38 protein-coding genes are annotated in these 44,998 nt (G+C 66.4%); 16 read left to right on the top strand and 22 right to left on the bottom strand.

Annotation, left to right across the window (positions count from 1 at the left end):
* The 3 genes from PVW46_RS05430 to PVW46_RS05420 form a co-directional block, all read right to left on the bottom strand.
* The coding region (locus PVW46_RS05430; RefSeq protein WP_274575089.1) for a beta strand repeat-containing protein at window positions 1-3,536 on the bottom strand (3,536 nt) is incomplete at its 3' end.
* A 317-nt stretch (window positions 3,537-3,853) separates the two neighbouring features.
* Complete coding sequence (locus tag PVW46_RS05425; protein ID WP_069207933.1) at window positions 3,854-5,062, bottom strand: type II secretion system F family protein; 1,209 nt, start codon at window positions 5,060-5,062, stop codon at window positions 3,854-3,856.
* Window positions 5,059-6,531 (bottom strand): GspE/PulE family protein, encoded by a 1,473-nt coding sequence (locus PVW46_RS05420; protein WP_069207932.1) that lies wholly within the window; start codon window positions 6,529-6,531, stop codon window positions 5,059-5,061. Before PVW46_RS05420 ends, PVW46_RS05425 begins: the two co-directional genes overlap by 4 nt.
* 236 nt (window positions 6,532-6,767) lie before the next feature.
* On the opposite strand from PVW46_RS05420, the gene PVW46_RS05415 reads away from it, so the two are divergent.
* On the top strand, window positions 6,768-7,700 hold the full coding sequence (locus PVW46_RS05415; RefSeq protein WP_052244516.1) for a Hint domain-containing protein: 933 nt from the start codon (window positions 6,768-6,770) through the stop codon (window positions 7,698-7,700).
* 41 nt (window positions 7,701-7,741) lie between these two features.
* On the opposite strand, the gene gspD is transcribed toward PVW46_RS05415, so the two are convergent.
* A complete protein-coding gene (gene gspD, locus PVW46_RS05410) occupies window positions 7,742-9,637 on the bottom strand; it encodes a type II secretion system secretin GspD (protein WP_069207931.1) in 1,896 nt (631 codons plus the stop codon).
* 155 nt (window positions 9,638-9,792) lie between these two features.
* Window positions 9,793-10,266 (bottom strand): type II secretion system protein N, encoded by a 474-nt coding sequence (locus PVW46_RS05405; RefSeq protein WP_043142461.1) that lies wholly within the window; start codon window positions 10,264-10,266, stop codon window positions 9,793-9,795.
* A 116-nt stretch (window positions 10,267-10,382) separates the two neighbouring features.
* Between PVW46_RS05405 and PVW46_RS05400 the strand changes: the two genes are divergently transcribed.
* Window positions 10,383-10,895, top strand: a complete 513-nt coding sequence (locus tag PVW46_RS05400) for an outer membrane protein assembly factor BamD (RefSeq protein ID WP_043142463.1) — start codon at window positions 10,383-10,385, stop codon at window positions 10,893-10,895.
* 7 nt (window positions 10,896-10,902) lie between these two features.
* Here PVW46_RS05400 and PVW46_RS05395 read toward each other — a convergent pair whose 3' ends face one another.
* Window positions 10,903-11,889 carry a DMT family transporter gene (locus PVW46_RS05395; RefSeq protein WP_172429031.1) on the bottom strand — a complete coding sequence of 329 codons (987 nt, stop codon included), beginning with the start codon at window positions 11,887-11,889 and terminating at the stop codon, window positions 10,903-10,905.
* A 133-nt stretch (window positions 11,890-12,022) separates the two neighbouring features.
* Between PVW46_RS05395 and PVW46_RS05390 the strand changes: the two genes are divergently transcribed.
* A complete protein-coding gene (locus tag PVW46_RS05390) occupies window positions 12,023-12,961 on the top strand; it encodes an ABC transporter ATP-binding protein (RefSeq protein ID WP_069207930.1) in 939 nt (312 codons plus the stop codon).
* Window positions 12,958-13,719 carry an ABC transporter permease gene (locus tag PVW46_RS05385; protein WP_043142467.1) on the top strand — a complete coding sequence of 254 codons (762 nt, stop codon included), beginning with the start codon at window positions 12,958-12,960 and terminating at the stop codon, window positions 13,717-13,719. The genes PVW46_RS05390 and PVW46_RS05385 overlap by 4 nt, the downstream gene beginning before the upstream one ends.
* A 12-nt stretch (window positions 13,720-13,731) precedes the next feature.
* Here the strand turns inward: PVW46_RS05385 and PVW46_RS05380 are convergent, their stop codons facing one another.
* Window positions 13,732-14,532, bottom strand: a complete 801-nt coding sequence (locus PVW46_RS05380; RefSeq protein ID WP_069207929.1) for an alpha/beta fold hydrolase — start codon at window positions 14,530-14,532, stop codon at window positions 13,732-13,734.
* Window positions 14,532-15,131, bottom strand: a complete 600-nt coding sequence (locus PVW46_RS05375; RefSeq protein ID WP_069207928.1) for a 2-hydroxychromene-2-carboxylate isomerase — start codon at window positions 15,129-15,131, stop codon at window positions 14,532-14,534. The genes PVW46_RS05380 and PVW46_RS05375 overlap by 1 nt, the downstream gene beginning before the upstream one ends.
* Before the next feature lie 99 nt (window positions 15,132-15,230).
* Between PVW46_RS05375 and PVW46_RS05370 the strand changes: the two genes are divergently transcribed.
* Both PVW46_RS05370 and PVW46_RS05365 read left to right on the top strand, forming a co-directional pair.
* Window positions 15,231-16,238, top strand: coding sequence for a ribose-phosphate pyrophosphokinase (locus PVW46_RS05370; protein ID WP_043142475.1), 1,008 nt, complete (start codon window positions 15,231-15,233; stop codon window positions 16,236-16,238).
* Between the two features lie 16 nt (window positions 16,239-16,254).
* The gene (locus PVW46_RS05365; protein ID WP_069207927.1) at window positions 16,255-16,746 is read left to right on the top strand and encodes a hypothetical protein; all 492 of its coding nucleotides are present in this window, start codon (window positions 16,255-16,257) and stop codon (window positions 16,744-16,746) included.
* Window positions 16,747-16,761: 15 nt separating this feature from the next.
* Here the strand turns inward: PVW46_RS05365 and PVW46_RS05360 are convergent, their stop codons facing one another.
* From PVW46_RS05360 to PVW46_RS05320, 9 genes are all read right to left on the bottom strand, one after another.
* Window positions 16,762-17,109 carry an H-type lectin domain-containing protein gene (locus PVW46_RS05360; protein WP_043142481.1) on the bottom strand — a complete coding sequence of 116 codons (348 nt, stop codon included), beginning with the start codon at window positions 17,107-17,109 and terminating at the stop codon, window positions 16,762-16,764.
* Window positions 17,110-17,179: 70 nt separating this feature from the next.
* Complete coding sequence (locus PVW46_RS05355) at window positions 17,180-17,830, bottom strand: MarC family protein (protein WP_069207926.1); 651 nt, start codon at window positions 17,828-17,830, stop codon at window positions 17,180-17,182.
* A 98-nt stretch (window positions 17,831-17,928) separates the two neighbouring features.
* Entirely contained in the window at window positions 17,929-19,152 is a 1,224-nt protein-coding gene (locus tag PVW46_RS05350) for an MFS transporter (protein WP_069207925.1), read from the bottom strand.
* Window positions 19,153-19,251: 99 nt separating this feature from the next.
* A complete protein-coding gene (locus tag PVW46_RS05345) occupies window positions 19,252-19,683 on the bottom strand; it encodes a F0F1 ATP synthase subunit epsilon (RefSeq protein ID WP_043142492.1) in 432 nt (143 codons plus the stop codon).
* Between the two features lie 55 nt (window positions 19,684-19,738).
* On the bottom strand, window positions 19,739-21,163 hold the full coding sequence (atpD, locus tag PVW46_RS05340) for a F0F1 ATP synthase subunit beta (RefSeq protein ID WP_043142494.1): 1,425 nt from the start codon (window positions 21,161-21,163) through the stop codon (window positions 19,739-19,741).
* 19 nt (window positions 21,164-21,182) lie between these two features.
* Window positions 21,183-22,064 carry a F0F1 ATP synthase subunit gamma gene (locus PVW46_RS05335; RefSeq protein ID WP_043142497.1) on the bottom strand — a complete coding sequence of 294 codons (882 nt, stop codon included), beginning with the start codon at window positions 22,062-22,064 and terminating at the stop codon, window positions 21,183-21,185.
* 12 nt (window positions 22,065-22,076) lie between these two features.
* The gene (gene atpA, locus PVW46_RS05330) at window positions 22,077-23,612 is read right to left on the bottom strand and encodes a F0F1 ATP synthase subunit alpha (protein ID WP_069207924.1); all 1,536 of its coding nucleotides are present in this window, start codon (window positions 23,610-23,612) and stop codon (window positions 22,077-22,079) included.
* Window positions 23,613-24,179 carry a F0F1 ATP synthase subunit delta gene (locus PVW46_RS05325; RefSeq protein WP_043142504.1) on the bottom strand — a complete coding sequence of 189 codons (567 nt, stop codon included), beginning with the start codon at window positions 24,177-24,179 and terminating at the stop codon, window positions 23,613-23,615.
* A gap of 380 nt (window positions 24,180-24,559) precedes the next feature.
* Window positions 24,560-25,300, bottom strand: coding sequence for a methyltransferase domain-containing protein (locus tag PVW46_RS05320; RefSeq protein ID WP_043142507.1), 741 nt, complete (start codon window positions 25,298-25,300; stop codon window positions 24,560-24,562).
* A gap of 68 nt (window positions 25,301-25,368) precedes the next feature.
* On the opposite strand from PVW46_RS05320, the gene gloB reads away from it, so the two are divergent.
* The 3 genes from gloB to PVW46_RS05305 all read left to right on the top strand — a co-directional run bounded on the left by gloB (window position 25,369) and on the right by PVW46_RS05305 (window position 29,581).
* Window positions 25,369-26,130 (top strand): hydroxyacylglutathione hydrolase, encoded by a 762-nt coding sequence (gene gloB, locus PVW46_RS05315; protein ID WP_069207923.1) that lies wholly within the window; start codon window positions 25,369-25,371, stop codon window positions 26,128-26,130.
* 149 nt (window positions 26,131-26,279) lie between these two features.
* Window positions 26,280-28,610, top strand: coding sequence for an ATP-dependent Clp protease ATP-binding subunit ClpA (gene clpA, locus PVW46_RS05310; protein WP_043142511.1), 2,331 nt, complete (start codon window positions 26,280-26,282; stop codon window positions 28,608-28,610).
* Window positions 28,607-29,581 (top strand): M23 family metallopeptidase, encoded by a 975-nt coding sequence (locus PVW46_RS05305; protein WP_052244517.1) that lies wholly within the window; start codon window positions 28,607-28,609, stop codon window positions 29,579-29,581. The genes clpA and PVW46_RS05305 overlap by 4 nt, the downstream gene beginning before the upstream one ends.
* A 41-nt stretch (window positions 29,582-29,622) precedes the next feature.
* Here the strand turns inward: PVW46_RS05305 and PVW46_RS05300 are convergent, their stop codons facing one another.
* The 3 genes from PVW46_RS05300 to PVW46_RS05290 all read right to left on the bottom strand — a co-directional run bounded on the left by PVW46_RS05300 (window position 29,623) and on the right by PVW46_RS05290 (window position 34,972).
* On the bottom strand, window positions 29,623-33,084 hold the full coding sequence (locus PVW46_RS05300) for a peptidoglycan -binding protein (RefSeq protein ID WP_069207922.1): 3,462 nt from the start codon (window positions 33,082-33,084) through the stop codon (window positions 29,623-29,625).
* Window positions 33,085-33,087: 3 nt separating this feature from the next.
* On the bottom strand, window positions 33,088-34,263 hold the full coding sequence (locus PVW46_RS05295; RefSeq protein ID WP_043142514.1) for a biopolymer transporter ExbB: 1,176 nt from the start codon (window positions 34,261-34,263) through the stop codon (window positions 33,088-33,090).
* Between the two features lie 175 nt (window positions 34,264-34,438).
* A complete protein-coding gene (locus PVW46_RS05290) occupies window positions 34,439-34,972 on the bottom strand; it encodes a gamma-glutamylcyclotransferase (RefSeq protein WP_043142651.1) in 534 nt (177 codons plus the stop codon).
* A gap of 66 nt (window positions 34,973-35,038) precedes the next feature.
* Between PVW46_RS05290 and PVW46_RS05285 the strand changes: the two genes are divergently transcribed.
* On the top strand, window positions 35,039-35,950 hold the full coding sequence (locus PVW46_RS05285) for a DUF2125 domain-containing protein (RefSeq protein WP_069207921.1): 912 nt from the start codon (window positions 35,039-35,041) through the stop codon (window positions 35,948-35,950).
* 52 nt (window positions 35,951-36,002) lie between these two features.
* Window positions 36,003-37,274, top strand: a complete 1,272-nt coding sequence (locus tag PVW46_RS05280) for an acetylornithine deacetylase/succinyl-diaminopimelate desuccinylase family protein (RefSeq protein ID WP_069207920.1) — start codon at window positions 36,003-36,005, stop codon at window positions 37,272-37,274.
* 70 nt (window positions 37,275-37,344) lie between these two features.
* On the opposite strand, the gene panC is transcribed toward PVW46_RS05280, so the two are convergent.
* Complete coding sequence (panC, locus tag PVW46_RS05275) at window positions 37,345-38,187, bottom strand: pantoate--beta-alanine ligase (RefSeq protein WP_069207919.1); 843 nt, start codon at window positions 38,185-38,187, stop codon at window positions 37,345-37,347.
* Window positions 38,184-39,017, bottom strand: a complete 834-nt coding sequence (gene panB / locus PVW46_RS05270; protein ID WP_043142519.1) for a 3-methyl-2-oxobutanoate hydroxymethyltransferase — start codon at window positions 39,015-39,017, stop codon at window positions 38,184-38,186. Before panB ends, panC begins: the two co-directional genes overlap by 4 nt.
* Window positions 39,018-39,200: 183 nt before the next feature.
* Between panB and PVW46_RS05265 the strand changes: the two genes are divergently transcribed.
* From PVW46_RS05265 to PVW46_RS05245, 5 genes are all read left to right on the top strand, one after another.
* A complete protein-coding gene (locus PVW46_RS05265) occupies window positions 39,201-40,670 on the top strand; it encodes an ABC transporter substrate-binding protein (RefSeq protein ID WP_069207918.1) in 1,470 nt (489 codons plus the stop codon).
* Between the two features lie 266 nt (window positions 40,671-40,936).
* Entirely contained in the window at window positions 40,937-42,331 is a 1,395-nt protein-coding gene (locus PVW46_RS05260; protein ID WP_274575061.1) for a hypothetical protein, read from the top strand.
* Window positions 42,332-42,336: 5 nt separating this feature from the next.
* On the top strand, window positions 42,337-43,221 hold the full coding sequence (locus PVW46_RS05255) for an alpha/beta fold hydrolase (protein WP_069207916.1): 885 nt from the start codon (window positions 42,337-42,339) through the stop codon (window positions 43,219-43,221).
* 51 nt (window positions 43,222-43,272) lie between these two features.
* A complete protein-coding gene (locus PVW46_RS05250) occupies window positions 43,273-44,214 on the top strand; it encodes an ABC transporter permease (RefSeq protein ID WP_069207915.1) in 942 nt (313 codons plus the stop codon).
* Window positions 44,211-44,998 (top strand): ABC transporter permease (locus tag PVW46_RS05245; RefSeq protein ID WP_274575060.1); only part of this gene is annotated, 788 nt, incomplete at its 3' end. The genes PVW46_RS05250 and PVW46_RS05245, both read left to right, overlap by 4 nt.

The following is a 44,998-nucleotide window of genomic DNA, read 5'->3' as shown; positions in this document are numbered from 1 at the left end:
CCGCTGCCGCCGGTGGCGGTAATCGTGCCGCCGGTACAGGTGGTCGCCGCATTGGGCGTGGCGGCCACCACGAGCCCGGCGGGCAGGTTGTCGGTGAAGTCGAGGCTGCTTGCCGCGAGGGTCGAGGCGCTGTTGTCGATGGTGAAGGTCAGCGTCGAGGCTTGCGACACGAAAACCGTGTCCGGTGCAAAGGACTTGGCAAAGGTCGGGGCGGGCTGAACGTCGAGATCTGCCGAGGCAGGCAGCGACGTGGCGATGCCGCCGACGAAAAGCTGGCTGGAGGTGTTGGTATAGGTGCCGGGCGCGGTCGCTGCGGGCACGTTGATGGTGGCGGTCAGGGTACAGGTCTGCCCCGCGTCGATGCTGCCCCCCGAGAAGGTCAGGATCGAGGTGCCGGTGAAACTGCCGCTGCCGCAAGCGGCGCTGGCCGACATCCCGGTCGCCGTCGCGCCGGACAGCATGGCGTCGAGGTCATCCGAGAACGAGACGTTGGACGCGCCGACCGCGCTGCTGTTGACGATGTCGAAGGTCAGGACCGCGCTGCCGCCCGCGACGGCGTCAGCGTCAAAGGACTTGGAAAAGCCCAGCGCCAGCCCGGCACCGATGCTCAGCGTGTCGGTGGCCGCCGCGCCGGTGACGCCCAGGCCCGCGATCGTGCCGGTGACGCCGCTGGTGGTGTTGACCGCCGTGCTCAGCGGCGTGGCCGCTGCGGGCACGGTGACCGCCAGTCCGATGGTGCAGCTGGACCCGGCGGCGAGCGAAATGTCCGAGACATCGACCAGCGAGGTGCCCGTGCCGGTCAGGGTGGCGCCGCAGGTGTTGGACAGTGTGCTGTCATAAAGCGCCCCGGTGAGCATCGCGCCAAGGTCGTCGGTAAAGGCGACCGAGCTGGCGACGCGCGTCGTATCGAGGTTCGTCACGGTAAATTCCAGCGTGACCTGTTCGCCGGGTGCAACCGGATCGTCGGTAAAGCTCTTGGCCAGGCCGATCCGCTCGTTCTGCACCTCGAGCTGGGTGGCTGCGATGCCGGTCACGCCGAGGCTCGACACCAGGTTGTCGGTCACGGCGTTGTAGCTGCCGTCAGCGGTGCCCGCGGGGACCAGTACGTCCAGTTCGATCGTGCAGGTGGCGCCCGCCGCCAACGTGCCATTGCTGTAGCTGAGGACGGTTGCCGATCCCGCCAGTGTGCCGCCGCAGGTGTCGCTGACCGGGGTCAAGTTGGCCGTCACGTCCGGCGATCCGGGCAGGATAACGGCAAGGTTGTGGCCGAAGGCGATGGAGGTGACATCGCCTGCCGGGCTGGTGACGTTGGGGTTGGTGATCGTGTACCGCAAGGTGACGGTTTCACCCGCGATGGCCGGACCGTCCGGAAAGGCGACCTCGAAGAGCGGCAGCTGGCTGTCCGCGCCGGTCACGTCGATGCTGTCCGAAGCCGATGTGTTCAGCAGGAGGGCCGTACCGGCGCCGTCGATATTCGCGGTCAGGTCGCTGGTGGTGTTGGTATAGGTGCCGTCCGCCCCGGCCCCCAGCGTAACGGCGATTGTGGTGGTACAGCTGTCATTGATCGCAACGGACCCGCCGGTGAATGTGACAGTGGATGTGCCGGCGATCGAGCTGAACCCGCATCCGTTGCTGACCACCAAGGCAGGGGTGGTGCCGCTCAGAAAGGCGTCGAGGTCGTCGGAAAAGCTGATGTCGGTGGCGGTCTGTTCACCGTTGGTCAGGGTGAAGTCGATGTTGACGACCGCGCCGGTCACGGCGGTGTCGTCCTGGAACACCTTGGAGAGCGAAAGCTGCACGTCACCCGCGCCCCAGGTAAAGGAGGCCTGCGCCGGGTCGCCAGCGGCTGCCTCGTTCGACAGGATCTCCATGCTCGGCGCGGAATAGGTGCCATTGCTCAGCGCGGAGCCGGTGTTGTAGGTGATCGTGAAGGAACAGCTTGCCCCGGCGGCGAGGCTGCCGCCGGTGTAGACGAAACCCGCAGAGGGCAGAGCCGGAAACGGCGGCGAAGGCAGGGTCGAATTCGGGATCGAGCTGAGCTGTCCGGTGCAATCGCCCGGAACCGCGAGTCCGGCGCCCAGAATCCCGACCGCGTTGCCCAGGCCGATGGCCTGTGCCGGCTCCGAGTTCAGCAGGTTGCTGTTGTCATCCGTGAATCCCAGGCCGCTGAGCGCGCTGCCGCCGTTGGGGTTGGTCAAGGTGTAGACCACATCGACCGTGGAATTCGGCAGCAGCGGGTCGCTCTGGAAGACCTTGGTCAGGACCGGGGGCAGCACCGCAGGGAGCGCCTCGACCGTCAGCGTGTCCTCGCCGAGCGCCGTGCCGACGCTGGGGACGCCGCCGATCGACGCGGTCGCTGCGCTGGTGGTGTTCACATAGGTGCCCGGCGCCGCCCCGCCCGGCACGTCCACCGTGACACTGAAACTGCAGGAGGCACCGGGGGCCAGCGTGCCGCCGGTGAGGGTCAGCAGGCCACTGCCGCTGAACGACGACCCGGCGCCACAGGGCGCCGTGGGCAGGCCGGAGGCGACTGCGCCGCTCAGCATCGCGTCGAGGTCATCGGTGAAGGTGATGCCGGTGGCGGTGTCGAAGCGGTCATAGTTGGTCAGCGTGAAGTCCAAGGTGGTGCTGCCGCCGGGGACCACCGGGTCGACGGCGAAGGACTTGACCACACCCACGCCCGCAGGCGCGGTCACTGTCAGGATATCGTGGCTGAAACCCGCGCTGAAGGAGCTGAAGCCGCTAGAGTAGGTCAGTTCGCTTGACCTCAGTTCGAATTCGCCGGCGCCGGTTGCCAGCAGATCTACGGTCACGGTACAGGTGGAATTCGCTCCCACGCTGCCCGTGCTCAGGGCGATGCTGCCGCTCCCCGACGATGCCGTGACCAATGGGGGGCTGGCGGCGTTGCAGGTCGATGTTGCATTGGCCGGGTAGGCGACCTCGAGTCCCGACGGAAGCGTCTCGTTGAAAGCCATGAACGACAGCGCGGCGGCGTTCAAGCTGTTGTCGATCGTATAGGTGACAGTCGTGGTCTGGCCGATGTCCACCGTGCTGGGCGACAGGCTTTTGCTGAAGCCGGGGCGCGCGCTGTCGACCGTCAGGTCGGTCGCCAGCGACATCGAGCTGCCGACCGAGGAGGACAGCGTGATGGCCGGAAGCGTGTGTGCGCCCGCGACGCTGGACGTGACGTTGACGGAAATCGTGCAGCTGGCAAAGCTGCCGATGGAGGTATCCGAAAGCGAGACCGTCGAGCCGCCATCCGGCGCGCTCAGCGTTCCGATGGCACAGGTGCCATCGTCAGAGGCAGAGCCGACCAGCGTCACCGAAGCCGGAAGAACGGCGGTGAAGGCGAGGTCGGTCACCGGCGTTGCGCCGCCGTTGGTGATCGTGAATGTCAGGTCCGAAACACCGCCGGGACCGATGGTCGAGGGCGAAAACTCGGTGTCGAATGTCGGTTGTGCCTGCGCCGCCGCTGGCGCCAGGGCCGCCATGAGCCAGAGCAGACCTACCCCAAGAACCCGCTGAATCGCCGACATACCGTGTTTCCCCTCGTCTCGTATCGGCCTTGCCAGTGCCAGGCGCCCGGAGCAGGGCGCAGCTTGGATCACGGCTGACCGATCTGTTCTGACACTTGCGTAGCCGAGCGGATTACGTCGGGAAAGGCTGCCGTACTGGCGACCGGGTGGATTCCGGCAAGCGAAGCGCGATGTGCGACTTTCTGGCGACACAAGCAGAGGCGAATCCCCCCCAGCCCCAACAACCGATGATCAAAAGGTTAACCACACCAGCCTGTTGTGCCGAAGAGTTTAGGCATCACCCAAAGGGCATTTCAGCAACAACCGTGGATCCGGGCTCACGGGGCGACCAGGGTCTGCAGATCGAAGATCGGCAGGAGAACCGACAGGACGATCACCAGCACCATTGCCCCCACCACCATCATCAGCGCCGGTTCCATCAGCGCCGCGATCCTCTTGCGCCGGGTCGACAGCCCGTTTTCGACCAGGGCCGCCGCGCGCCCCGCCATTCGCGCCAGCCGGGCCGAGACCTCTCCGGCGCCGATCAGCTGGCGTGCAACGGGTGGCACGAAACTGAGCGCCGCAAGGGCATCGGACAGGGATTCCCCGGCACGGACGGCCGTGGCGACCTGGTCCGCCTCGATGCGGAACCGGGTGATGGTCAGGACCGATCCGGCGCTGTCCACCGCGATGGGCACCGTGTGGCGTGCCTCCAACACCAGCGCCAGCGTGCGCAGGTATTGCACCGCCGCCGCCTGCCGGATCAGCCCGCCCACCAGTGGCAGGCGCAGCAACAACCTGTCCCGCCTCTCTCGCAGGACGGCGATGCGCCCACTCATCAGCGCCAGCCCCAAAATCCCCAGCGCAACGGCGGTCAACAGCGGCCATTGCCCTTCGACCCAGCGGGCAAAGCCCATCATGACACGCGTCAGGTCGGGTAAGGGGCGGCCCGAGGTTTCAAAGAGCGCCACGATCTCGGGCGCGACGGTCACGAAAAGCACCCCCGCGACCAGAACGGAGACGACAGCCACAAAGGCCGGGTAGACAAGGGCCGATCCCAACTGCGCCCGGTCGCTGCGGGCGGTCTCAAGGTGGTCGGCCAGGCTGTTGAAGACGCTGGACAATTCCCCTGCCCTTTCACCTGCCTGCACGGCGGCTAGGTAATAGCGGGGAAAGCCCGCGCCGCTGTGCTCCAGCGCCCGCGACAGCGGCTCTCCTTCCAGCAGGGCGGCCTGCGCGCGCGCCACCACCAGGTCCAGCGCCGCCGTGCTGCCGGCGCTTTTCAGCGTGCCCAGCGCCGCGTCCACGGCCATTTCGGCCCCAAGCAGAACCGCCATCTGGCGGGTGAACACCGCCTGCAGGTCGCGCGACAGCCGCGCCCGGCCCAGCAACGGCCCCCGCGCACCGCGTGTCCGCGCCGTCAGTTCGGAAACATAAAGCCCCTGCGCCTTGAGCTGGTCTGAGGCATGAGCCTCTGTCTCTGCCACCAGCGTGCCGGACTTGCGCCGCCCCTCGGCCGTGTAGGCGGTATAGGCAAAGGCCCTCACACGCCGTCCCCGACCACGCGCAGCGCCTCGGCCAGACTGGTCTGCCCGGCGGATACGGCCCGCAAAGCCTGACCAATCAATCTGTCACGCGGAGGCAGTGCCTGTTGCCAGAGTGCGCCTTCCCCCGCGCCGTGATTGATCGCCTCGCGCAGGTCCTCGCCCACTTCGAGGATTTCGAAGATGCCAAGGCGCCCGGCGTAGCCGGTGCCGTTGCAGGCGTCGCAGCCCTGCGCATCGTGCAAAGCCGTGGGCAGGGGCAGACCCGCGCGATCGAACTGTGCCGCCTCGCTGGACGAGGGCGCGTGCGACCTGCGGCAGTCGGGGCAGAGCCGGCGCAGAAGCCGCTGCGCGATGACCCCGCGCAGAGTGGCGGCGATCAGGAAGTTTTCCAGCCCCAGGTCGCGCAGCCGCACCACGGCGGCCACGGAACTGTTGGCGTGCAGCGAGGAAAACACCAGGTGCCCGGTCAGCGCCGCCTGCGCGGCCGTGCTGGCGGTTTCGGTGTCGCGGATCTCGCCCACCAGGATCACGTCCGGGTCCTGCCGCAACGTGGCGCGCAGCCCGGCGGCAAAGCTCATGCCGATTTCGGCATTGATCTGGGTCTGGCTGATGCCGGTCAGGTCGTATTCGATCGGGTCCTCGACCGTGACGATATTGCGTTCCTCGCGGTCGGCCAGCTTCAGCAGGGAATAAAGCGTTGTCGTCTTGCCCGCGCCCGTCGGCCCGGTGGCCAGGATGATCCCGTTCGGCGTGGCGGCCAGCCGTTCCAGCAAGGCGATCTGACCCGTGTCCAGGCCCAGCCGGTCCAGAGGCATCAGCCCCGCCGCCCGGTCGAGGATCCGCAGAACGATGCGTTCGCCGTAGTTGCCGGGCAGTGAACTGACCCGCGTGTCGATCATCCGCCCGCCCAGGCGCAGCGGGATGCGCCCGTCCTGCGGCAGGCGGGTTTCGGCAATATCCAGTCCCGCCATGACCTTGAGCCGCGAGACCACCCGTTTCACAGGCACGTCGGCGCGGTCCATGACCGTTTTCAAGAACCCGTCCAGGCGCATCCGCGCGCGCAACCCGCCCTCGTGCGGTTCGATATGCAGGTCGGAAGCGCCGTCCAGCACGGCCTGCCGCAAGAGCTGGTTGACCAGTTGGATGACCGGCGCTTCCTCGGCATCCTCCAGAAGGTCGCGGCCGCGCTTATCGGTGGCGGTATCGACAAGATCGAAGGTCACGCCTTGCACCTCGCCCTCGCGGGCGCCGGAATGGTAGAGCCGCGCCAGCACCGCCTCGAAGCCCGTTGCATCCTCTCGGTCAAGCGGCGCGTTCAGTCCCGCGCGGCGCTGCGCCTCGCGCAAGCCCATCACCGAGGCCCCCGGCCCCGCAACCACGCGCCCGCCATCCAGCGCCACGCCATGATCGCGCGCAAAGGCGTAGGGCAGCGGGACAGCAGCGACGGAAGGCGGGTGATCTTCTGGCATCCCGGTCGGGCCTTTCTTTCGGCGTGGCAAGGGTCCGTCCCTTTGTGCCCTCAAGACCGTCCCCCTCGCAACGTCCTTTCCCGCTGGCGCCCATATCCGAGAACGCGACAGAAAAAGGTTAACGGACATACATGTTTCACTGTATGCTGGACCGGTAGTGAAATGCCGGCTCTGGCTCCCGTTCAGCCAGAACGCCGCGATGCGGCCCCCGGCAGGTATCAGTAACGAGGAATATTATGGCCACATATGACGCCGGAACATACTTCATTTACCAGTTGGCTTCAGGAACGACCTACGATTTCCTCGAACAGAACTTCTCAAGTCCGTATACCTACGATGACACGGAGGCGGACAACACCTTTGAGGTCGGTGACGACATCAACGACAATGCCATCGTCACCACCTTCCTGGGAACCTTGACCGTACCGTTGAACGGCGGCGGCACGGTCGAGGCGATGGTCGCCGACTTCAGTTCCGTGAGCAGCAGCCAGCGCGTGTTGATCCTGCCGGACGGGGTCCCGCCTGCATATGTAACCTTGCCCGACAGTATCGATCTCGACACGCTGGACACCAGCGATTTCGTGACCTGCTTTGCCGCGGGCACGGGGATTGCAACCGCCCTTGGGGATCGGCCGGTCGAAACGCTGCGCATCGGGGACAAGATCACCACGGCGGACGGCCGACAGGTTCCCGTCAAGTGGATCGGATGCCAGACGATCCTGACACGGTTCAGGGGCGACCGCGCCCGGATGATCCGAATTCGCAAGGGCGCCCTGGCCGAGGGGCTGCCACACAGCGACCTGACCGTGACCGGCGATCACGGGATGGTGCTGGACGGATATGTTGTGAATGCCTCGGCCCTGGTGAACGGTCATTCGATCTGCCAGGTGCCCCTGGCGGAACTGCCCGCGCAGTTCACGGTCTACCATGTCGAAACCGAGGCGCATGACGTCATCCTGGCCAATGGCGCGGCAACGGAGACCTACGTCGATTACGCCGCCCGCAGCCGCTTTGACAACCACGCCGAATACCGGGCGCTTTATGGCGAAGAAAGCGCCATCCCCGAGATGGCCATGCCACGGATCAGCGCCGCCCGCCTGCTGCCTGACCACCTGCGTGTCAGGCTTGGGCGCCGTATCGAGGTGCTGACAAAACCCGCCGCCGCCTGAGCGCGGCGACAGGTTTCCGAGGCACCCCTACGAGAGAGAACCTAGTATTTTCCGTTGAATTTCAGCCGGCTGGGCAGCGGCGGATAGTTCTTGCTCCGCGCTGCCTTGTCGATGAAGGTCTCGTCGAATGGCTGGTTCAGGTCGGCGCCGTCAAAGGGCAGCGCGCCCAGCGGGGTCTGGGGAAAGCGCGTGCTGTCCTCGGGCTGGATCGCCAGGCTGGCCCGTTGCGCCTCGCGCGCCAGTTCACGGGTCAGGCGCGTCGCCTCGCGGTCGGAACTGACGATCCGGGGCCGCAGCATGACGAGCAGGACACGCTGGTTCTTGGACCCGGACTTGCCCCGGAACAGCCCGCCCACGATGGGCAGCTTGGACACGCCCGGCACCCGCTGCGCGTTGGAGCCAAAGCCGTTTTCCAACAGCCCGCCCAGCATGATCACGTTGCCGTCGCGCACCAGGACGGTGGTGGACAGCGCGCGTTTGGCAGTGATCTCTCCGCCCGCCGAGGAGGTGGCATTGGTCAGGTTCGACACCTCCTGCTTGATCACCAGCCGCACGGTGCCGTCGGCGTTGATCTGCGGGGTCACGTTCAGGGTCAGGCCCACGTCCTGGCGTTCGATGGTCTGGAACGGCTCCTGAACGGCGCCCTGCCCCACCTGGGTGAACTGGCCGGTGACAAAGGGCACGTTCTGGGCCACCACGATCTCGGCCTCCTGCCCGTTCAGGGTCAGGATCGAGGGGGTGGAGAGCAGCCGCGTGCTGCGGGTTTCGGCGATGGCGGTCAGCAGGCCCGCGATGCCGGTGCGGGAATCCCCGGCCCGGCCACCGATCACGCCGCCGTTGCCCGGATTGGGCGCGTCGCCGTTCAGGACCGTGGACACGAGGCTGGTCAGGCTGGGCCGGCCTTCCAGCGCGAATTGAACGCCGCCGACGATGGCGTCGTTCAGGATCGCGCCGAACTGGACCGAAAGGTCGGCAAAGCCATCGACCGACATTTCGAAGATCACCGCCTCGACCAGCACCTGGGTCGGGCGGCGATCGAGGTGCTGCACCATCGCGACGATTTCATGCATCCGGTCGGCAGGGGCGGAAATCAGCAGAGAGTTGGTGCCCGGTTCCGGCACGATGCGGATCTGCCCGCCGGAGCCGTCGCCCTGGAAACTGCGCAACACGACATCGGCCAAGCTGGCCGCCTGGGCGTAGTTGACCTGCACCACCCGGCTTTGCTGGCTGTTGCGCTGCGCGTCCAGCCGTCCGGCAAGCACCCGCACCTGTTCGCGCAGCGACTGCGGCCCCAGCACCAGAAGCGCGTTGGACCGCGCATCGACGCTGACGCTGGCGCCATCGGGGACGATGCCCATCGACTGGATCACCTGCAACACCTCGCGCGCGTCGGCATTGCGCAGCCGTATCATCTCGATCGGCTCCGAGCGGGGCTGGTCGAGTTCCGAGATCAGTGCCTGGATGCGGCGATGGTTGCCGGCACGGTCGGACAGGATGATCAACCGCGCGTCGGGCACGGTGGAAATCACCGCCTCGGAAGGCAACAGGGGGCGCACCACGTCCACCACCTCTGACACCGTGATGTGATTGACCCGGATCACCCGGGTTTCATAGACACCGGACCCGGCGACACCGGGCGACAGCTCGCGCGCGGTGGTCAGCGGCACGATGCGGTCTGCATCGACACCCTTGACGATGGTCAGGCGATTGACCTCCAGCACGTTGAGAAAGATCTCATACAATGCGGCGGGGGTGACGTTTTCCGGCGCCAGCACGGTCACGGTGCCGCGCACGCCGGGGTCGATGACGAAATTCCGGTTCGTGGCCTCGGACACGATTTCCACGAAACTGCGCAGGTCTGCATCCCGCAGGTCCAGCGCGCCCTGCGCGCGGGTCAGCCCGGGGACCGTCACCAGGATTGCTAGGAGTAGCGCCACGCACCACGACCGGACCCACCCGGGGCCGGCCCTGTCGACCGAAGTTCCTGCCCGCACTTTCGTGCCCTCTCGATTATGTTCTTGCCACGTGTTTCGCGGTCATTTCGGGCAACATACCGCGAAACACGCGGCTTGTCTCCCCCCGGGTGGCGGGCTCAGTCGGTGAAGGCCAGAAAGGCGGGCGCGCCGTGGTTGTCCAGTCTTATGCCCCCCGCCTCGATTGCGGTGACGGTGATGCCGTCGGCCAGGGTATCGCCCACGCGCATCAGCCGCTCTCCGGTGGGATGCGAGACGATGGCCCAGCTGCTGTCGCCATTGCTGACCACGCCTTTCAGCGCAAAGCCGAGGCTGTCGATGGGGGGCGCGGGCGGCTGCGGTTCGTCCACGACGGGCGGCGTGGGCGGCTTCGGCGGCTGCGGTTCCGGAGGCTTGTAGCTACCAAACAGCGAGGGCCAGCGCATCGGCGGCTGCGGTTGGGGTAGGTCCAGCGCCAGCCCCGTGTCCGGCGTGGCCGAGGGCGCCGCGCGGGGCGCGGGCAGCGGGTCCTGCAGCGTGCTGTACAGGGTGTTCCCGGCCCAGATCGCGGCGGCCAGGGTCAGCGGAGTCAGGAGCCAGGCCAGCCAGCGCATCACGGTTTTCCATCCATCCCACGGGCGGGCTTGGGTTTTCGTGGACGCCGCCCCCGGTCAGGTGGTATCATGACCGTCGATCAAGGCAAACCTTGGCGACGTTGAGGACAGAGCAGATGATGATGGGACGGGTGATGCCGGCGCTGATGGCGCTTGGCGTGATGTTGCCGCTGGCGGCCTGTGACACCGCAGAGGGCAACGCTTCGGGCTTTCGCAAGAATTATTTCGTGGCGCGCTCGGCGCTTGAAGAGGGCGACTACGGCCAGGCCAACCGACAGTATGCCAGGCTGATGAGCAGCGCGGGGCCCTTCCTGCCGCGGATTCAGCTGGAATACGCGCACAGCCTCTTGCGCGCCGGAGACTATGCCCAAGCCGCCGATCTGGCCGAGGGCATGGCCATGAGCAGCGAGGGCGCGGCCAGTGCCGCGGCGCTGGCGGTCGCGGCCACGGCCCGGCACGAACTGGGGCTGGCGGCACTGGCAAAGGGCGACCGGCAGGGCGGCAAGGCCCAGCTGGAGCGCGCGCAGGTGGCGATGACGCAGGTTCTGGACACCCACCCCGAGCTTGATCCGCTGGGATCGCTCGCCGGCCGGCAAGCCAGCATCGCGGTGCGGCTGCGGGCGCTCTGATCGGGCATCAGCGGCGCCCCCAGCGGGCGCGGCGCCCCGGCGTGGGTCGGGCCTTGGCCTGTTCGCGCAGGAAGACGAAGACCCCCGCGCCGATGATCAGCACGCAACCGGCCCAGGTGGCCGGGACCGGCCATTCCCCGAAGATCATCCATCCCCAGAGGATCGCCAGCGGCAGGCCGATGTATTCGAAGGGCGCGATGGTCGCCGCGTCGGCCAGCCGGTAGGCCGCGCTGAGGCAATAGCCCACCACGCCCGAACAGATCCCCAGCCCCAGGAACACCAGCCAGTCGTCCGGCGAGGGCCAGACCCAGGCCCGCAACAGGAAGATGAGGCTTTCGTTTGTCACGCCCTCTGCATAGCGCCCGTCGCCCGCGACAAGGTAGAACACCGCCGAGACCATCAGGAAGGTACCCTGGATATAGACCGCCAGCGCCGAGGCCCGCGTCGTCATCCCCAGCCGCCGTGTCAGCACCTGCATCAGTGCGTAGAAACCCGCCGCGATCACCGGCAGCAGCATGACAAGGCGTGACACCGACAGGTCGGCCTTCCACGGTTCCTGCATGATGATCACCCCGGCAAAGCCCACCACGACCGCGCCGATCCGCAGCGGCCCCACCTTTTCCCCCAGGATCGGGATCGACAGCAGCGTGATCATCAACGGCGCGACAAAGAACAGCGCCGTCGCCTGCCCCAGCGGCAGCACCGCCAGCGCGCAGAAATAGGTCATGTTGGCACAGACGACGAGCAGCCCGCGCAAGAGGTGCAGCCCCGGCGTCGCGGTCCTGAGCAGGCCCAGCCCGCCCTCGGCAAAGACGAACCCGAAGGTAAAGACCAACCCGATGGCAGAGCGGGTAAAGACCATCTGGTGCAGCGGATAGCCGCCCGACAGGACCTTGATCAGCATGTCGTTGACGGAAATCGCGAGGATTCCGAGACAGATATAGAAGATGCCCAGCGCGGGGCGGTTGATCGCGGCGGTCGTGATGGAGGTCATGCAAAGGGCTTAGAACGCGGGGACCGGGGGTGCCAGTCTGTTTGCGACATGCATGTGCCCTATGCATTTCTGCTCAATTGCGCATCACGTCATGACGTTTAGGTTGCAGGCGTGCGAACAAGGAGGGCGGACCATGCCCACGGTAGAAATCCGCGACGTGCGGAAACGGTACGATGGCGGGTTCGAGGCGCTCAAGGGCGTCTCGCTCGACATCGAGGAAGGCGAAATCCTGGCCCTGCTCGGCCCCAACGGCGCGGGCAAGACCACGCTGATCTCGGCGATCTGCGGGATCACCCGCATCACCGATGGCAGCATTCGGGTCGGCGGACATGACGTTGTGACAGAGTTCCGCGCGGCGCGCAGCCTGGTCGGGCTGGTGCCGCAGGAAATGAACCTGGAACCCTTTCAGACGATCATCGCAGGGGTGCGGTTTTCGCGCGGGCTGTTCGGCAAGCGGCCAGACGAGGCGCTGATCGAACGCATCCTGCGGCGGCTGTCGCTCTGGGACAAGCGCAACGCCAAGGTGATGGAACTGTCCGGCGGCATGAAACGCCGGGTGCTGATCGCCAAGGCGCTGGCACATGAACCGCGCGTTCTGTTCCTGGACGAGCCGACGGCGGGTGTGGACGTGGAACTGCGTCGGGACATGTGGGACACGGTGGCCGAGCTGAAGCGCGATGGCGTGACCATCATCCTGACCACCCATTACATCGAAGAGGCCGAGGCCATCGCCGACCGGGTGGGCGTCATCAACAAGGGCGAGATCCTGCTGGTCGAGGACAAGGCCAGCCTGATGACCCGCATGGGCCAGAAGGAGCTGACCATCGAGTTGACCGACCCGGTCGACAGCGTGCCCCCTGCCCTGTCGGATTACGACCTGCGGCTGAGCGAGGACGGCGGCAGCCTGACCTACCGCTACGACACCGGGGCAGACCGCACCGGCATCGGGCGGCTGATGGGGCTTCTGGCCGAGGCAGGATGCCAGGTGCGCGACGTGCACACGGCGCAAAACTCGCTCGAGGATATTTTCGTCGGGCTGGTGGCCCGGCAGGAAGAGGAGAGCGCGGCATGAACCTTCCCGCGATCTGGGCCATCTACAAGTTCGAGATGGCCCGTTTCTTTCGCAGCATCCTGCAAAGCTTCGTCTCGCCCGTTATCTCGACCTCGCTGTATTTCGTGGTCTTCGGCGCGGCCATCGGGTCACGCATCGACCAGGTGGAGGGCGTAAGCTATGGCGCCTTCATCGTGCCGGGGCTGATCATGCTGTCAGTCATGACACAGGCGATTTCCAACGCCAGTTTCGGCATCTACTTCCCGAAATTCATCGGCACCATCTACGAGCTGCTCTCGGCCCCGGTGAACTTCCTGGAAATTGTGCTGGGCTTTGTCGGCGCGGCGGCGACCAAGGCGCTGTTCATCGGCGTGGTGATCCTGGGCACGGCGGCGTTTTTCGTCGACCTGCAGATCATGCATCCGGTGGCGATGGTCATCTTCCTGCTGCTGACCTGCATGAGCTTTTCACTCTTGGGGTTCATCATCGGGATCTGGGCCAGGAATTTTGAACAGCTGCAGCTGGTGCCCCTGCTGGTGGTGACGCCTCTGGTCTTCCTGGGCGGCAGTTTCTACTCGATCTCGATGCTGCCCCCGGCCTGGCAGACCGTCGCCTATTTCAACCCGGTGGTCTACCTGGTCTCGGGGTTCCGGTGGTCCTTCTTTGGCCTTGCCGATGTTCCGATCGCCGTCAGCTTGCTGGCGATCGCGGGGTTCACCGCGATCTGCCTTGCTGCGGTCTGGTGGATCTTCAAGACAGGCTGGCGCATCCGCACCTGACCGGGCGGCAGGTCAGGGCAGCGCGCCAAGCTGCTCTGACAGCGCCTGCGTCACGGCCTGCGGATGCGACATCGGGACCATGTGAGCGGCCCCGCCGACCACCATTTCAGAGGCCATCGGCAGGCGCGCCATCAGGCCGCGATGCACCTGGGCAATGACCGGAACGGTATCCGCCCCCCGCAACAGCGTGACCGGAAAGGTCAGCTTTTCCAGCCCGCCGGGCGCCAGCATCCCGGCGCGGTCCTGCCAGAGAGCCGGCTCTGTCGCGCGGACAAAGGGCATCTGGGCGGCCATGCCCCTCTGCACTTTTTCGGGGAAACTGGCCCAGGGCACCCCCCCGCCCCACAACCGGTTGAAACCGCGCGCGGCCTCCAGAAGGTTCCCGGTGTCGACGTCGGCGTATAGCGCATCCTCGGCGGATTTGTGGTCACGCTTCAGCGCGCTGTCAGGGGCCGCGGCAAAGAAAACCGGCTCGATCAGCAGGAGCGAGGCAATGCGCCCGGGCGCTTCCAACGCCAGCCGCAGAGCAAGCGTGGCGCCAAAGCTGTGGCCCGCGAGATGAATGCCGTCGGTCAGATGCGGGCGGAGCGCGGCGCAGGCGGCATCATGAACGTCTTCCCCCTCGGGAAAGGACGGGCTGCGTCCGTGGCCTGGCAGATCCGGGGCGCGGAAATGGCACCGGCCCTCCAGCGCCTGCGCCACCGCTTTCCACATGCCGCCCTGTCCAAGACCGCAGTGCAGGGCCAGCACCTCTGCCGGCCCCTGCCCCCAGTCCCGCCAATGCAGCCCCGTCTCGGGGCCCGCGTCGCGCATCAGAGCTTGCCCGCCAGATGCGCGTCCAGGTCGTCCAGCCGGTCATTGCCCCAGAAGACCTGGCCGCTGTCGACGACATAGGTCGGCGCGCCAAAGACGCCCTTTTCCACCGCCTCTTCGAGGTTGGCGGGATAGGTCTCGGCCCCGGCCAGCAGGCCGGTGTCCGCCAGAGACGGGTCGAAACCGGCTTCGGAGAGGCAGGCCTTGATCACCGCGTCCTCGGCGATGTCCTTGTCCTGCGCCCAGCAGGCCGCCAGCAGCCCGTGCACCAGCCTGCCCATGTCGCCGCCGCCCGCCTTCTGGGCGGCGATCACCGCATAGGAGGAGGGCGCCGGGTTGGTCGGGAAATGCGCCGGCTTGATATTCACCGGCAGGCCGGTCTTCTTCGCGGCGCGCTCTATCTCCTGCAGGCGATAGGCCTGCCGGTTGGGATGACGCTGCCCCGGCGGTACGCCCCCGGTGCGACCAAAGAGGGCGATGATATCGAAGGGCTTGTAGGCGATACTGGCGCCATGTTTCGCAGCGATCTCTTCCAATCGCGTGCCCGCAAAATAGGAAAAGGGCGAAATCGTGGAGAAGAAGTAGTCGATATGAGCCATGCTGTCGCCTTCCGGTGCCTGTGCTGGCGCCGACCGTAGGCCCATGCTAACGGGACCGCAACATCGTCACGAATCCGTCATCCGCCGAGGACGCATCACATGCCCACCGTCATCGAACCCAAACTGATCGCCGGCAACGCCAACAAGCCGCTGGCACAGGCCATCGCCCGCCGCATGTCGCTGTACCGCGGCATGACCGTCGGCCTCGTGGATGCCCGCGTCGAGCGGTTCAACGACCAGGAGATCTTTGTCGAGGTCTTCGAGAACGTCCGCGGCGAGGACATGTTCATCCTGCAGAGCACCTCAAACCCGGCCAACGACAACTTGATGGAACTGCTGATCATGTCGGACGCGCTGCGCCGGTCGTCGGCGGCACGCATCACCGCCGTGATCCCCTATTTCGGATATGCCCGCCAGGACCGCCGCACCAAGGCCCGCACGCCGATCACCGCCAAACTGGTGGCCAACATGATCGCCGAGGCCGGGATCGAGCGGGTGCTGACGATGGACCTGCACGCCGCGCAGATCCAGGGCTTTTTCGACATCCCGGTGGACAACCTCTATGCCTCGCCGATCTTCGCGCTGGACATCAAGAAACAGTTCGACGACCTGAGCGACGTGATGGTGATCTCGCCGGACGTCGGCGGCGTGGCCCGCGCGCGGGAACTGGCCAAGCGGATCGAGGCGCCGCTGTCGATCGTGGACAAGCGCCGCGAGAAACCCGGCGAAGTCGCCGAGATGACGGTGATCGGCAACGTCACGGGCAAGCGCTGCATCATCGTCGATGACATGTGCGACACCGCCGGAACGCTCTGCAAGGCCGCCGAGGTGCTGATGGAACACGGCGCGACCGAGGTCCACGCCTATATCAGCCACGGCGTCATGTCCGGCCCGGCTGTCGAGCGCGTCACCAAATCGGTGATGAAATCGCTGGTTCTGACCGACTCGATCCAGCCGACCGCCGCCGTTGCCGGGGCTCCGAACATTCGCATCCTGCCGACCGCCCCGATGTTTGCGCAGTCGATCCTGAACATCTGGAACGGCACTTCTGTCTCGTCCCTGTTCGAGACCGAAACCCTTGGCCCGATCTACGAAGGCATCCTCTGACCGTCAGGAGGCGGCAATGGCAAGACAACACTGGCTCACTGCGTTTTCCTTTCTCGGTGTGCTGTCGGGCGCGCCGGGACAAGCGCAGGAGATCGACGCACATGCGGTCTACGAACGTGCCTGCGCCGGTTGCCATTCCGCGCATGCGGGCGATTTCGTCTTTGAAAGCCTGATCGCCAGCGGCGAGGGCCTGGTCGGCAAGAAAACCGGGAGGCCTGTCGCCGCCATGCTGTCCGCAGGGCACGGCAGGCTGACCGCCGAGGAAGCCGAGGCGTTGGCCGCGCAGTTCATCGCCATCCACGAAGGCGGGCGCCTGTTCCAGCGCAAATGCTATGTCTGCCACCAGCGCGCCGTCGTCCTGTCGCGGTTGAAACTGATCGAACAGGACGGTCGCCTTGTGGGCCGCTACACGGGCCGCGATATCGAGAGCTTTCTGGTCGAGCACGGCCGCCTGACGCCCGACGAGGTGCCGCTGATGCTGGACCGGCTGAGCGCGCAACTCAAGTAACGCCGGACCGCACGCTCACAGGTCCCAGTCGTCCTCGCTCTTGACCTCGCCGATGGCGAGCCAGCTCATGCGGACGCGGGCGACACGCGTATCGCCCCAGGTGCGAAAGACAAGATCGCAGCCGCTGCGCGTGACGTTTTCGGCGGTGACATCGGCCCGAATGTTTGCGCGCTGGTCGATATCCCAGAGCGACATGGCCACCTGAACCGTTGGCGGTGTCCGGAAAGGTTCCGAGAAGCTGACGGCCTTGCGGCGCTCGCGGCTGCCCTCTCCCGTCCACATGTCGCCGCCGGTGGCAAACTCGGAAAAGACTTCCTCGTCTCCCTGGTCGATTCCGACCCGGCTGCCGGTCAGTTTCTTCATGTCCTGCCCTTCTCCATCCCTGCGAAGATAGTTCTGCAATCGGGCGGAATTGTGAAGGCCGATCATCCGCTTACAGCGGACCCGTCCCACCTTGCAGGTCCAGAACGCCAACCTCTGCCAGGCCACCCAGCACGGCATCCACCGCCACGGTCGCCAGGATGATCCCCATGACACGGGAAATCACCAGCGCGCCGGAATTGCCGAGCAGCTTTTTCAGCAGCGTCCCCAACAGAAGCAAAAGCAGCGTCAGGAGCAGGACAACCGTCAACAGGACCGCCGTGGCGATCTGATCGGGGATCGAGTTCTGATGATTGTCCGTCAGCACGACAACCGCCAGCATCGCGCCGGGCGAGGCGATGGAAGGCATCGCCAGCGGAAAGATCGCGCCGGACAGGTCACTGCGCCCGGCCTCCTCGATCTCCCGCTCCGGTTTGGATTCGCCAAAGATCATGGTCAGCGCAAATAGGAACAGGACGATCCCGCCCGCGATCTGGAAGGAGCCGAACCGCAGCCCCAGGCCCTCCAGCAGGAGTTGCCCGACGACGAGGAAGGCCATCAGGACGATCCAGGCCACCAGCACCGCGCGCAGGGCGAAACGCCAATGCAGCGCCGCCGGCACGGCAGCCGTGGCGAAATAGAACACCGGGAGCGAACCGATCGGGTCGATCACCACCAGCAACGTGATGAATTCGCGCAACAGGGCGCTGGGGTCGTACACCATGACAGAAATTTCCGCGCGCGCCGTCCCACAGGCGGGCCGGTCATGGGCCTCCTGTCAGATCGCGCCCTTTCATGCAAGGCGACAGGCCTTTTTGGCGGTCAGGCGGCGGGCGCCTGCTGCCGTCCCGGGCGCAGAGGCCAGAAGACAAGCGCACTGAGAATGAGCAAGAGGGCTGTCATCAGGAAAGGCGCCCCGGGCAGGTAGACCCCGGCGTCCGGCGCGGCAAAGGTCCGGAACAGAGGGGTCACGATCAGCGGCGCGGTGATGGCCGCAACGGCGCTGAGGCTGGCAATGACACCCTGCAACACCCCCTGCCGGTCCTCGTCCACGAGGTTCGAGGCGATGCCGGTGGCATTCGGCGGTGCCATGTCGGACAGGCAGGCAAACGGCAGGAAGGCCCAGACCAGCCAGGCCGCCGAGATGAACCCGTAGGCGACAGAGGCAATGACGCCGGCAGCCACCGCCACCATCAGCGTGCGCCATTCGCCGATGCGCGGGATCATCACCCGCATCAACCCGCCCTGGGTGATGACAACCCCTATGCCATAGGCCGCCAGCGACAGGCCGATCAGATGCGAGGGCCAGCCAAAGGCCTCGCGCGTCCAGAAGGCCCAGAGCACCGGATAGACCATGTTGGCGAACTCGAAGAGGAACAGGCCGAACAGTGGCAGGCCCAGCCCGGGCAGACGCGCCGCGGCCAGGATACTCCCGAAGGGGTTGAGATCCTTGCGGTCGAACCCGCGGCGTTTCTCGACCGCAAGGCTTTCGGGCAGGACAAAGAGGCCAAACAGGAAATTCGCAGCCGCCAGTCCCGCCGCTGCCCAGAAGGGCGCGGTGACATGGATACCGGCCAGCAGGCCGCCCAGGGCGGGGCCAAAGATGAACCCGACACCAAAGGCCGCCCCGATCAGGCCGAAGTTCGCGGCCCTGTCCTTGGGCGCCGAGATATCGGCCAGGTAAGCCGAGGCGGTGATATAGGTGGCGCCAGCGATCCCGGCCAGGAAACGGCCCACCAGCAACAGCCAGAACGTCCCCGCCAGCGCCATGATGACATAGTCCACCGCCAGCGCCGCCAGCGTGACCAGAAGCACCGGCTTGCGCCCCAGGGCATCGGAAATGCCCCCCATCGCGGGCGAAAACAGGAACTGCGCGCCGGCATAGGTGGCCAGCAGGACACCGCCCCAGAAGGCCCCTGTGGCCGTGTCCCCGGCGCCGACGCGTGCCATCAGGTCCGGCATGATGGGAAAGATCAGCCCGATGCCGATGGCATCGAGCAGGATCATGGCGAGGATGAACCAGACGGCGCCGCGTTTCGTTTCCATGTCGTCAGTCCCGGGGTCGCCGCACAAAACCGGCGGGTCACAAAAAATGAAAGGCCCCGCCGGATGGCAGGGCCTTGTCAGAATAGTCTGTCCGGTGCCTCAGATCGAGGGCTGTTTCGGGTCCAGACCGATATGCGTGCCGACAGCCACCATGTCCTGCAGCAGCTTGACCGCGTCGTCCACCAGGCCCGGATGCTCGGCGGTTTCCTTGGTCTGCTGGTAGATGCGGTGAGCCTCGTCCACCAGGGCCTCGTAGGTGGCCTGGTCGACGTCCGCGCGCGGCAGGGCCTTTTCGGCCAGCACCGAAAGGCTCTCGCCGATCTCGGCGAAACCGCCGGTCACGACGAACTGCTCGGTGCCCTTGGCGGTCTCGACCGTCAGGATGCCGGGGCGCAGCGTGGTGATCAGCGGCGCGTGGTTCGGCATGGCGGTCAGGTCGCCGTCGGCGCCCGGGATCTGAACCGAGGTCGCCTCGGTCGACAGCAGGCGGCGCTCGGGCGACACCAGGTCGAATTGCATCGTATCTGCCATGTTGTCCTCCGTTCAGGCCGGGGGCGCGGCAGGCGCCCCCGAGCGGTGGATTGGATCAGGCAGCCTCGGCGGCCAGTTTCTCGGCCTTGGCGAGCACCTCGTCGATGCCGCCAACCATGTAGAAGGCCGCCTCGGGCAGGTGGTCGTATTCACCGGCAACAACCGCCTTGAACGACTTGATCGTGTCTTCCAGCGGAACCTGCACGCCGTCCGAGCCGGTAAAGACCTTGGCCACGTCGAAGGGCTGCGACAGGAAGCGCTGGATCTTGCGGGCACGGGCCACGGTCAGCTTGTCCTCTTCGGACAGTTCGTCCATCCCGAGGATGGCGATGATGTCCTGGAGCGACTTGTAACGCTGCAGGATACCCTGAACGTCACGCGCCACCTGGTAGTGCTCTTCGCCCACGATCTGCGGGTCCATCAGGCGCGAGTTCGAGTCGAGCGGGTCCACGGCGGGGTAGATGCCGAGTTCCGAGATCGCACGGTTGAGAACCGTGGTCGCGTCGAGGTGCGCAAAGGTGGTGGCAGGTGCGGGGTCGGTGAGGTCGTCCGCGGGGACGTAGACGGCCTGGATCGAGGTGATCGAACCCGACTTGGTCGAGGTGATGCGTTCCTGCATGGCGCCCATGTCGGTGGCCAGCGTCGGCTGGTAGCCCACGGCCGAGGGGATACGGCCGAGCAGAGCCGACACCTCGGAACCTGCCTGGGTGAAGCGGAAGATGTTGTCCACGAAGAACAGAACGTCGGTCCCGGACTGGTCACGGAACTGCTCGGCCAGGGTCAGGCCGGTCAGGGCGACGCGGGCACGTGCACCCGGAGGCTCGTTCATCTGACCGTAAACCAGGGCCACCTGCGATTCCGACAGGTTGTCGGGTTTGATGACGTTGGATTCGATCATCTCGTGATACAGGTCGTTGCCCTCACGGGTCCGTTCACCAACACCGGCGAACACGGAGAAGCCCGAGTGCACCTTTGCGATGTTGTTGATCAGTTCCATGATGAGAACGGTCTTGCCCACGCCGGCACCACCGAAGAGGCCAATCTTGCCGCCCTTCGAGTAGGGCGCCAGCAGGTCGATGACCTTGATGCCGGTGACGAGGATTTCCGATTCCGTCGACTGCTCCTGGAAGGCCGGGGCCTCGGCGTGGATCGGGCGGTATTCGTCGGCGTTGATCGGCTCGCCTTCGTCGACCGGCTCGCCGATGACGTTCAGGATGCGGCCGAGGGTTGCGTTGCCGACCGGCACCGAGATCGGCGCGTCCGTGTCGGTCACGATCTGGCCGCGAACCAGACCTTCGGTTGCGTCCATCGCGATGGTGCGGACGGTGTTTTCACCAAGGTGCTGGGCCACTTCCAGCACCAGCTTCTTGCCGTTGTTGTCGGTGGTCAGCGCGTTCAGGATTGCCGGCAGGTGGTCGTCGAACTGAACGTCGACCACGGCGCCAATCACCTGGGTGACCTTGCCTTGTGCGTTTGCCATGTTTCGTCTCCGGGTGTCTTTAGAGCGCCTCGGCGCCCGAGATGATTTCGATCAGTTCGTTGGTGATGACGGCCTGACGCGAGCGGTTGTATTCGATGGTCAGCTTGTCGATCATCTCGCCTGCGTTGCGGGTCGCGTTGTCCATTGCGGACATCCGTGCACCCTGTTCCGACGCGCCGTTTTCCAGCAGAGCCGCGAAGATCTGCGTCGCGACACCACGCGGCAGCAGGTCGGCGAGGATCGCCTCTTCGTCGGGCTCGTAGTCGTAGAGCGTGCTCTCGCCCGCATCGTCCGACCCTTCGCTTTCATAGGCCGCGGGGATGATCTGCTGGGCGGTCGGGATCTGCGCGATGACAGACCGGAACTGCGCGTAGAAGATCGTCGCCACGTCGAATTCGCCACCGTCGAACCGGGCCAGCACATCGCGGGCGATGTCCTGGGCATTGCCGTAGCCGATGCGCTTGACCTCGGAGAGGTCAACGTGTCCCACGAAGAGATTGCCGTAGTCACGCTTCAGCTGCTCGCGGCCCTTCTTGCCGACGGTCAGGATCTTGACCGTCTTGCCTTCGGCCTGGAGCTTTTCGGCATGGGTCTTTGCCAGCTTCACAATGTTGGTGTTGAAGCCGCCGCAGAGCCCCCGCTCGGAGGTCATGACCACCAGCAGTTGCACGTCCGACTTGCCGGTCCCCGCCAGAAGGCGGGGAGCTGCATCACTGTCACCGACCGAGGCCGCAAGCGACGCCATCACACCATTGAAGCGTTCCGCGTAGGGGCGGGCCGCCTCGGCCGCGTCCTGGGCGCGGCGCAGTTTTGCTGCCGCGACCATCTGCATGGCCTTGGTGATCTTGCGCGTCGACTTGACGCTCTCGATCCTGTTTTTTAGGTCCTTCAGGCTGGGCATCTGATGATCCCCTTACGAGAAGTCGGCGGCGTATTCGTCGAGAACCGCTTTGATCTTGGCTTCGTTGTCACCCTTGATCTTGGGATCTTCGTTGGTGATCCAATCCAGCAGATCCTGGTGCTTGCCACGGACATGGGCCAGCAGGCCCTTCTCGAAACGGCCCACGTCAGAGACCTTGACCTTGTCGAGGTAGCCCAGCGTACCGGCGCAGATCACGACGACGATCTCGGCGTTGGTCAGCGGCGAGTACTGCGGCTGCTTCATCAGCTCGGTCAGGCGCGCACCGCGGTTCAGCAGCTGCTGGGTGGCGGCGTCGAGGTCGGAACCGAACTGCGCGAAGGCGGCCATCTCGCGGTACTGGGCGAGCGACAGCTTGATCGGGCCGGCAACCGATTTCATCGAGTTGGTCTGAGCCGAGGAGCCCACACGCGAAACCGACAGACCGGTGTTCACGGCGGGGCGGATGCCCTGGTAGAACAGTTCCGTTTCAAGGAAGATCTGGCCGTCGGTGATCGAGATCACGTTGGTCGGGATGAAGGCCGACACGTCGCCGCCCTGGGTTTCGATGATCGGCAGCGCGGTCAGCGAGCCGGCACCGTTGTCCTCGTTCAGCTTTGCCGAACGCTCCAGCAGGCGCGAGTGGAGGTAGAAAACGTCGCCCGGGTAAGCTTCGCGGCCCGGCGGGCGGCGCAGCAGCAGGGACATCTGGCGGTAGGACACGGCCTGCTTGGACAGGTCATCGTAGATGATCAGCGCGTGCTTGCCGTTGTCGCGGAAGTACTCGGCCATCGCGGTCGCGGCGTAGGGCGCCAGGAACTGCATCGGCGCCGGGTCGGAGGCGGTGGCGGCCACGACGATCGAGTAGTCGATGGCGCCGGTCTCTTCCAGCTTCTTCACCAGCTGGGCCACGGTCGACCGCTTCTGGCCGACGGCGACGTAGACGCAGTACAGCTTTTCCGAGTCGTCCTTGGCCGCGTCGTTGTACGACTTCTGGTTCAGGATCGCGTCCAGGGCGACGGCGGTCTTGCCGGTCTGACGGTCGCCGATGATCAGCTCGCGCTGGCCACGGCCGATCGGGATCATGGCGTCGACGGCCTTGAGGCCGGTCGCCATCGGCTCGTGCACCGATTTACGCGGGATGATGCCCGGCGCCTTGACGTCCGCGACGCGACGCTCGGACGCCTCGATCGGGCCCTTGCCGTCCAGCGGGTTGCCCAGACCGTCGACAACGCGGCCCAGCAGGGCCTCGCCGGCGGGCACGTCCACGATGGAGTTGGTGCGCTTGACGGTGTCGCCTTCCTTGATGTCCCGGTCGGAGCCGAAGATCACGATACCGACGTTGTCGGTTTCCAGGTTCAGCGCCATGCCCATGATGCCGCCGGGGAACTCGACCATTTCACCCGCCTGGATGTTGTCGAGGCCGTAGACACGGGCGATACCGTCACCGACCGAGAGCACGCGACCGATCTCGGCAACTTCGGCGTCCTGGCCGAAGTTCTTGATCTGGTCCTTCAGGATCGCAGAAATCTCTGCAGCTTGGATACCCATTTATCCGACCTCTTTCATTGCATTCTGGAGGGAGTTGAGCTTCGCACGGATCGACGTGTCGATCATCTTCGAGCCCACCTTGACGACAAGACCGCCGATGAGGCTTTCATCGACGGTCGCATTGATCTTTACGTCCTTGCCGACCTTTGCCTTCAGCGCGTCCGCCAGCTGGGCCGCCTGGGCATCGGTCAGGGCCTGGGCAGAGGTCACTTCTGCGGTGACTTCGCCTTTTTCCTTTGCGATCATCTCGCGCAGGAGGGTGACCATCTGCGGGACCACGAAGAGGCGGCGCTTGGAGGCCATCAGCCCCAGCACGTTGGTCATGGCCGGCATCAGGCCCATCTTCGAGGCGACGGCCTTGATGGCGGCGCCCTGCGCATCGCGCGAGTAGACGGGGTTCACCAGGAGATCCCGCAGGTCAGCGCTTTCATCCAGCGCGGCAGAGAGATCATCCAGGTTGCCTTCGAGCGTGGGAAGCTCGCCGGCCTCCTTCACGATCTCGAAGACGGCGGTGGCATAGCGCTCTGCGATGCCGGAGGAAATCGATGCTGAGTCAGACACGTCCACCCTTCCGATAGTAAGCCGCCATGTTACGCGCGCCCCGGGTCCGGGGCGGCGTCTGGCAGCGTTTCCATACCTTGACCTGCGTCAAAGCAATCAAATCGTGGCGGATGTAGCAGAGCCTCCCCCACCTCGCAACATGCTTAGGAAAGATAAACGCTTGCGCTAAATGTATTGTTTTCAATGGCTTGGCAAAAACACCCCTTTTAGTGCGACCTTTCGTGCTCTGCCAAGGTGCCTCAAAGCCACAGTTTTTGCTGCAAATGCACGATTCCCGGGCAGTTTCGGGCGCCTCTGACCGCATTTGCCGCAGGTCACAGAGCCTTTTTGCCCCGAATTTGCCCGCACAGGGCAGAATCCGGTCCCTTGGCGCCTCCGGGGCGGGCTCAGATCGGCTTGGCCTTGCCCGCCGGACTGAGCACCTCCAGCGGATTGAGAACCTTGGCGGCCTCGCCCACCCCGCGGCGCGACGGCGGGTGCCGCTTGGAGGCCTCGACCATCATGACACCGCCCGCCGTCACGGGCACCGCGCGACCCATGCGTTCCCAGACCGGGCCGGTCTTCATCCAGAACCGGCGGGTCGATGGCGGCTGGTACAGCACCGAGACATGCGCCTCGGGGACGAAGTCATGCCGTTTCAGTTGCGCCTCGAGCTGGCCCAGCGAATAGGGCCGCCCATAGCCGAAAGGCGTGTGATCCGCCCGCGCCCAGATCCCCGCCCGGTTCGGCAGGATGAACAGCGCCCTGCCCCCCGGCCCCAGCACGCGGTACGCCTCGTCCAGCAAGTCCGACGGCCGTTCCGAGGTTTCCAGCCCGTGCATCAGAATCAAGCGGTCGGTATGGCCCGTCTCCAGCGGCCAGAGCGTTTCTTCGCTGAGCACCGAGACATTGGGCATACCGGCGGGCCAGGTCATGACCCCCTGCGGCGCGGGCATCAGGGCAACAACCCTGCGCGCCTCTTTCAGGTAGGGGCGCAGCATGGGCACGGCAAAGCCATAGCCCACCACCGTCTGGCCCTTCGTCTCGGGCCAGAAACGCTGAACCTGAGTGCGCAGGATCTTTTGCGCCGCGCGCCCCAGCGCACTGCGGTAGTAGAAATCGCGTAACACCTGCACATCCAGATGCATTGATACCCCAGCCCCGATGCGCCACTCTGACGATGTGCGCATCCTGACAAAGCCGCGAAGGAAAGACCATGCCCCTCGAGATCGTGACCGTCCCCTGCCTCTCGGACAACTACGCCTACCTTGTCCACGGCCCCGACGGCGTGGCCCTTATCGACGCCCCCGAGGCCGGGCCGATCATCGAGGCGCTGGAGGCCCGTGGCTGGTCGCTGGGCGTCATCATGATCACGCACCACCATCACGACCACGTCGGCGGTGTCGCCGAGCTGCGCGAGAAATACGGCTGCCCTGTCATGGGACCGAAGGCCGAAGTGGACAAGTTGCCGAAACTGGACATGGCGCTGGACCCGGGGTTTTCCGGCGGCACCGGGGACGGCCTCTGCGAGGTGATCGCCGTTCCGGGCCATACGTTGGGCCATATCGCGTTTTACTACCCCCGCGGCGGCGCTGTCTTTACCGCCGACAGCCTGATGGCCCTGGGATGCGGGCGCATCTTCGAGGGCACGCCTCAGATGATGTGGGATAGTCTGGAAAAGCTGGCCTCTCTGCCCCCGGAAACCGTGGTATACTCGGGACATGAATACACAACGGCGAATGCCGCATTTGCCCTGACCATTGAACCGGAGAACCAAGCGCTTATCTCTCGCAAGCGGGAGATCGACGCAGCCCGCGCCGAGGGGCGGCCCACCGCACAGGTGCCGCTTTCGGTCGAACTTGAAACAAATCCCTTCCTCCGAGCCACCACCGACAGCGTGAAACGGGCCGTCGGCCTGCCGGGCGGAACGGATGCAGAGGTCTTTGCAGAGGTGCGCGCGCGCAAGGACCGGTTCTGATCACGTACACGGCAGGTTTCGCCCGTTTGTCCAAAAGTGATGCAGGAACCTTGAGAAAAAACTTGAAGAGTGGCCGCAATCGACCAAACTTTAATACTATGAGGCAATGCTGATCCTCACGGATCGGCGCAGACAAGAGGAGCACTCCCGTGCCTTCATTCTCGAACACACTTGAGCAGGCAATTCATTCGGCGCTGGCGTTGGCGAACTCTCGCAGCCATGAATTCGCCACGCTTGAACACCTTCTTCTTGCGCTGATCGACGAACCGGATGCCTCCCGCGTGATGAAAGCCTGCTCGGTCGACACCGAGGAGCTGCGCACCACGCTGGTCGAATTCATCGACGACGATCTGTCGAACCTCGTGACCGATGTCGAAGGGTCCGAGGCGGTGCCGACCGCTGCGTTCCAACGTGTGATCCAGCGCGCGGCGATCCACGTCCAGTCCTCGGGCCGGACCGAGGTGACGGGCGCAAACGTCCTGGTCGCCATCTTCGCCGAACGCGAATCGAATGCCGCCTACTTCCTGCAGGAACAGGACATGACGCGCTACGACGCGGTGAATTTCATCGCGCATGGCGTCGCCAAGAACCCCGCCTACGGCGAGGCGCGGCCCGTCCAGGGCGCAACCGAGGCCGAGGAAGAGGCGCAGCAGGCCGAGGCCGCCGCCCCCGGTTCGGACAAGGAATCGGCACTGGCGAAATACTGCGTCGATCTCAACGCCAAGTCGCGTGACGGCGACGTCGATCCGCTGATCGGCCGCAATGCCGAGGTCGAGCGCTGCATCCAGGTGCTCTGCCGCCGCCGCAAGAACAACCCGCTTCTGGTGGGTGATCCCGGCGTGGGCAAGACCGCCATCGCCGAAGGGCTGGCACGCAAGATCGTCGCTGGCGAAACCCCCGAGGTGCTGGCGAACACCACCATCTACTCGCTCGACATGGGGGCTCTGCTGGCCGGCACGCGCTATCGCGGCGACTTCGAGGAACGGCTCAAGGCCGTGGTGCAGGAGCTTGAGGAACACCCTGACGCGGTGCTCTTCATCGACGAGATCCACACCGTGATTGGCGCCGGGGCCACCTCTGGCGGGGCAATGGATGCCTCCAACCTGCTGAAGCCCGCGCTGCAGGGCGGCAAGCTGCGCACGATGGGGTCGACCACCTACAAGGAATTCCGCCAGCACTTTGAAAAGGATCGCGCCCTGTCCCGCCGGTTCCAGAAGATCGACGTGAACGAGCCGTCGGTCGAGGACACCGTGAAGATCCTCAAGGGCCTGAAGCCCTATTTCGAGGAGCACCACAGCGTCAAATACACCGGCGACGCCATCAAGACCGCCGTGGAGCTTTCGGCGCGCTACATCAATGACCGCAAGCTGCCCGACAAGGCCATCGACGTGATCGACGAGGCCGGCGCGGCGCAGCACCTTGTGGTCGCCTCCAAGCGGCGCAAGTCAATCGGCACCAAGGAGATCGAGGAGGTCGTGGCCAAGATCGCCCGCATCCCCCCGAAAAACGTCTCCAAGGACGACGCAGAGGTGCTCAAGGACCTGGAAAACACGCTCAAGCGCGTGGTCTTTGGCCAGGACAAGGCGATCGAGGCCCTCAGCTCGGCAATCAAGCTGGCCCGTGCCGGCCTGCGCGAACCGGAAAAGCCCATCGGCAACTATCTGTTCGCAGGCCCGACCGGGGTCGGCAAGACCGAGGTTGCCAAGCAATTGGCGGACAGCCTTGGCGTGGAACTGCTGCGCTTCGACATGTCCGAGTACATGGAAAAACACGCGGTCTCTCGCCTGATCGGCGCGCCTCCGGGATATGTCGGCTTTGACCAGGGCGGCCAGTTGACCGACGGCGTCGACCAGCACCCGCACTGCGTGCTGCTGCTGGACGAGATCGAGAAGGCGCACCCGGATGTCTACAACATCCTGCTGCAGGTCATGGACCACGGCTCACTGACCGATCACAACGGTCGCACGGTGGACTTCCGCAACGTGATCCTGATCATGACCTCGAACGCCGGGGCGACCGAACAGGCCAAGTCGGCCATCGGCTTTGGCCGCGACCGCCGCGAGGGCGAGGACACGGCGGCCATCGAGCGGACCTTCACGCCGGAATTCCGCAACCGCCTGGACGCGGTGATCAGCTTTGCACCGCTGCCCAAGGACACCATCCTGCAGGTTGTCGAAAAGTTCGTACTGCAGCTTGAAGCGCAGCTCATGGATCGCAACGTGACCATCGAGCTGACCAAGCCCGCTGCCGAATGGCTGGCGGACAAGGGCTACGATGACAAGATGGGCGCCCGCCCGCTGGGGCGCGTGATCCAGGAACACATCAAGAAGCCGCTGGCCGAGGAACTGCTCTTCGGCAAGCTGGCCAAGGGCGGTGTGGTCAAGGTCTCGGTCCGCGATGGCGAGCTGTTCCTCGACCTAAGCGGCCCGGACAACCCGCGCCTCGGTTCCAAGAAGCCGCCGCTTTTGACCGCGGAATGACGCACGCGCGCGCCGCCCTTGCGGCCGCGCTGGCCCTGATCTCCTCCGTCCCGCCTGCCGGGGCGGAGGATTTTCGCCTTTCGGTGCCGCTGGATTGCACCCTGGGCGAGACCTGTTTCATCGAGGATTACGTCGACAACGACCCCACGCAGGGCCGCCACAGGGATTTCGCCTGCGGCATCAATTCCCGCGACGGGCACAAGGGCACGGATTTTGCCCTGCTCGACTTTGGTGCCATCGGTGAGGGTGTGTCGGTTCTGGCCGCCGCGCCCGGCGTGGTCAAACGCACCCGGGATTCGATGCCCGATGACCGGTTGATGCGGGGCGTCACCTCGGAAAATGCCTGCGGAAACGCGGTGCTGATCGATCACGGCGGGGGCTGGCAGACGCTCTATTGCCACTTACGGCTCGGCTCTGTCTCGGTCGCGCCTGGCGACCTGGTTCAACCCGGTGATCCGCTGGGCCTTGTCGGTCTCTCGGGTCAGACAAACCACCCCCATGTGCACCTGACGCTCCTGCGCGACGGCCAGGTGGTCGACCCTTTCCGCCCCGAGGCCACGGGCACCTGCGGCGATCCCGGCCCGTCTCTCTGGACCGAACCGCCCGCCTACACAAGGACGGGCCTCGTCACCGCCGGGTTCTCGGATGCGGTGCCGACACTGCAGGCGGTGGGCGACGGCTCTGCCCGGCGTCCAACCCTGGGCCCGGACGAGGCGATGGTCGTCTATGCCCACCTGGGTTACGCCCAGCCCGGCGACGTCCTGACGCTTTCAGCGGAAAGCCCTGCCGGGACCGACCTGTTTCGCCGCGCCATCACATTGGACAGCGACCAGGCCAGCCAGATGCAGGCCCTGGGTCGCAAGGCCCCTCCCTCGGGCTGGCCTGCCGGGGAATACCTAGGCCGTGCCAGGCTGACCCGCGACGGCAAGGTCATCGCCCATCGCTTCGCACATGTGACCGTCTCGAACTGAGCGCGACGCAAGCGCGTTGCAACGCACTTGCCGCCCGGAGATCAGCGTTCCGTCAGTTTCAACTCGATGCGCCGGTTCCGCGCCCGCGCCTCCGGCGTGTCCGCGGGATCGATCGGCTGGAACTCGCCAAACCCGTTGGCAGACAGCCGGTTGGGCGGAATGTCGTAGTTGTCGATCATGTCGCGCACCACGGACAATGCCCGCGCCTGGCTGAGCTCCCAGTTGTCGGCAAAATCTCCCCCCGGACGAATCTTCTGGCTGTCGGTATGACCGTCCACCCGGATCACCCAGTCGATGCCCTGAGGAATGTCCCCGGAAATGTCGCGCAGGATCTGCGAGACCTTCTCGATCTCGCGCCGACCTGCCGCCGAAAGATCGGCCGACCCCACCTCGAACAGCACCTCTGACGAGAACACGAAACGGTCACCCTCGATCCGGATGCCTTCGCGGTCGCCCACGACCGCGCGCAGCTTGCCAAAGAACTCGGAGCGATAGCTTTCCAGGTCCTTCTTCTCGGCCTCCAGCCTTTTGGCCCTTTCTTCCTCAAGCTTGCGCTTTTCCTCTTCAGCCTTGCGGCGCGCCTCTTCGGCCAGGCGGCGGCGCCGTTCTTCCTGCGCCACACGCGCGATCGCCGCGTTCAGTTCCGCCCCGAGGTTCTGCAGCCGGACCTCGGCCGCCGCGTCGCGGGCCTTGGAATCATCCAGCAGCGCCTGCAGCTCGCTCAGTTGCCGGCGCAACTCGGCCACGTTCTGGTTCAGCGCCTCGACCTGCAGTTCGGCCTTGGTCGCGCGCTCCTCCGTCAGGGCCAGCTTTTCACGCGCCGTGTTGAGCAGGATCTGCCGCTCCTCGACCTCGTCCAGCCGCGCGTCCAGTTTCAGTTCCGCCGCCTCCTGCGCGGCAAGGGCTGCGGCAAGCCGGTCGCGTGTTTCATCAACCGTCGTCTCCGCGGCCATGCGCGCGGCCAGTGCGGCGGCCAGCTTTTCCTCCAGCGTGCGGGTGTCGTCGCTCTGTTCGGCGGCCCGGGCCTCGGCCTCGGCCAATTGCTGGCGCAACTCGGCGATCACCGCATCGCGCCGCGCATCACGGGACCGCAAGGCATCCAGCTCAGAGGCAATCCGGTCGATCCGGGCCTTGAGCAGGTCCAGTTCCGCGTCCTTGGCCGCCCCCCGGCCATCCGCCTCGGCCAGCCGGCGGCCAAGGTCGGCGTTCTCGGTTTCCAACGAGATGACACGGGTCAGGCCCTGTGCCGCGCGCGCCTGCGAGGCCTCGAGCCGGGTGCGCAGCTGCGCCAGTTCACCGCGAAGCACCTCCAGCTCGGCGGCCTCGGCGGTGCGGTCCTCGGCCCGGGCCTCGGCCTGCGCCAACTCCTGCTGCAGGCGGGCCATCTGGGCGTCGCGCTCGCTCGCGCGGGCGCGGGCCGCATCGAGGTCCGCCGACAAGCGCGTGTTCGTCGCCCGCAGCGCGGCAACCGCGGCATCCTGCTGCGCCGCCTCACCGCCCAACCGGGCCAGGCGCGCCGACAGATCGGCATTCTCGCTTTGCAGACGCTCGATCCGGTCGCCGCGATCCTCGACCCGTTTCAGCGCCGAATCCAGCTGCGCCTGGACCTGGGCCACCTGCCCGCGCAGGCCTTCGATCAGCTCTGTCCGCTCGGTCACACGTCCCTGAGCCTGGGCCAGTTGCGCCTCCAGCGCGGCCACATGGTCCTGCAACGAGGCCACGGCGCCGCGCGCATCGCCCACGTCCCCCCGCGCGCGCGTCAGCGCGGCGTCCAGCCGGTCCCGTTCTGCCTGCAGTTCGGCCAGCGCCGCGGCGCGATCATCAGCCTGCCCCTCGGCCGCCGACAGGTCCGAGACCAGGGCTTCGTTGCGCGCCCGCAGCGCCTCCAACTCGGTCCGGAGCGCCTCTGCCTCGGCCAGCCGGGCCAGCGCCTGGGCCAGTTGCGCGGAAAGATCCGTCAGCCGCGAGGCGCGCGCCGCGGCCTCGGCCTGCGCGTCCTTCAGGGCACGTTCGGCCAGGGTGCGTGCCGCCGTTTCCCGCGCCAGCGCCTGTTCGGCGTCGCGCTGCGCCTTCAGGGCCTCGGTCAGGTCGCCGCGCAGCCCCGCAAGGCGGCTGTCGGTCTGCGCCCCCTGTGCCCGTGCATCGGCCAGCGTTTCCTCAAGCTCCGAGATCCGGGCCAGCGCCGCGTCGATGCGGCTCTGCAGGGCGCGCGCCTCGCGCTCGCCATCGGCGAGCACGGTGGCCAGTTCCTCGTTCAGCCTGGCCTCGTCCTGCCGTGCCCGCGACAGGGCCGCCTCCAGCTCGGTGATGCGGGCCAGCGCCGCATCCACCTGCGTCTGCAGCGTTGCGGGCGGTGCCTCGGTGGGCCCAAGCCCGGCAGTCAGTTTCTCACCGGCCTTTGCGGCCTCGTCCAGGTCCGCCTCCAGCCGGGCGATGCGCGCCGTCGCGTCGTCGATCCGGGCCTTGAGCCGCTGCGCCTCCAGCGCGCTTTCATCCCGCAGGTCGGCCAGCTGCGCGGTCAGGCGGGTTTCGTTCCGCCGCGCCTCGGCCAATTGCGCCTCCAGCGCGTCGATGCGCGCTTGCAGGTCGTCACCTTGCTGTTGCCGGGCAAGCAACGCCGCCGCCAGTTGCGCGTTCAGGTCCTTTTCCGCCTCCCGGGCCGCTGCCAGCAAGGTCAACGTCTCCTCGGCCCGGGCGCGCTCCTGTTCCAAGGCCAGCGTCATGGCGGTCAGTTCCGCATCAGCCTCTTCCAGCCGCTTGCGCAGGGCTGCGGCCGCCTCTGCCTCGGCCAGCTTGGCCTGTTCCTCTTCGGTCAGGGCTTTTTCGGCCTCGTCGAGATCGGCGGACAGCGCGGCGATGCGCGCGTCACGGTCCGCGTTGCGGGCGCGCAGATCGGTGATCAGCGCCTTCATCGCCTCGCGCCGGGCGGCGGCCAGCCTGGCGGCTTCGGCCTGTTCGTCGATCTCGCTTCGGGCCGTGGCAAGCGCGGCGGTCAGTGCATCGCGTTCGTCGGTCAGTTCGTCGCGTTCCTCGGCCAGGGCGTCGCGGGCGACGGTCAGATCCTGAACCTCGTCGCGCGCCGTGTCCCGCTCCAGCAACAGGGTGGCCACGCGCTCTTCGAAGGTCGCGATGCGGGCGGCAGCAGCGGCAAGCTGATCCGCCTGCCTGTCGCGGGTGGCGGTCAGGCTATCGATGATGGTCTGCTGTTCGGCCAGTTGCAGGTCCCGGTCGCTCAGCGTCGAGGTCATGCGGCTCAGTTCTGTTTCCAGCCGCGTTGCGCGGGTGCGTTCCACGCCCAGCGCCTTGGACAGGGCCGTGATCTCGGCGCTGAGCGTGTCCAGTTCGCTTTCCTGCCCCGAGATCGTCTCGTTCAGCACGAACTGCATGACCATGAAGATCGACAGGACAAAGGTCAGCACCAGCAGAAGGCCGGTCATCGCATCCACGAAACCCGGCCAGATCGAGGCCTGAAAGCGCGCACCTGTGCGTCGCGACAGGGCCATGCGTCACCCGTCCCCGCGGGGCCGGCTATTGCGGGTCGTGCCCAGCGACCGCGACAGCGCCGCAAGGTCGGTCCGCAGTTCGGCCATGCTTTCCTGCCGGCCCGCGCTGATTTCCTCGAGGATGCGCAGCATCTGCACGTCGATGGACCTCAGCCGCATCCGGCTTTCGGCATCAAGCCCCTCGTCACTTTCCTTTTCCCGGATCGCCTGCGCCAGCAGTTCCTGCCCCTCGGCGATCCGCGCCAGCGACGAGGCAGAAGGCGATGTCGCCTCGATCCGCTCGGTCAGGCGCTCGACGCTGTCGGCCAGTTGCGCCAGCCGCGTGTCCACTTCGGACCGGCCCTGTTCCGCCTCGGCGAAGAGGTACTGCAGGCGGTCCATCTGCTCGGCCATCTGGTCCAGCACCAGCCCCGCCGGGCCAAGGTCCGGCCCCTCGCCATCGTGGGAAAAGCCCAGCCGGGTGATCGACGACAGCCATTCCTCAAGCTCGCGGTAAAAGCGGTTCTGCCCGTGGCCCGCGAACAGCTCCAGCAGGCCGACGACCAGCGAACAGGCCAGGCCCAGCAGCGAGCTGGCAAAGGCCACGCCCATGCCACCCAGCTGCCCCTCCAGCCCCGACATCAGACGGGCAAAGGCGGCGGTGCCGGTTTCGCCCTCCTGCGGGGCAAGGCTCTGGATGGTTTCGACCAGCGCGGGCACCACGGTGGCCAGCCCGTAGAAGGTGCCCAGCAGGCCCAGGAAAATCAGCAGGGACACGATGTACCGCGTGATCTCGCGCGCCTCGTCGATCCGTTGGGCCACGGAGTCGAGGATCGACCGGGTCGAGGTCGCCGTGATCTGCATCCGCTTGTCCCGGCGCGACCGCAAGAGCGCGGCCAGCGGTGCCAGCAGGCGCGGCGGCGTGGCCCGCACGCCCTGGTCGCCCCGCGCGGTGAACCGCTCGATCCACTGGACCGAGACCATCAGCTGCGCCACCTGCCAGAAACAGGCCAGCACACCGACCACAAAAACGATCAGGATGAAACCGTTGAGATAGGGGTTCGACTGGAACACCGGCAGAACGCGCGGCAGGGCCAGGAAGCCGCCAAAGCCCGACAGGCCCAACACCGCCAGCATGAGGACCACCTGGCGGAAGGGCTGGCTGAAATGTGGCTCGGCCTCGCGGTCGGGCTGGTCCATCGGACACCTGACACTTGTTCTCTCGTGCTATACCTAGGGGTTTAAGGCCACAGAGCCAAGAAGTTATGAACAATTCCGCCGTCGCGCCGGGAAAAGCGGCGCTTTGCGCAACAGTTGTCCCGAGGCCGTCAAAGCTGCGTTGACAGCGGCCCGACCAAGTGACCGCCTGCCTCCGCTAGTTGTCCCGCGACAGCGCCTTCACCTCGCGCACCAGCCAGTGCAGATCGGCGTCCGGGACGCCGATCTCGTCCAGGTGGGCGGCGGTATTGTACAGGTATTCCGTGTTCGGCCCGCGCCCGCCATGCGCCCGCGCGATCAGCCGCGCCTGTTCTTCCAGCGGCAGGTGGCAATACTGGACGTGATGCGGGTCGATCACATAGGCCACCGCCTCGACATGTCGCCCGTCGGTCAGGCTGAGTTCCAGCCGTTTTTCCAGGTAGGCCGAGGACACCAGTTCACGTTCGCGCAGGTAGGCCAGCGTCTCTTCCTCGCTGCCCGGTGCGGCGCGCAGGGCCAGCCCGTCGCAACTGGCGCCGTCCTGCTCGTCCAGGGCCAGCACCAGCCCGGGCTTTTCCTCGGTGCCGCGATGGTGGATCGAATACATGCAGAAACTGCGCGCATAGCCATAGAGCCGCGCCTGCACCCGTTCCGCCACCGGAAACCCCGGGTTCCAAAGAAGTGAGGCGTATCCGAACACCCAAAGCGTCATCATTCTGGTCCTTCCCGCTGGGGGCCTGTAAACACGATCGGGTGCGGCAGGAAAAGGGGGGCACGCGTGGCACGTTGGATCTTTGCCGTGACCTTGGCGCTGGGGCTGGCCTGGTCCGGGCTCTGGCTGACCTCCTCCCGGGCCCTGAAAGCGGACATCGCCGACTGGTTCGAGGCACGGCGTGCCGAGGGCTGGCAGGCAGAGTATTCCTCGCTGACCGTGCGCGGCTTTCCCAGCCGGCTGGACGCCACGCTGAACGATGTCGTGCTGATGGACACCGCAGGCGGAATCGGCTGGCAGGGGGACTTCTTCCAGGTGCTGGGGCTGACCTACCGGCCCGGACACCGCATCCTGGTCTGGCCCGACAGCCAGACCGTGACCCTGCCCTCCGGCCCGGTCACGGTGCAAAGCGCCGGCCTGCGCGCCTCGCTGATCCACGATGCCGAGGGCGTGATCCTGCGCGCCAACCTCGAGGCGGACACGTTTCGGCAGGGCAACATCTCGCTGGCCGACATGCGCGTTGGGCTGCTGGACGTGGCGGGCACGCCGGGTCTCTACCGCCTGGGAATGAGCGCCGGATTCGCGGGAACGCCGGCGGACAACGGGCTGGCCCTGAGGGCCGAGATCACCTTTGACCGGGATTGGCAGCTCGACAGTCTTGCCGGTGCCATGCCGAAACCGGCAAGGATCGACCTGCGCCAGGGCAGCTATACGACCGGCGGGGCCCAGCTGGACGCCACCGGCCTGCTGGAGATCGACGCGCAGGGACGCGCCAAGGGCGAACTGGCGCTCACCGCAACACAGTGGCCCGCCCTGGTGGACAGCGCCCGCCGGTCCGGCCTCATCCCCGCCACGCTGGCGGACACACTTGAGCACGCCAGCGAAGGCCGTCGCGACCTGCCCCTGGTCTTCGACTCGGGCCAGGTCACGCTGGGGGATACCCCCTTGGGCAAGGCACCCCGCCTGCACCTGCCCTGAGCGCGCGTCGCGCCCCCTTGCGCCTCCACGCCAAGCGGCAGAGACTTCGCGCATGACAGATTCCCTATTCGCGCGGATCGACGCCGCACGCGACGACCTGATCGCGCTGACCCAGGCCCTTGTCCGCCTGCCCACGCTGAACCCGCCGGGCCGGCACTACCGCGAGATCTGCGAGCTCTTGCAACAACGCCTTGCGCCATCGGGGTTCACCTGCGAACTGATCCGGGCAGAGGGCGCGCCCGGCGACAGCGACCGCTACCCGCGCTGGAACGTGATCGCCCGCCGCGAGGGCACGCGCCCCGGCCAATGCGTGCATTTCAACAGCCATATCGACGTGGTCGAGGTCGGCAACGCCTGGACCCGCGATCCCTTTGGCGCCGAACTGGACGGCGACCGGATCTATGGCCGGGGCACCTGCGACATGAAGGGCGGGCTGGCCGCCTCGATCATCGCCGCCGAATGCTTCATCGCCGAACATCCCGAATATGTCGGCGCCATCGAGATTTCCGGCACCGCGGACGAGGAAACCGGCGGCTACGGCGGCGTCGCGCACCTGGCCCAGCTTGGATATTTCTCGCCCGACCGGGTGCAGCACGTCATCATCCCCGAACCGCTGAACAAGGACCGCATCTGCCTCGGCCATCGCGGCGCCTGGTGGGCCGAGATCGAGACCAAGGGAGAGATCGCGCATGGCTCGATGCCCTTTCTCGGCGATTGCGCCGTGCGCCACATGGGCGCGGTGATGCAGGCCTTCGAGGACCGGCTGTTCCCCGCCCTGACCACGCGCGAAACCGCCATGCCCGTCACGCCAGAGGCCGCGCGGCAGTCGACGCTCAACATCAACTCGGTCCACGGGGGCGAGCCGGAACTGGAAGATTTCACCGGCCTGCCTGCGCCCAACGTCCCCGACAGCTGCCGCATGGTGATCGACCGCCGGTTCCTGGTCGAAGAGGCCTATGACGAGGTGCGCGGCGAGGTCATTGCCCTGCTCGAAGACCTCAAGGCCCGCCGCCCCCGGTTCGATTACGCGATCCGCGACATCAACCGCATCGACCCCTCGATGACGGCTCAGGACGCGCCGGTGGTGACAACGGTGGCCGAGGCCATCGCCGACGTGCTGGGACAGGCGCCGGATTACGTCGCCTCGCCCGGATCCTACGACCAGAAGCACATCGACCGGATCGGGCGCCTGCAGAACTGCATCGCCTACGGGCCGGGGGTGCTGGAACTGGCGCACAAACCCGATGAATGGGTCGGCGTCACGGATATGTTGGACAGCGCCAAGGTCATGGGCCGCACGCTGGAAAAACTGCTGTTGCCCTGAGGCGCAACGCGAATGGGACGGTGGGCGGGGCGTCTTTCGCGAAAAGCGCGAAACAGCGTCCGCCCGCCGGTCACACCGCGATATTGTCGATCAGACGCACCCCGGCCAACCAGGCCGCGACCAGCAAACGCGCGGGCCGCTCGGGACGCTCCAGCAGCGACAGGTCGTCATTGGCCCGCAGGTCCAGGTATTCCACCTCCGTGAAGCCCGCCGCCGACAGCCGCGCCTCTGCCGCCGGGCGCAGATCCTGCGCCGCACGTCCGCCACGCAGCCCCTCGGCCATCTCTTCCAAAGCCTCGTTCAGGGCCGCCGCCCGCGCCCGTGCCATGTCCGACAACAGTAGGTTGCGCGAGGACATGGCCAGCCCGTCGATCTCGCGGATCGTCGGGCAACCCACGATCTCGGCCGGGATGTTCAGGTCCGCCACCAGCCGCCGCACCACCTGCAATTGCTGCCAGTCCTTCTCGCCGAAAAAGGCCCGGTCCGCGGCGGTCTGCAACAACAGCTTGGTGACAACGGTCGCCACCCCGTCGAAATGCCCGGGCCGGTGCGCGCCGCACAACACGTCGGTCAGGCCGGACACGGAAACACCCGTCGCAAACCCCTGCGGGTACATCTCGTCCCCGTCAGGCACAAAGATCGCATCGACGGCAAAGCGCTCCAGCTTGCGGGCATCGTCATGTTCGGTACGGGGGTATTTCTCGTAATCCTCGCGGCTGTTGAACTGCCGTGGATTGACGAAAATCGTCACGATCACCCGGTCGCAGCGTTCCTTGGCCGCCGCGACAAGGCTCAGGTGGCCGTCGTGCAGCGCGCCCATCGTCGGCACCGCGCCGATGGTGTCGCCCGCGCGATGCCAGCCGTCGGTCAGCTGGCGCAGCTCGGCGACGCTGCGGATGATCGGCGCGATCATGCCTTGCCCTCCGGCGCGTCGTCGCCAAAGACATGTTCCGGCGCGGGGAAGCTCCGCGCGCGCACCTCGCGCGCATAATCGGCAATCGCCGCCTCGCCGTCCGCGCCCAGGGTCGCGTAGCGTTTCACGAATTTCGCCTTGAAGGCCGTGAACAGCCCCAGCATGTCGTCCACCACGAGGATCTGCCCGTCACAGCCGGCGCCCGCACCGATGCCGATGGTCGGGATCGGCACCGCCTGCGTCACCGCATCGGCCAGCGAGGCCGGCACCTTTTCCAGAACCACGGAAAAGGCCCCCGCCTCGGCCACCGCACGCGCGTCGGCCATCAGGGCCTCGCCCGCCGTGCCGCGCCCCTGCACCTTGTAGCCGCCCAGCGTGTTGATCGACTGCGGCGTCAGCCCGACGTGGGCCATGACCGGGATGCCCCGTTTCACCAGGAAGGCAATTGTCGGCGCCATCTCGACCCCGCCTTCCAGCTTGACCGCGCCCGCGCCGGTTTCGGCCATCAGCCGCGCGGCGTTGCGGAACGCCTGCTGGGGGCTTTCCTCGTAGGATCCAAAGGGCATGTCGATCACCATCATGGCGCTCGACAGGCCCCGCGCCACCGCCTGGCCGTGCAGGATCATCATCTCCATCGTCACGCCCAGGGTCGAGGGCAGCCCGTGCAGCACCATGCCGACGCTGTCGCCCACCAGCACGAAATCGCAATGCGCGTCCATCATCTGCGCCATCGGCGTGGTATAGGCCGTCAGGCTGACCAGCGGTTCGCCGCCTTTGCGGGCGCGGATATCCTCCGCCATCGGCGCTGTCTTCTTCGCGGTTGCACTCATCGCCTGGGCCTCCTCCCTGAGCGTGGCGCAAGGACCGGGCAAGGCCCGGCGCCCCTCGCGCAACAAAGTTGCGCACCCACCTATCATTTGCTGCAACGCAGAACCAGAGGCCATTTGCAGCCCGTGCTTGAACCGCGCCCGGCAAAGCGCAACACTCGGGTCCAAAGCAACAGGGGAAACGACATGACCTTCCGCCTCACCCTCGCCGCCGCCCTTCTGGGCGGGACCGCGGCGCTCGCCCAGCAGACCGACCTGACCATCGCGATCCAGCTGGAACCGCCGCACCTTGACCCGACCTCTGCCGCGGCCGGGGCGATCGACAGCGTGCTCTATTCCAATGTCTTCGAAGGTCTGACCCGGTTCACCGGCGATGGCGCCATCGTGCCGGCGCTGGCCCGCTCATGGGAGATCTCGGACGACGGGCTGACCTATACCTTCCACCTCGCCGAAGGTGTCGTCTTTCACGACGGCACCACCTTTGACGCCGAGGACGTCAAGTTCAGCCTCGACCGCGCCCGGGCCGAGGACAGCACCAATGCGCAAAAGGCCCTGTTCTCCGACATTGCCCAGGTCACGGTGATCGACCCGGCCACGGTCGAGCTGTCGCTGAACGCGCCCAACGGCAACCTGCTGTTCAACCTGGCCTGGGGCGACGCGGTCATGGTGGCCCCCGAAAGCATCGAGGACATCCAGCAAACCCCCATCGGCACCGGCCCGTTCAAGTTCGCGGAATGGCGCAAGGGCGACAGCGTGCGCCTGGTCCAGAATGCCGACTACTGGGGGGATGCCCCCTATCTGACAGAGGCCACGTTCAAGTTCATCTCGGACCCGACCGCTGCCTTCGCCGCCATGATGGCGCAGGACATCGACGTGTTTTCCGGCTACCCCGCGCCCGAGAACCTGCCCCAGTTCCAGGCCGACCCGCGTTTCCAGGTGCTGCTGGGCTCGTCCGAGGGCGAAACCATCCTGGCAATGAACAACAAGCAGCCGCCCTTCGACAATCCGAAGGTGCGCGAGGCGGTGGCCCATGCCATCGACCGGCAGGCGATCATTGACGGCGCCATGTTCGGCCTGGGCACGCCTATCGGCACGCATTTCGCGCCGCACAACCCCGACTATGTCGACCTCACCGGCCTGTCGCCGCATGACCCCGACCGCGCGCGCATGTTGCTGGTGGACGCGGGCTATGCCGAGGGGTTCAAGACCACGCTGAAACTGCCGCCGCCCTCCTACGCGCGCCGCGGCGGAGAGATCATCGCCGCGCAGCTGCGCAATGTCGGGATCGAGGCCGAGATCACCAACCTGGAATGGGCGCAATGGCTGGAGGAAGTGTTCAAGGGCAAGGGCTTCGGACTGACCATCGTCAGCCATACCGAACCGCTCGACATCGGCATCTACGCCCGGCCCGACTATTACTTCCAGTATGACAGCGAAGAGTTCCAAGCCCTGATGACGACGCTGAACGCCACCACCGACCCGTCGGCACGGTCGGACATGCTGGCCGAGGCGCAGACGCTGATCGCCCGGGACTACGTCAACGGTTTTCTGTTCCAGCTGGCATTCCCCACCGTGGCCGATGCCCGGATCGAGGGCCTGTGGATCAACCAGCCGACCCAGGCCAACCCACTGGCGCAGGTGCGCTGGACGCAGTGACCCCGGGGCGCGCCTTGTCGGTGACAGGGCGCGCGCCTTCGGGGCATCGTGAAAGGGCAAGGTTCCGGCCTTTCCGACGATGGATTTCCCCGATGCCGATTTTCAGATTTCTCTGCCTGCTCCTGCTTGCCCAACCCGCGTTTGCCACAACGATCACGCCGGATCGCGGACCGACCTGCCGCGACTGATCTGCAACAGCCTGGTTCGCAGCCCGCCGTGCCGCATGTTAGGCTGAACCGATTTCCCTGCATCCGGACCCATTGCCAATGCCCGCCACCCGCCATTTCCTCCGCCTCACGGCCCTTTTGGCCCTTGCCCTGCTGGCCTGCACCCTGTCCCCCGCCGCCCGCGCGGCCACGGTCGCCGTGGGCAGCACCCCCTGCACCTTCACCCTCGACGGGCAGATCACCGGCGGCGAGTACGAAACCCTCGTGGAGTTTCGCGGCGAGGAATACAGCTGGCTCGCCGCGGGGTTCGACATCGACCCCGTGCTCTGCCTGAACAGCGAGGGCGGCAGCCTGACCGAGGGCATAAAAGTCGCCCGGTTCGTCTATGACCAGGGCGTCCAGACGCGGATCGGCGACGGCGCGCGCTGCTATTCCATCTGCGCGATCATCTTCATGATGGGCAACAAGCACGCCGGCCCCACCTCGATCGAGGAAAACCGCATCCTGCATGTCGGCGGCGACCTGGCCTTTCACAGCCCTTCCATCACCATCGACGACGGCGGGCAATACAGCTCGGACCAGATCAAGCGCGCCTACACGCTGGGCATCGAAAGCATCCTGAGCCTTGTCGAACTGGCCAATTCCCCGCGCGTCTTCGAGGCCGGCGCCATGATGCACCCGGACCTGATCGGCAACCTGCTGGCCACGCCGGGAACCGAGCTGTTCCACCTGCGCACCATCGAACAGGCGCTGATCTGGGACATCGGGCTGGAAGGGCTGGACGGCCCCCTGCCGCAACTGGCCGTGCAACGGCAGATGGCCTGCGAAACCGGCCTGCTGCGCGGCTTCCGCCAGCCCAGCCGAATCTACGACGGCCACGGCGGCGGCAGCGTCAAGGTCATGTCGGAAACCGTCTTCGACCTCGCGCCGCTGCCCGACACGGACACGGACCGCATCCTGTGGGACTACGACGCCGCCGATGGCCAGGACACCGTCTACGGTTTTCGCTACAGCGCCCTGCCGATGGAATGCCGGGTCCGCATCAACGGGAACCGGGTCGAGGTCTGCGGCTATGACAGCAACTATCGCATCACCGTCGGCGACTGCGAGGACGACATCTTTGTCACCCTGCCCCCCTACGCCCGCTATCACCCGGTGAGCGAGATCAAGGCGATCAGCACCAGCGGGCTGCAGGCAGACGCCCTGCGCAGCGCCCGCTGCACGCTGCGCGACACCTCGGGCGCCGTGCTGCGGGACGCACCCTGCACCCAGGCCGTCGACCTGGTCGACAACCCCGACCGCGACACCAGCCTGCACCGGCTCTACTGGCCCGGCGGCGCCCCCACCCGGGTCGAGATCGCGGTGCACCAGGTCTACGAGGACGGGCCGGACATCTACCGTGTCGACGGCGCGCTGGCCGAACCCTATGGCGACGACAACACCTGCCTGCTGATCCCCGGCCGTGCAGAGATCCTCTGCGTGACCGGGGGCTAGGCGCCATGCTCCGCAACGACATCCCCGATTTCACCGCCGCCAGCGCCGCGCTTGACGGCACGCGGATCGCCTATGAACGCGGCGGCAGCGGACCACCGCTGCTGATGCTGCACGGGTTTCCCCAGACCCGCGCCATGTGGGCCGAGGTCGCCCCCACCCTCGCCCGCGATTTCACCGTCATCTGCCCCGATCTGCGCGGCTACGGCGAAAGCGACAAGCCCGCAGGCGTCGCCAGCTACAGCTTTCGCAACATGGCGCGCGACCAACTGGCCCTGATGCGCCACCTCGGCCATGAGAGCTTTCACCTGGTCGGGCACGATCGCGGCGCACGCACCGCGCATCGCCTCGCGCTCGACGCGCCCGGGGCGGTGCGCTCGCTGACGGTCATGGACATCGTGCCCACCCACCACCTGCTGACCGAACTGACGCACGATGTCGCCAAGGGCTATTACCACTGGTTCTTCCTGGCCCAGCCAGAGCCCTTTCCGGAAACCATGATCGCCGCCGACCCCGAAGGCTTCTACACCCGCTGCCTGCTGGGCTTCGGCAAGGCCGACCTGTCGGATTTCGCTCCTGCCCAGCTGGACGCCTATCGCACCGCCTGGGCCGATCCGCAGTGCCGCCGCGCCATGAACGACGACTACCGCGCCGCGATCGAGATCGACCTGCACGACGACGCCGAGGACCTCGACCGCCGCGTGACCTGCCCGGCGCTGGTGCTCTATGGCGCCGAGGGGGCAATGGCGCGGGCCTACGACGTGCCCGCCACCTGGGCCACCCGGCTGGAGAACATGGCCGCCCGCACGATCCCCGGCGGGCATTTCTTCATCGACCAGTCCCCGGCCGAGACGACAGAGGCGCTGCAGACCTTCCTGTCCTCGCTGGACTAGGCGGCCCTCAACCCTCTGGACGCCGCCCCGGGCCGCTCATACGGTGCCCGCATGCTGGCCTATCTCACCCGACGCCTGATCTCGCTGGTCCTCAGCCTTGCCGTCGCCTCGGCGGTGATCTTCCTGGTGGTCGAAGTGGCCCCGGGCGATCCGGCCAGCTACATGCTGGGCATCAACGCCCAGCCCGAAACCCTGGCCGCCCTGCGCCAGGAACTGGGCCTCGACCTGCCGAAATGGCAACGCTACCTCGCCTGGACAACCGGCATGCTGACCGGCGATTTCGGCACCTCCTACACCTACCGCGCGCCGGTGGCCGAGATCATCGGCGAAAGGCTCTGGATCTCGCTGCCGCTGGCGCTTTTCGCGCTGACACTGGCGGTGCTGCTGGCCTTCCCGGCGGGGCTGATCGCCGCCGCCACGCGAGGCCGCGCGCCGGACCTGGGCGTCATGGCCTTCTCGCAACTGGGCGTCGCGATCCCCAACTTCTGGTTCGCCATGTTGCTGGTGCTGGGCTTTGCCATCTCCTGGCGGATCTTCCCCTCTGGCGGCTTTCCCGGCTGGCAGGACCCGCTACTGGCCCTCCGCGCCCTGACCCTGCCCGCCGTGGCGCTGGCCCTGCCGCAGGCCGCCATCCTCGCCCGCGTCCTGCGCTCTTCGCTCATCGACGCGCTGGGAGAGGACTATATCCGCACCGCCCGCGCCAAGGGCCTGACCCGCACCCAGACGCTCTGGCGGCACGGGGTGCGCAACGCGCTGATCCCGGTCTTGACCATCATCGGGCTCCAATTCTCCTTTCTCATCGCCGGGGGCATCATCATCGAACAGGTCTTCTACCTGCCCGGCCTCGGACGACTGATCTTCCAGGCCATCTCGCAACGGGACCTGATCGTTGTGGAAAGCACGGTCATGCTGCTGGTCTTCGCCGTGATCCTCGTGAACTTCCTCACCGACCTCGCCTATGCGCTGGCCGACCCCAGGCTGCGCCGGGCATGAGCCGCAGCCTGATCCTCGGCGGTCTGCTCACCGCGCTCTTCCTGGGCGCCGCGGCCCTGTCCTTTGCCTGGACGCCGGACGACGTCACCGCCATGAACATCCCCGGTCGCCTCCTGCCGCCGGGCAGAGATCACCTGCTGGGGACCGATCACTTCGGCCGCGACATCCTCAGCATGCTGATGGTCGGCGCGCGCACCTCCATCGCCGTGGCGCTGGTCGCCGTTGGCATCGGCCTGACGCTCGGCGTCCCCCTTGGCCTCGCCGCCGCCGCTTACCGCGGCGGCTGGCTGGACGAGCTCATCTCGCGCACCTCCGACCTGATCTTCGCCTTTCCCAGCCTCGTGATCGCCATCCTGATCACCGCCGTCTTCGGCCCCGGCGCCATCAACGCCATCCTCGCCATCGGCATCTTCAACATCCCCGTCTTCGCCCGCCTCGCACGCGGCGCGGCGCTGTCGCTCTGGACGCGCGAGTTCATCCTCGCCGCCCGCGTCGCCGGCAAGCCCACGCTCCGGATCAGCGCCGAACACATCCTGCCCAACATCGCCAACCTGCTGATCGTGCAAAGCACCATCCAGTTCTCCCTGGGCATCCTCGCAGAGGCCGGCCTCAGCTATGTCGGCCTCGGCGCCCAGCCGCCCGTGCCGTCCTGGGGGCGGATGCTGGCCGATGCCCAGACGCTGGTCTCGCTGGCGCCGCATGTCGCCGTGATCCCGGGCCTCGCGATCGTCTTCATGGTGCTGGGCCTGAACCTGCTGGGCGACGGGCTGCGCGACGCGCTGGA

Origin of the sequence: Mameliella sp. AT18, assembly GCF_028807275.1 — a bacterium.
Lineage (GTDB): Bacteria > Pseudomonadota > Alphaproteobacteria > Rhodobacterales > Rhodobacteraceae > Antarctobacter > Antarctobacter albus.
This window is presented reverse-complemented; position numbering and strand designations above follow the sequence as displayed.

Excerpts from the sequence above, each read along its gene's own strand:
- panB (WP_043142519.1), bottom strand. The coding sequence starts at position 39,017 with ATGAGTGCAACCGCGAAGAAGACAGCGCCGATGGCGGAGGATATCCGC.
- PVW46_RS05265 (WP_069207918.1), top strand. The coding sequence starts at position 39,201 with ATGACCTTCCGCCTCACCCTCGCCGCCGCCCTTCTGGGCGGGACCGCG.
- PVW46_RS05365 (WP_069207927.1), top strand. The coding sequence starts at position 16,255 with ATGGCAAGACAACACTGGCTCACTGCGTTTTCCTTTCTCGGTGTGCTG.
- PVW46_RS05290 (WP_043142651.1), bottom strand. The coding sequence starts at position 34,972 with ATGACGCTTTGGGTGTTCGGATACGCCTCACTTCTTTGGAACCCGGGG.
- atpA (WP_069207924.1), bottom strand. The coding sequence starts at position 23,612 with ATGGGTATCCAAGCTGCAGAGATTTCTGCGATCCTGAAGGACCAGATC.
- PVW46_RS05370 (WP_043142475.1), top strand. The coding sequence starts at position 15,231 with ATGCCCACCGTCATCGAACCCAAACTGATCGCCGGCAACGCCAACAAG.
- PVW46_RS05395 (WP_172429031.1), bottom strand. The coding sequence starts at position 11,889 with ATGACCTCCATCACGACCGCCGCGATCAACCGCCCCGCGCTGGGCATC.
- PVW46_RS05250 (WP_069207915.1), top strand. The coding sequence starts at position 43,273 with ATGCTGGCCTATCTCACCCGACGCCTGATCTCGCTGGTCCTCAGCCTT.
- PVW46_RS05355 (WP_069207926.1), bottom strand. The coding sequence starts at position 17,830 with ATGGTGTACGACCCCAGCGCCCTGTTGCGCGAATTCATCACGTTGCTG.
- PVW46_RS05335 (WP_043142497.1), bottom strand. The coding sequence starts at position 22,064 with ATGCCCAGCCTGAAGGACCTAAAAAACAGGATCGAGAGCGTCAAGTCG.
- atpD (WP_043142494.1), bottom strand. The coding sequence starts at position 21,163 with ATGGCAAACGCACAAGGCAAGGTCACCCAGGTGATTGGCGCCGTGGTC.
- PVW46_RS05345 (WP_043142492.1), bottom strand. The coding sequence starts at position 19,683 with ATGGCAGATACGATGCAATTCGACCTGGTGTCGCCCGAGCGCCGCCTG.
- PVW46_RS05350 (WP_069207925.1), bottom strand. The coding sequence starts at position 19,152 with ATGGAAACGAAACGCGGCGCCGTCTGGTTCATCCTCGCCATGATCCTG.
- PVW46_RS05280 (WP_069207920.1), top strand. The coding sequence starts at position 36,003 with ATGACAGATTCCCTATTCGCGCGGATCGACGCCGCACGCGACGACCTG.
- PVW46_RS05305 (WP_052244517.1), top strand. The coding sequence starts at position 28,607 with ATGACGCACGCGCGCGCCGCCCTTGCGGCCGCGCTGGCCCTGATCTCC.
- PVW46_RS05400 (WP_043142463.1), top strand. The coding sequence starts at position 10,383 with ATGATGATGGGACGGGTGATGCCGGCGCTGATGGCGCTTGGCGTGATG.
- PVW46_RS05415 (WP_052244516.1), top strand. The coding sequence starts at position 6,768 with ATGGCCACATATGACGCCGGAACATACTTCATTTACCAGTTGGCTTCA.
- PVW46_RS05420 (WP_069207932.1), bottom strand. The coding sequence starts at position 6,531 with ATGCCAGAAGATCACCCGCCTTCCGTCGCTGCTGTCCCGCTGCCCTAC.
- PVW46_RS05405 (WP_043142461.1), bottom strand. The coding sequence starts at position 10,266 with ATGCGCTGGCTGGCCTGGCTCCTGACTCCGCTGACCCTGGCCGCCGCG.
- gloB (WP_069207923.1), top strand. The coding sequence starts at position 25,369 with ATGCCCCTCGAGATCGTGACCGTCCCCTGCCTCTCGGACAACTACGCC.
- PVW46_RS05255 (WP_069207916.1), top strand. The coding sequence starts at position 42,337 with ATGCTCCGCAACGACATCCCCGATTTCACCGCCGCCAGCGCCGCGCTT.
- PVW46_RS05360 (WP_043142481.1), bottom strand. The coding sequence starts at position 17,109 with ATGAAGAAACTGACCGGCAGCCGGGTCGGAATCGACCAGGGAGACGAG.
- PVW46_RS05260 (WP_274575061.1), top strand. The coding sequence starts at position 40,937 with ATGCCCGCCACCCGCCATTTCCTCCGCCTCACGGCCCTTTTGGCCCTT.
- PVW46_RS05300 (WP_069207922.1), bottom strand. The coding sequence starts at position 33,084 with ATGGCCCTGTCGCGACGCACAGGTGCGCGCTTTCAGGCCTCGATCTGG.
- PVW46_RS05375 (WP_069207928.1), bottom strand. The coding sequence starts at position 15,131 with ATGGCTCATATCGACTACTTCTTCTCCACGATTTCGCCCTTTTCCTAT.
- PVW46_RS05390 (WP_069207930.1), top strand. The coding sequence starts at position 12,023 with ATGCCCACGGTAGAAATCCGCGACGTGCGGAAACGGTACGATGGCGGG.
- PVW46_RS05385 (WP_043142467.1), top strand. The coding sequence starts at position 12,958 with ATGAACCTTCCCGCGATCTGGGCCATCTACAAGTTCGAGATGGCCCGT.
- PVW46_RS05320 (WP_043142507.1), bottom strand. The coding sequence starts at position 25,300 with ATGCATCTGGATGTGCAGGTGTTACGCGATTTCTACTACCGCAGTGCG.
- PVW46_RS05295 (WP_043142514.1), bottom strand. The coding sequence starts at position 34,263 with ATGGACCAGCCCGACCGCGAGGCCGAGCCACATTTCAGCCAGCCCTTC.
- panC (WP_069207919.1), bottom strand. The coding sequence starts at position 38,187 with ATGATCGCGCCGATCATCCGCAGCGTCGCCGAGCTGCGCCAGCTGACC.
- PVW46_RS05380 (WP_069207929.1), bottom strand. The coding sequence starts at position 14,532 with ATGCGCGACGCGGGCCCCGAGACGGGGCTGCATTGGCGGGACTGGGGG.